This is a genomic window from Jatrophihabitans lederbergiae, from assembly GCF_031845305.1.
GTDB classification, from domain to species: Bacteria; Actinomycetota; Actinomycetes; order Mycobacteriales; family Jatrophihabitantaceae; genus Jatrophihabitans_A; species Jatrophihabitans_A lederbergiae.
Window position 1 is genome coordinate 1 of the sequence record NZ_JAVREH010000012.1, and the last position, 57,671, is coordinate 57,671.

At 69.6% G+C, this 57,671-nt stretch carries 24 protein-coding genes, 1 tRNA gene and 2 pseudogenes (1 of these 27 running past the window's edge); 17 read left to right on the forward strand and 10 right to left on the reverse strand.

Annotated elements, in window-relative coordinates:
- The first annotated feature begins 143 nt into the window (after window positions 1–143).
- Window positions 144–1,166, forward strand: coding sequence for a hypothetical protein (locus RM423_RS11100; RefSeq protein WP_311423098.1), 1,023 nt, complete (start codon window positions 144–146; stop codon window positions 1,164–1,166).
- Window positions 1,167–1,814: 648 nt separating this feature from the next.
- Here RM423_RS11100 and RM423_RS11105 read toward each other — a convergent pair.
- A tRNA-Ser gene (locus tag RM423_RS11105) sits at window positions 1,815–1,899 on the reverse strand.
- Between the two features lie 123 nt (window positions 1,900–2,022).
- On the opposite strand from RM423_RS11105, the gene RM423_RS11110 reads away from it, so the two are divergent.
- The gene (locus RM423_RS11110; RefSeq protein ID WP_311423099.1) at window positions 2,023–3,618 is read left to right on the forward strand and encodes a S53 family peptidase; all 1,596 of its coding nucleotides are present in this window, start codon (window positions 2,023–2,025) and stop codon (window positions 3,616–3,618) included.
- A gap of 132 nt (window positions 3,619–3,750) precedes the next feature.
- Here the strand turns inward: RM423_RS11110 and RM423_RS11115 are convergent, their stop codons facing one another.
- Together RM423_RS11115 and RM423_RS11120 are read right to left on the reverse strand one after the other, a co-directional pair.
- The gene (locus tag RM423_RS11115; protein ID WP_311423100.1) at window positions 3,751–4,782 is read right to left on the reverse strand and encodes an aldo/keto reductase; all 1,032 of its coding nucleotides are present in this window, start codon (window positions 4,780–4,782) and stop codon (window positions 3,751–3,753) included.
- A gap of 106 nt (window positions 4,783–4,888) precedes the next feature.
- A complete protein-coding gene (locus tag RM423_RS11120; protein ID WP_311423101.1) occupies window positions 4,889–5,509 on the reverse strand; it encodes a glucodextranase DOMON-like domain-containing protein in 621 nt (206 codons plus the stop codon).
- Window positions 5,510–5,662: 153 nt separating this feature from the next.
- On the opposite strand from RM423_RS11120, the gene RM423_RS11125 reads away from it, so the two are divergent.
- The 3 genes from RM423_RS11125 (at window position 5,663) to RM423_RS11135 (ending at window position 8,525) form a co-directional block, all read left to right on the forward strand.
- Window positions 5,663–6,982: a S53 family peptidase gene (locus RM423_RS11125; RefSeq protein WP_311423102.1), complete on the forward strand. Its 1,320-nt coding sequence runs from the start codon at window positions 5,663–5,665 to the stop codon at window positions 6,980–6,982.
- Complete coding sequence (locus tag RM423_RS11130) at window positions 6,895–7,605, forward strand: S8/S53 family peptidase (protein ID WP_311423103.1); 711 nt, start codon at window positions 6,895–6,897, stop codon at window positions 7,603–7,605. Before RM423_RS11125 ends, RM423_RS11130 begins: the two co-directional genes overlap by 88 nt.
- Window positions 7,606–7,745: 140 nt before the next feature.
- Window positions 7,746–8,525: an HAD-IIA family hydrolase gene (locus RM423_RS11135; RefSeq protein WP_311423104.1), complete on the forward strand. Its 780-nt coding sequence runs from the start codon at window positions 7,746–7,748 to the stop codon at window positions 8,523–8,525.
- A gap of 61 nt (window positions 8,526–8,586) precedes the next feature.
- On the opposite strand, the gene RM423_RS11140 is transcribed toward RM423_RS11135, so the two are convergent.
- Window positions 8,587–9,624, reverse strand: a complete 1,038-nt coding sequence (locus tag RM423_RS11140) for an MBL fold metallo-hydrolase (protein WP_311423105.1) — start codon at window positions 9,622–9,624, stop codon at window positions 8,587–8,589.
- 118 nt (window positions 9,625–9,742) lie between these two features.
- Here RM423_RS11140 and RM423_RS11145 point away from each other — a divergent pair, with 118 nt between their 5' ends.
- Window positions 9,743–10,474: a TetR/AcrR family transcriptional regulator gene (locus RM423_RS11145; RefSeq protein ID WP_311423106.1), complete on the forward strand. Its 732-nt coding sequence runs from the start codon at window positions 9,743–9,745 to the stop codon at window positions 10,472–10,474.
- Between the two features lie 163 nt (window positions 10,475–10,637).
- Window positions 10,638–12,089 (forward strand): MFS transporter, encoded by a 1,452-nt coding sequence (locus tag RM423_RS11150; protein WP_311423107.1) that lies wholly within the window; start codon window positions 10,638–10,640, stop codon window positions 12,087–12,089.
- Window positions 12,090–12,141: 52 nt separating this feature from the next.
- On the opposite strand, the gene RM423_RS11155 is transcribed toward RM423_RS11150, so the two are convergent.
- The 4 genes from RM423_RS11155 to RM423_RS11170 all read right to left on the reverse strand — a co-directional run bounded on the left by RM423_RS11155 (window position 12,142) and on the right by RM423_RS11170 (window position 14,911).
- Window positions 12,142–13,233: a DNA topoisomerase IB gene (locus tag RM423_RS11155; protein ID WP_311423108.1), complete on the reverse strand. Its 1,092-nt coding sequence runs from the start codon at window positions 13,231–13,233 to the stop codon at window positions 12,142–12,144.
- 40 nt (window positions 13,234–13,273) lie between these two features.
- Window positions 13,274–13,408, reverse strand: a complete 135-nt coding sequence (locus RM423_RS11160) for a hypothetical protein (protein ID WP_311423109.1) — start codon at window positions 13,406–13,408, stop codon at window positions 13,274–13,276.
- Window positions 13,409–13,525: 117 nt separating this feature from the next.
- A complete protein-coding gene (locus tag RM423_RS11165; protein WP_311423110.1) occupies window positions 13,526–13,714 on the reverse strand; it encodes a hypothetical protein in 189 nt (62 codons plus the stop codon).
- A 237-nt stretch (window positions 13,715–13,951) separates the two neighbouring features.
- Window positions 13,952–14,911, reverse strand: a complete 960-nt coding sequence (locus RM423_RS11170) for a hypothetical protein (protein ID WP_311423111.1) — start codon at window positions 14,909–14,911, stop codon at window positions 13,952–13,954.
- 360 nt (window positions 14,912–15,271) lie between these two features.
- Between RM423_RS11170 and RM423_RS11175 the strand changes: the two genes are divergently transcribed.
- Window positions 15,272–16,351 carry a hypothetical protein gene (locus RM423_RS11175; RefSeq protein ID WP_311423112.1) on the forward strand — a complete coding sequence of 360 codons (1,080 nt, stop codon included), beginning with the start codon at window positions 15,272–15,274 and terminating at the stop codon, window positions 16,349–16,351.
- A 65-nt stretch (window positions 16,352–16,416) separates the two neighbouring features.
- Here RM423_RS11175 and RM423_RS11180 read toward each other — a convergent pair whose 3' ends face one another.
- Window positions 16,417–18,339: a condensation domain-containing protein gene (locus tag RM423_RS11180; protein WP_311423113.1), complete on the reverse strand. Its 1,923-nt coding sequence runs from the start codon at window positions 18,337–18,339 to the stop codon at window positions 16,417–16,419.
- A 255-nt stretch (window positions 18,340–18,594) separates the two neighbouring features.
- Here RM423_RS11180 and RM423_RS11185 point away from each other — a divergent pair, with 255 nt between their 5' ends.
- The 3 genes from RM423_RS11185 to RM423_RS11195 are packed head-to-tail and all read left to right on the forward strand — an operon-like array spanning window position 18,595 to window position 21,646.
- Window positions 18,595–18,846 (forward strand): phosphopantetheine-binding protein, encoded by a 252-nt coding sequence (locus RM423_RS11185; protein ID WP_311423114.1) that lies wholly within the window; start codon window positions 18,595–18,597, stop codon window positions 18,844–18,846.
- Window positions 18,847–18,851: 5 nt separating this feature from the next.
- On the forward strand, window positions 18,852–20,426 hold the full coding sequence (locus tag RM423_RS11190; RefSeq protein ID WP_449555808.1) for an acyl-CoA ligase (AMP-forming), exosortase A system-associated: 1,575 nt from the start codon (window positions 18,852–18,854) through the stop codon (window positions 20,424–20,426).
- A complete protein-coding gene (locus tag RM423_RS11195) occupies window positions 20,423–21,646 on the forward strand; it encodes a pyridoxal-dependent decarboxylase, exosortase A system-associated (protein ID WP_311423116.1) in 1,224 nt (407 codons plus the stop codon). Before RM423_RS11190 ends, RM423_RS11195 begins: the two co-directional genes overlap by 4 nt.
- On the opposite strand, the gene RM423_RS11200 is transcribed toward RM423_RS11195, so the two are convergent.
- On the reverse strand, window positions 21,643–23,001 hold the full coding sequence (locus tag RM423_RS11200; RefSeq protein ID WP_311423117.1) for a condensation domain-containing protein: 1,359 nt from the start codon (window positions 22,999–23,001) through the stop codon (window positions 21,643–21,645). The two genes, RM423_RS11195 and RM423_RS11200, sit on opposite strands and share 4 nt — an antisense overlap.
- A 303-nt stretch (window positions 23,002–23,304) precedes the next feature.
- Here RM423_RS11200 and RM423_RS11205 point away from each other — a divergent pair, with 303 nt between their 5' ends.
- The 6 genes and pseudogenes from RM423_RS11205 to RM423_RS11230 form a co-directional block, all read left to right on the forward strand.
- Window positions 23,305–31,809 (forward strand): type I polyketide synthase, encoded by an 8,505-nt coding sequence (locus tag RM423_RS11205; RefSeq protein ID WP_311423118.1) that lies wholly within the window; start codon window positions 23,305–23,307, stop codon window positions 31,807–31,809.
- A 93-nt stretch (window positions 31,810–31,902) separates the two neighbouring features.
- Window positions 31,903–37,374, forward strand: a pseudogene (locus tag RM423_RS11210) (SDR family NAD(P)-dependent oxidoreductase); the annotation flags it as partial.
- A 58-nt stretch (window positions 37,375–37,432) separates the two neighbouring features.
- Window positions 37,433–42,889 (forward strand): annotated as a pseudogene (locus tag RM423_RS11215) (SDR family NAD(P)-dependent oxidoreductase); the annotation flags it as partial.
- 46 nt (window positions 42,890–42,935) lie between these two features.
- On the forward strand, window positions 42,936–47,795 hold the full coding sequence (locus RM423_RS11220) for a type I polyketide synthase (protein ID WP_311423121.1): 4,860 nt from the start codon (window positions 42,936–42,938) through the stop codon (window positions 47,793–47,795).
- An 8-nt stretch (window positions 47,796–47,803) separates the two neighbouring features.
- Window positions 47,804–57,139 carry a type I polyketide synthase gene (locus tag RM423_RS11225; protein ID WP_311423122.1) on the forward strand — a complete coding sequence of 3,112 codons (9,336 nt, stop codon included), beginning with the start codon at window positions 47,804–47,806 and terminating at the stop codon, window positions 57,137–57,139.
- Window positions 57,136–57,671, forward strand: partial view of a 3-hydroxyacyl-CoA dehydrogenase family protein gene (locus RM423_RS11230; protein WP_311423123.1) — the 5' portion only. Its footprint extends 313 nt past the window's final position; the window shows 536 of its 849 coding nt (coding positions 1–536); it begins with the start codon at window positions 57,136–57,138; the stop codon falls past the right edge of the window. The genes RM423_RS11225 and RM423_RS11230 overlap by 4 nt, the downstream gene beginning before the upstream one ends.

The following is a 57,671-nucleotide window of genomic DNA, read 5'->3' on the forward strand; positions in this document are numbered from 1 at the left end:
GAAACACCCGGGTCAACACCCCCACCGACACCAAATCCGACAACCGACGATCCGACTCCGGCTTCACCCACCCAGCACGAGGCATACCACCAAACTACACCGCTGTAAGCTTAACTGAACGGTATTGGGGCTAGGGTCCATTCATGACAAGGCATGACGAGATTCGTGACCGACTGGCCGCTGCCGCGGAAGACGGTGATGAGTGGGACGAGCCCGTTGTGCTAATGCGATCTGAGCTAGCAGCGGTGGAGGTGGCTGATTTACCCGACGGGCCCCGGATCGAAGTGGTTGACAGGGTCGACGCCAAAGGGATGCGCTATATCTCGCTGGGCGGAACCCTGCGGCGTGACGGGCACCGCATGGTCGCCTCCATCGAGGAGACGGGATGGAGAAAGTGGTGGCCCGGACCACTCGGTGTCGATGACTACCATGCGTTGGTCCTCGCAGCAGTCCAAGCGCGCGCATCGACTGTGGGCGACGTCGCCGTTACGGACACGCTCGACGACAACGTTCACGGTGTCATCTATGAAGCGGAGCTGACAAACGCTGGCTCGCTACGGGGAGCCTACGACCGGGCTTTGTCCATCCGCGTGGAAATCAACGAGGCGGCTGAGGCAGTAAGCGCGGGCGTTCAAGACCTCGTCGAACGCACGCGGCAGCGACTAGCTGGATGGGGAACTGAGCCGCTCGATGCACTCGTCGATCGCGTCGCATCCCAGACCGGCACTGCCAACCAGCGAGGAATCGCCCTCGAGGAGCTGACCACCAGGCTCTTCAACACGATCCCAGGCTTTCAAGCAACCGGTCGCGTGAAGACCTCGACCGAGGAGATCGATATCCGGATCCAAAACTCAAGCGAGGCAAGGCGCTGGCAGAAGGAGACCTTCTTGCTGCTTGCCGAGTGCAAGAACTGGTCAGGAAAATGCGGTAAGGACGAGTTCGTCCTCTTCAAAACGAAGCTCGCCAACCGCGTAGGGCGAGTAGGTTGCGGCTTCCTCGTCTCCTGGAACGGCTTCGCCGAGACGATAACCAAAGAAATACTCCGTGGCTCCGCCGGCGACATCGTCGTCGTGGCTCTCGACGGGGCAGACCTTCGAAACGCCGTCCGCGATGGCAACTTCGGCGAGCGACTGGAACAGCGATACGAACAGTCCGTGTTCGCCTAGCTTCGCGCCAAACGAGGCACCGCCACCCAGCGCCGTTGACCAAACGTCACCGACCGACTAACGCCATTGCGGTTACTCACAGTGTGGCTACCAGGGAGGCACCCGACACCCGGCGCAGTGTCCGACACAAGTTCCTCATCCAGACCATCGTCGCGTCTGTGTCGACCGCATCGCGGCGCGTCCAGCCAGGAGCGCTCGTCGCATCGTTCGACTTGAACGTCGAACCTCATGGGACCGACAGATCAACAGCAAAGACACCAAACCGCGGGGGTCAGTCGTAGCAGGAGTCAGTCCGCCCGGCGGTAGCGGACAGTCTCAAAGTTGCAATTGGTGGATGAGCGCAGCCCACCGGCATGGCGATATGCCGTCGAGGTCGCGGCTCGGAATCCGTCCCTGGGCTACGCGACTGTCAGCTGCACATAGCTGAATCTGACTATCGAGCGGTATACCGATGGGAACACTGTGTGAAGTGGTGCCCGCAGTCGCTGAACTTCTGTCCGGTCCTCCTCTCAGCTCTGCGCTGCCGAAGGTGTGGGAGCCGTCGGTCTCCGAACTCGTCCCTCATCCGGGGCCCTTCTCCCAAATCCCGCAGCGTCAACAAAAGCGATGAGGACCGTCCCGGAAAAGCTGGGGCGACCCTCTTCGCTGCGGAGGGTGTGGGATTTGAACCCACGGACAGTCTCCTGTCGAGCGCTTTCAAGGCGCTTGCACTCGGCCACTATGCGAACCCTCCAGAGCGGGACCCGAGGGACCCGACCTGACCCAATTCTGGCAGAGGCCGGCCGGGCACTGGCGCCCGGACCGTCCCTCGCTGACTCATCAGGAACTGTCAGCCTCGGGGAGTAGACCTGAGCCCATGAGCAACCCGACCCCCCAACTCAGCAACCTGGACCTGCGACCCCTGCCGGGGAGTGAGCGGCCTGCCGCCCCTGGAGTGGCGGCGGCGACCGAACTGGCCGCCGACCAGCGCATCGAGATCACGCTGGTGCTTCGACGGCGCGCCCCCGTTCCAGACGAGGCCCTTGCCAACCCGCTGCCGCGCGAGGAGTTCGCTGCCCAGTACGGCGCCGACCCCGCGGACGCCGAGCTGGTAGCCAGCGCCCTGACAGCACTCGGCGTCGACATTGCCGAGACCGATCTGGCCTCGCGGCGGGTCCGAGTGTCGGGGACCGCCGGCCGGCTCAGCCAGATCTTCGGCACCTCCCTTGAGCAGGTGACCAGCGCGAACCTAGCAGGCGCCCAGGTGACGCACCGCCAACGCACCGGCGGCCTCAGCGTGCCCGCCCCGCTCGACGGTGTGGTGGTTGCCGTGCTGGGCCTCGATGATCGGCCGCAGACCCGCGCGAGGTTCCGAGTGGCCTCCGCGGCGGCAGTGCAGGTCAGCTACACGCCGACGCAGCTCGGCAAGATCTATGACTTTCCCGAAGGTACGGACGGCAGCGACCAGACGATCGGCATCATCGAGCTCGGCGGCGGCTTCGCGCAGTCCGATCTCGACTGCTACTTCGGCGAGCTCGGCATCACCGGACCGAAGGTGACCGCAGTCGGAGTCGACGGCGCCAAGAACGTCCCCGGCGCCGACCCCAACGGCGCGGACGGTGAGGTGCTGCTCGACATCGAGGTCGCCGGAGCGCTCGCTCCGGCCGCGAACATCTTGGTGTACTTCGCGCCTAACACCGACGCCGGTTTCGTCGATGCCCTCAGCCAGGCCGCCCATGCCGACCCAACTCCGGCTGCTATCAGCATCAGCTGGGGTCAGAGTGAGGACGACTGGACGGCGCAGGCGCGCACCGCGTTCGACCAGGTGCTCATCGATGCCGCCGTACTCGGCGTGACCGTGACGGTGGCCTCAGGCGACGACGGCAGCACCGACCGCGCCAGCGACGGCAAGTCGCACGTGGACTTCCCGGCGGCCAGCCCGCACGCGCTGGCCTGCGGTGGAACGCGATTGAACGCCGACCCGAACACCGGAACCGTCTCGTCAGAGGTCGTGTGGAACAACGGTTCCGGCAACGGCGCCACGGGCGGCGGCGTCAGCGACACCTTCCCGCAACCGAGCTGGCAGGCCGCCGCGGGCATTCCGACGCTCGCTGGCAAGACCGGACGAGGCGTGCCGGACGTAGCCGGGGTGGCCGACCCGCAGACCGGTTATCGGGTCCGCGTGGACGGCCAGGACCTGGTCATCGGCGGCACCAGTGCGGTGGCTCCGCTCTGGGCCGCCCTGGTCGCGCGGCTGGCCCAGGCAACCGGACGGAAGTTGGGACTTCTCCAGCCGGTGTTGTACGGCGCGGTCCGCGCTGGTGCGGTGGTTCCAGGATTTCGTGACATCACCAGTGGAAACAACGGCGCCTATCAGGCGGAACCGGGCTGGGATGCCTGCACCGGGCTGGGCGTTCCGGATGGTGGCCGGCTGCTTGCCGCCCTGCAACAGGGCGGCAACTCGACGGACTGAGCAGCGCGAGTAACCGCGCGCCGTGGAGGACAAGACCGCAATGAAGTTCGGGCTAGCCGGGGGACGACACCCGGCTAGCCCGAAGCCTAAACAGCGCCCGCAGGCGCTCAGCGCGACCGAGAAGGAACCGACTCAGCGACCGCCCTGGATCTTGCGGGAGCGCTGCTGCACGCCCGCCTCGCCGTACGGGTAATCCGCCGGCTGCGGGTCGCTGGCGATGTCGAGCCGAGCCAGCTGCTCCTCGCTCAGGTGCAGGTCCGCCGCGAGCAGGTTGTCCTCGAGCTGCTCGGTCGTCCGGGCGCCCAGGATCACCGACGTAACGGCAGGCTGGTCAGACAACCAGGCGAGCGCCACCCGCGCCATCGTCGAGTTCAGGTCGTCGGCAATGGCACGAACCGCATCGACCACGTCCCACGTCCGCTGCCGGCTGGAGCGTCCCTCGTACGCCTCGACGCCCCGGTCCGGATTCTCACCCAGCCGGGTGGCACCCGTCGGCCGCTCCTCCTTGTTGTACTTGCCGGTCAGCCAGCCGCCACCGAGCGGCGACCATGGCAGCAGCCCCAGCCCGTTCGCCAGGCTCGCCGGAACGATCTCCCACTCGATCTCGCGGGCCAGCAGGTTGTACTGCGGTTGCAGCGTGACCGGCCGGTTCAGGTTGTGGTGATCGGCGAAGTCGACCGCCTGCTGCAGCTGCCAGCCAGTGAAGTTCGACAGCCCGATGTAGTTGATCTTGCCTGCCCGAACCGCATCGTCGAGAAACCGCAGCGTCTCGTCGATCGGGGTCAGCGGATCGTGCGCGTGCACCTGGTACAGGTCGATCCACTCGGTCTGCAGCCGGCGCAACGAGGCATCCAAAGCCATCTGCAGGTGCCGCCGGGACAACCCGAGGTCGTTGGCCCCGTCGCCCATCGGGAACCGGCCCTTGGTGGCCAGCACGATCCGGCTGCGCTGGCCCGGGTTGGCCGCGAACCACCTGCCGATTAGCTCTTCGCTCGCCCCGCCGCTGTACACGTCGGCGGTGTCGACCAGGTTGCCGCCGGCATCGAGGAACCGGTGCAGCTGGGCGTGCGCACCGTCCTCGTCGGTCTCGGTGCCGAAGGTCATGGTGCCCAGGGCCAGGTTGGAAACAGCCGTTCCACTACGGCCAAGCAGCCGGTATTGCATGCGTACTCCTCAGGATTGGTGGCTCTTCCTTCCTACACCACGCCGACCGCCGCTGTTGATCATCAAGGCGAACGCGGCAGCCCAGGATGACCAGCAGCACCCGCCGCTAGGGGACCGGAACGCCGCGCACCACCACCGGACCGTTCGTCGGGTCCAGCTCAGCCGACTGCGACACGCCAGCCGGCGTCAGCACGTCCATCGCCTTCGGCACGCTGTTCGGGTCGCGAGAGCAGATCGGCGCCGTGCCACCCACCGGGCACACCCCGAACTGGTAGTCCTGCGCCGGGTTGGTGAAACCGCGCGCCTGGTCAGAGCTGTAGCCGTCCTGTCCGGTGAGCACCACCGAGAACGACCAGTCCGACGTCGGCGTCCCGAACTGCGCGGCCGGCAACGCGATGGTGATCGTCTTCGTCAGCGTCGAGGCGACGACCGCGCTCACCGTGCCGGGGCTGGTTCCGCTCGGCGTCGTCCACAGCGATCCCTGAAAGCCCTGAACCTCGAGTCGCTGGTTCCACGCGTCCGCACCCGCGATGGTGTAGTTGCGGCTGGCGTACGCGGCCGAGGTGGAACCGCCCGCGCCGCTGTGCACGTACACGTCGAGCAGCTGCGCACCGAGCGTGTTGCCGAACGTCGGGACCTCCGCGCAGAGGGACGTGGTCATGTTGGAGGCCGCAACAAATGCCGTCAAGGGCACCGAACCGTGAATGTGCATGAAGTTCAACTGCACGCCCACTAAATCCGTAATCGACCATCGAGCAAATTGAGGCAGCCGGCGCCGTCCTGCGCGTGTAGCGTCTACACTCAACAGCTTCCTTACATTATTTTTACTTGCCACTACTACCCCACTGCTGCCCCACTGCGGCTACATCGGAGGAAGTGCATGGTTTCCAAGCAGGTCAAACTGGGACTGGCGGTGGTCAGCGCCGGCACGCTGTTGATTCCAGCCCTGCAGGGAACGGCCGGCGCCGCGCCGTCGGTTTCGCGCGCCGCGGTCGCGGGCACCACCCCTGAGTGGGTGCAGTCGGCCACGGTCACCGGCGCCCCGGCTCCGGCGACGAGGGTGTCCATCCGCGTCGCCATGCAGTTGCACGACGCCGCTGCCGCCGAGAAGCTGGCCGCCGATGTCAGCAGGCCGTCGAGCGTGACGTACGGCAAGTACCTGACCGCGGCGGCATTCAACCTCCGCTTCGCGCCCACCGCCCAGGCCGTCAACCGGGTCAAGGCGTTCCTCGCCGGAGCCGGCGTGCACGTCGACGGTGTGAGCTCGGGCAACCGCTGGGTCAGCGCGACCGGGACCGTGACGCAGCTGAACAAGGCGTTCGGCACGACCTTGCGCACCTACTCGCTGAACGGCAAGACCCTGCGCGCCCCCGCCCGCACCGTCACGGTGCCGGGCTCCATTGCCGCGGACGTCTCCACGGTGACCGGCCTGTCCCAGGGGTCCACGCTCCGCAAGCCGCTGACGGAGAAGGTCAAGCCCTCCACCGCGCTGGTCTCCGCGCGCGCCTGGTCGGGCACCCCGAAGCCCGCCGCGATCCGGCCGCCGGCGAGCCGGTGCTCGAACTACTGGGGCCAGTACACCCAGACGCTTCCGAAGGCCTACAACCAGACGAGGTTCAACACCTACGTCTGCGGCTACTCGCCCGCCTCGCTGCGCACCGCGTACGGCACCAAGGCCCTCGTGAACAAGGGCACCAACGGCCAAGGCGTCACGGTTGCGATCATCGACGCCTACGCCTCACCGACCATGCTCGCGGATGCCAACGCCTACGCCCGCCACTTCGCCGAGCCCACCTTCAAGCCGGGCCAGTACACCCAGACCGCCTTCACGCCCTTCACCCTGCAGGGCGAGTGCGGTGGCGAGGCCGGTTGGAACGGTGAGCAGACCCTCGACGTCGAGGCCGTCCACGCGATGGCTCCCGCCGCGAACATCCACTACATCGGCGCCAAGAACTGCGATACCGGCATCGACGACGCGCTGAACTACGTGGTGCAGAACCACACCGCGGACATCGTCAGCAACTCCTACGGCAACCAGGGCGAGCAGTTGCCCGCCGACGAGGTGGCGTTGGAGCACTCGATCTTCGTCCAGGCGCTGCCGAGGGCATCGGCATGTACTTCTCCTCCGGCGACAGCGGCGACGAGGTCGTCAACGGCCTCACCCCGCAGCCCGACTACTCCGCCTCCGACCCGAACGTGACCGCGGTGGGCGGAACCAGCCTGCTGCTCGACAAGGCGAACAACAGAGTCGCCGAGACCGGCTGGGAGACCTCGCTCGACTCGGTCGACTACTCCGGCACCAAGGCGATGTACTCCGGCGCGCTGCCCGGTGACTTCGTGTTCGGCGCCGGTGGCGGTACCAGCACGCTGTTCAAGCAGCCGTACTACCAGGCGGTGGCGGTTCCGTCCGCGCTGTCGAAGGCGAACGGCTCGACCGCGATGCGCGTCGTGCCCGACATCGCGGCGGACGCCGACCCGTACACCGGCTTCTACATCGGCCAGACCACCGGTGGCAGCTTCAGCATCAGCGCCATCGGCGGAACCAGCCTCGCGTGCCCGCTGATCGCAGGCATCCAGGCGATCGCCAGCCAGGGCCGCGGCTTCGCGATCGGCTTCGCCAACCCGCTGCTGTACTCGATGAGCACGTCGGTGTACCGCGATGTCGTGCCGCACTCCCCGATCCACTTCGCCAGCACGGCCGGCGGGTACCTCGGCACCTTCGAGGCCGGCGATACCCAGTACAGCCGGTACGGCTACGACAACATCACCGGACGTGGCACGCCGAACGGCGCGACCTTCGTCAAGGCTGAGGCAACGCACTAGGCAGCACCGGCTCGGTCGTCTTCGAGGACGGCCGTTTCCGGTACGCGAGACCGCCTTGCGCGCATGTCGGGTCGTAAGCTCGGAGTGGGCGGACACCCCGCCGCGGACCGTTTCCCGATGCGATCGGCGGAGGACATGCGATGACAGTGCGACCGCCCATCGAGTGCTGGCTGACCGACATGGACGGCGTGCTGGTCCACGAAGACCAGGCGCTTCCGGGTGCCGCCGAGTTCCTGCGGACGCTGGTCGAACGTGAACGGCCGTTCCTGGTGCTGACCAACAACTCGATCTACACCCCGCGCGATCTCGCGGCGCGGCTGGCCCGGGCCGGCCTACAGGTACCCGAGCGTGCGATCTGGACCTCGGCCATGGCGACGGCGGTGTTTCTGGCGGATCAGCTGCCGAACGGCTCGGCGTACGTCATCGGCGAGGCGGGACTCACCACCGCGCTGCACGAGGTCGGTTACACCCTCACCGACACCGAGCCGGATTACGTGGTGCTCGGCGAGACCCGCACCTACTCCTTCGAGGCCATCACCAAGGCGATCCGGCTGATCGGCGCAGGCGCCCGTTTCATCGCCACGAACCCGGATGTCACCGGGCCGTCGGCCGAGGGGCCGCTGCCCGCGACCGGTGCGGTGGCCGCGCTGATCACCCGAGCCACCGGCAAGGCGCCGTACTTCGTCGGCAAGCCGAACCCGATGATGTTCCGCAGCGCGCTGAACCGAATCGAGGCCCACTCCGAGAACACCGCCATGATCGGCGACCGGATGGACACCGATGTCGTCGCGGGGATCGAGGCCGGCCTCGAGACGATTCTGGTGCTCACCGGGTCCACCAAGATCGGGGAGGTCGAGCGCTTTCCCTACCGGCCGGGCCGCGTGCTCAGCTCGATCGCCGAGGTCATCGAACTGATCTGAGCCGATCTGAGCGGATGGCAGCGGAACCCTGAGCTGCCGCGCGAGCTCGACCAGTGGGCGGTCAGCGCACGGCCTGGTACAGCTGCACACCCTCGGCGGTGCGGCTGCTGGCCAGCCGTCCCTGCAGCACCAGCACGTCCAGATGAGCGGCGGTCTCGGACACCGCGAGCAGCTGGTTGAACAGGTCCAGATTCTCGAAGGGAAAACCGCGCCGGGTCCACGGCAGCGCGGTCGCGGCCTCCAGCGCGGTCGCCGCTCCGGCGAGTGCGACCTGGGCGGTGGCGCTGAGCCGGTCCTCGTGGTGGGCGAGCAGCTCGCCGACCCGCTCGTGCACGCTGCCGGTGGCCGGCCCGTGCGCGGGCAGCAGCCGGGCGTCGGGCAGCTCCTGCATCAGCCGCAGCGACTGCAGGTAGTCCCGCAGCGGCAGCGGCGCCTTGGCCGGCTCGAACCCGATGGACGGGGTGATCTGGGGCAGCACGTGGTCACCGGCGAACAGCAACTCGGCCTGCGCGTCGTGGAAGACCACATGCCCTCGGGTGTGGCCCGGGGTGGCGATGACCCGCAGCGTCCGGCTGCCGGCGGTGATCCGGGCGTCGTCGGCCAGCCACTCGTCCGGCGCCTCCCAGTCCTCGGCCGAGCCGGGCTGCTCGTCCGAGCGCAGCAGCTGCAACCGTTCCACCAGCGACCCGGCGCCGGCGCGCAGCAGGTGGTCCACGTCGATGGCCGAGCGCTCCCCGCGGGTCCACTCGACGGTCGCGCGCAGGTTCGGCTCCTCGCCGGCGCCCACGCTGACCCGCGCCCCGAACTTACGCCGGACCGCGATCGCCTGCGTGTAGTGGTCGCGATGCATATGGGTCACCAGGAAGGTCGTGATGTCGGCCATCGAGAACCCGAGGTGCTTGAGCGAGGCGGCAAGCCGGTCCTCGCTCTCGGCCAGCGCCCAGCCACCGTCGATCATGACCAGTCCGGTGTCGGACTCGATGGCGTACACGTTCACCGCACGCAGCCCGTCGTTGGGCAATGGCAACGGAACGCGGAAGACCCCGCCGCCGAGGTCCTGCGGGTCCGGCTCGGCCCAGGCAGTCCTGGCATCGCTCATCGGGCAGGTCTATCACGGGCGGCTATCCGGCACATTTCCGCAGCCGTGACGCGCGCCACCCCGAAGAAATCTTGCTGACGAACTTGTTCGGAGCGAACATGTTCGTTAGAGTTTGGGCATGGCATCCGAGACCCGTCCATCCGCCAGCCGCCGCGAGCGTCCGGCCAAGCCGGCCCTGACGCGCGAGGGGATCGTCAAGACGGCCGTTGAGCTGATGCGCACGGAGGGGTTGGAGCGCACCACGATGCGGCGCCTCGCTCAGGAGCTGGATACCGGCGCGGCCTCGCTCTATGTCTACGTCCGCAATACCGCCGAGCTGCACGCCGCCATGCTGGACGAACTGCTCGGCACGGTCGATCTCAGCCCCAGCCGCGGGCGGGGGGACTGGCGGAACGGGCTCGCCCAGATACTGACGTCCTACACCGAGGTGCTGTTCGAGCACCCGAGCCTGGCACGGTCCGCTCTCGTCGCCCGTCCGTCCGGACCTTGCTACCTGGCCTTGGTAGAAGCCCTGCTCTCGTTGCTGAGCGAGGGTGCGGTCCCGGCCGACCGGGCTGCCTGGGGCGTGGACCTGCTGCTGCAGTTCGCGACGACGAACGCTGCCGAGCACGGCACGCGTGAGCAGGCCAGCACTGCACAAGAAGAAGAGGAGGTACTGGCCGTCGCGCTGCGCGACGTGTCGTCCGAGGACTATCCGCACATCGCCGCGATCGGAGCCGATCTGCTGTCCGGACCGGGGCGTGATCGCTTCGCCTGGGGCTTCGACGTGCTGATCAACGGGGTTCTGCACACTCCCCGTCCTGATAAGGGGCAATCCCGCCGGGTGGCTGAGCAGGCGCGGGGCCACTGACCCCCCGGCCGCACCGGCGGCCACGTGGATACCTTCCGCACTTCCACCTTCCGCTGTCACCCGCGACACAGCCCTTTCGTGCCTCGGGTGAGTTCGCCATGCCATGCCGTGGCGCGCCCGTGCCCGGCAGCCGCTCTGAACCCATGCCCTGAAGGGACTTCCCATGACCGCACCCACTGCCACTGCCGATATCAACACCGATACCAATACCGGTTCAACCCGGCTCACCCGCCGCCTGCGTGCAATCCTCGCCGTCGTACTGGTCGCCGACGTGTTGGATCTGATGGACTCGACCATCACCAACATCGCGGCGCCGTCCATCGTCTCCGAGATCGGCGGCGGTGAGTCACTGATCAAATGGCTCGGTGCCAGCTACGCACTGGCCATGGGCGTGCTGCTCGTGGTCGGTGGCCGGCTCGGGGACCGGTATGGCAAGCGACGCCTCTTCCTGACCGGCGTTGCCGGTTTCACGGTCGCCTCGCTGGTGTGCGGGCTGGCCGTCGACCTTGCCATGCTGATCGTCGGGCGGCTGGTGCAGGGCGGCTTCGGGGCGCTGTTGATTCCGCAGGGTTTCGGCATCCTGATAGCCACCTTCTCCCGGGCGCAGTTACCGCGGGCGTTCATGGTGTTCGGGCCGGTGATAGGAGGGTCGGCGGTGCTGGGGCCGATCTTCGCGGGCTTCCTCATCGACGCCGATCTGGGTGGGCTGTCCTGGCGTCCGATGTTCCTCATCAACATTGTGCTGGGCGCTGCCGGCTTGGTGGCGGCCGTCGCTGTGCTGCCCCCGGACGGGCCCACCAGCGAGGTCACCATCGACGGCCTCGGCTCAGGGCTGCTCGGCGCCAGCATGCTGGGACTGATGTACGGGCTGATCGAGGGCTCCACCTCGGGATGGACCGCGCAGCCGATCCTGAGCCTCGTCGCCGGCGCGGTGCTGCTCGCCGGCTTCGGGCTGCGGCAGCGACTGGCCACCAGCCCGCTGATCCTGCCCTCGTTGCTCGCCAATCGGGGATTCACCTCGGGACTGGTGCTCGGACTGGCGTTCTTCGCCGCGGTCAACGGGCTGGGCTACGTTCTCTCGCTGTTCTTCCAGACCGCGCTCGGGCTCGGCCCGTCCGCGGCGGCACTCGGGCTGGCGCCGATGATGGTCGGCATCATCGGGGCGTCCCTGGTCTGCCGCCCGCTGATGGAGAAACTGGGGCGCTGGCTGGTCGTTGCGGGCCTGAGCGTCACGCTCGCCGGTGCCGTCGGGCTCTGGGCAACGGTCCTCGCCAAGGGCACGTCGGCCGGCGTCTGGGCGGTTGCCCCCTCGCTCCTGGTTCTCGGGATCGGCATGGGCGCCTGCTTCAGCAGCATCTATGACGTGGCGATCGGCGACATCGCCCAGGAAGAGGCAGGCAGCGCCAGCGGTGCCCTGAGTGCGGTCCAGCAGCTGGCCGCGGCCATCGGCTCGGCGGTGGTCACCAGCATCTACTTCAGCCAGTCGGCGCACCGGGGTGCCGGCCACGCCATGACCGTGAGCGTCGCAGTTGTCGGCGGAATCGCCCTGCTGTGCCTGGCACTGGTCTGGCTGCTGCCCAAGTCGGCACCCGCCGAGCAGCTGGGTGAGCACTGACACACACGGCCCAGACCGATCGCTGACACGCCGCAGGCCCGGAGCGCGACCGTCAGGGGCCAGCGGTGAGCAGCGAGAACTCGGCCTCGAACAGCACGGTCAGAAAGGCCGCTAGCTGGCGTTCGTCCGCATCGAGGCCGGGCACGTCCTGCGGCTTGGCCTGATCGAGATAGTCGGCGAAGGTGTGCTCGGTATAGGTCTCGAGCACGTGCGGGTGGACGTAGTGGGCGCGCGCGACCGTCCGGGTATTGCCCAGGGTCTCCGCCGCCTCGTCCACCGCGGCGACGACCACCTTCGCGGCCGCCCGGTCGGTGTCCAGTCGCCGCTTCAGGTAGCTGAACGCGGCCAGGGTGCCACCCCAGGTCCGGAAGTTCTTCGCGGTGATGTGCTCGCCGGTGATCGTGAACAGCAGCTGGTTCATCTCTTCCGAGGTGACCGTCTTGCCGTCGATCGTGAACAGCCGGCGGCCCGGCTCGTCGAGCAGCGCCCGGACGACCCGGGCGACGCCGCGGTCGCGGATGGACACGTCCCAGGCCTTGCCCGACTTTGCGGGAAAGGCGAAAGACACCTTGTCGCCGTGCACGCTGACATGCTCGGGAGTCAGCGTGGTCAGGCCGTAACTGTCGTTCTCTTCGGCGTAGACCTCGTTGCCGATCCGGATGTAGCTGAGGTCGATGATGCGGATCATCGCGGCGAGAACCCGGTCGCGATCCAGCGTCCGCCGACGCAGTTGAGCTTCGGTGTACTGGCGAATCTCGGACAGATGCGCCGAGAACATAATGAGCCGGTAGAAGTTCAGCATGTCCCGGACGGCGCGCCACCGGGGGTGGTAGATGTACTGCTTGCGGCCCTTCTCGTCCTCACCGGTAGCCAGGAGGTGGCCGTCGGGATGCGGGCAGATCCACACCTTGCGCCACGCAGGCGGGATGGCCAGTGCGGTGATGCGGGATTTCACCTCCGCATCCGTCAGCGGCTTACGCTCGGAATCGTGATAGCTGAAGCCCTTGCCCCGCCGGACTCGGGTCAATCCGGGCTGCTCACCGAGCACGTACACCAGCCCGGCGACGTCGGCGCAACGCTCCACGTCGGCGTGCAGCTCGTTGATCTCATCGACGGTGAGTGTCTTGCGGGAAGAGGGCTGCACCGCCTGGTGATCGACCGGTGGAGCCGGAAGTGCGCTGATGTCAGTGCCCTTCGCCGACGAACACGCGACCGGATCTAGCTTCTTCAGTGCTGGGCTGTTCCGCCGGGCCGGCCTGTTCTGTCAGGTCGGGTTGCTCTGTCAGGCCGGGCAACGTGCGCGGTTCGGGCGTGATCACCCGTACAGCGTATGTCGCCCGGCCCGGCAGGTGGTGTGTCGAACGCCGTGCAGCGAATTACTCGGGGTGCGAATTGCTGTCGTGAATTACCGGTGGTGCGAATGCCGCGGGAGCGGTCTACCAGTGGAAGCCGTCCGCCGGGGTGACCGTGGTGCGCTTCGCCGGCATCGAGAAGCTGGCGGTCGCGTGGGCGGCGGCCGAGGTGCCGGTGCTGCTCGCCGCATGCTGGGTGAGGACGGTGGCCGCGACGGCCCCGGCGATTGCGAGGGCCATCCGAAGGCTGCTGAATCGAGTCTGGATAAACATGTGTCGGCTCCTGTGTTAGGTGGACGCAGATCGGCTTGTCGCCATGGGGAAAAGTGGAGAGGTGAGCCGTACGTGCTCACGGGAAGACTGTGGCAGTCGATGTCGCCGTACCTGAGCGGTTTCGCTGACAGTGACCTGCGGCGGCAGCATGTGGACACTGGAGTCGCTGCTCTACGCGCTCAATTTCCCTTGCGTCGAAAGCAAAGGACAAGTTGCACCAGATAATTACCTGAACGTTCAGGTATTGAAAGGTGGGCGTAACCAGCCGCGCATGGCGGCCTGCATGCCGGCCTCGAAGCGAGATCCTGCCTCCAGGCGCACCATCAGGTCGGCGATCTGACGGCGCACGGTGCGTACGGATACGCCCAGGTGGCGGGCGGCGGCCTCGTCCTTGACGCCCATGCTCAGCAGTTGCAGCAGCGTCCGGTCCAGGTCGGTGGGACCGCGCTGGGGCGGCGCCGGGTCGAGCTCGGGTGCTACGTCGCAGGCGTCGTCAGGCATCGCTTGGGACCACACCAGGTCGAAGCTGAGCACGAGCATCGCGGCAACGCCCTCGCCCTGAAGGCGCAGGGCTGCCCGGCGGTTGTCGGCCGTGTGACTCGGGATCAACCCGGCTTCGCGGTCGAAGACCAGCATGCGTACCGGCACCACCCCGGCGTAGCGGATCTCGGCACCGTGCTTGACCACCGTCCGGTGGTAGGCGAGCACGGCCGGGTCGTTGCGGCTCTCCTGGGTGTAGACCGAGCGCATCTTCACGCCCCGTGCGAGCACCGCCAAATCGAGCGCCTGTGCCGAGGCCAACTGGTCCGTGGTGTAGGACGTGTCCGGATGCAGGGCGAGCGTCTCGGAACGGACCTTGTGACTCCACATCTCAAGCTCGCGATGAATGGCATCGCGGCCGATGACCTCGACCACCTCACCGCTGCGCGACGGTTGCGATGTCGCCTGCAGGTAATCACTGACGAGTGATTGCAAGCCCGCGCGCGACGTTGCCAGCTGCTCCTGCCGCCGCGCCAACTCTGCCTGCTGCTGCCGGATCGCCGCGTCCAGAACGACCTCGGGATTGCCGAACGCAATGGCGCTCTCGTCGTCCCAGGAGTTTCGGACCAGGCCAGCCTTGATGAGCTGCTCGCGGGCTCCCTCGACGTCGCCGATCGAAAGCTCCAGCGCCGCTGCGATCGCTTCGTTCCTCGCCATTGGTTGCCGTAGCAAGTATCGGTAAACCCGCTCGGCTGATACGGAGAACCCAAGCGACTCGAGCATATGTAATCCCGACTGAATGCCTTTGCCATCATCAGAGCGCGGAGCAACCCCGCCAGTAAGTCTCGCATGAGACTGCAAATGCCCTCGGAGGCCGTCTCATTACGGCAACCCGCTGCCATGGCAGCGGCTGCACCTTCCCTCACCGCAAGCTGACGCCGAAGCTAACCGCAGCCACCCAGGGCAACCATGGTTCCGCGCTCGGCACGGCAGCGCGCGTTCCCGGTGGCGGCTTCGGAGAGAGGAACAGCCTTGACACAAGCAGTAGCAGTCACGGAGAAATCACTCATTACCGCCATGGCACTGGTAACTGACACAACAGTCCCTGAAGCCCGCAGCCCATTCGGCGACTATCCGGCCATCGTGAAGGTGGTCGGCGAGACGGATCGGACGAGCTCCGGCCCGGTTCCGCAGGAGCATCTCGCGCGGGTATATCGGTTTGCCGCTACCCATGGGCCGATCTGCGCTTTCTCAACGGTTGCCGACGACGTGGGACTGGACGTTGACGAGGTTGCCGACGCGGTGGAACAACTGATGAGCAGTCGCCTGCTGCGTGCCGACGACGGACGTGAAGCAGTGCTTGTGGCGGTCGATCCAGACATCGCGGCCGCGTTGCACGTCTCACCCATCGAGCTCGAGATCGCCCACCGGCGCGAGCAGATCGCCCAGATTCAGGACTGGCGGGAGAGCTTCCGCAGCGACTACGCCCGGGGCGGGCACGGACCCGCGGCGCCGGGTGCGGTCGAGCAGCTGGCCGGCGGCATGGAGGTCCGGGGTTCCGTGAAAATTGCTGGTGATGCCTGCGTCGACGAGGTGCTGGTGCTGCAATCGGGCAAGCAGGACACCGAGGAATTCGAGGACCTTCTGCACGTGTGTGGCCAATTGCTGGCACGCGGCGTCCGGGTGCGCATCATCTGCCAGCACCGCAGCCGCGCCGACCTGACCACGCGCATGAATATCAAGACGGTGAGTGCTGCGGGCGCGGTGGTGCGGACCGTGAGCCATCTGCCACGGGCGGCCGTTGTGTTCGACCGATCGGTGGCGGTGCTGCTCGGGTCGACCGAGGGGCAACCGGCAGCCTCCCGGGTCTGCAATGCTGAAGTAGTGCAATTCCTGCTAGATGTGTTCAACCATCTGTGGGATTCGGCGACTCCGGTGGAGTGCTTCGAGTCTGGTTATGCCGAGGTTGCCGACGACCTCCGGCGTACCATCGCCAGCCTGATGGCGAAGGGATTCACCGACGAGGTGCTGGCCCGCAAATTGGGCATGTCCGTGCGCACCTGCCGCCGGCACATCGCCGCGCTGATGCAGGACCTGGGAGCGGTCAGCCGCTTCCAGGCCGGCGTCGAAGCGGGCCGCCGCAACCTCGTCGGCTGACTCTCGGCTGGCTTGCCGCCGCCGCCCATGCCCCGGCGCATCCGGCTTGCTCAGACGCTGTTTGTTCAGACACCCCGGTGCAGCCGCGGCGCGAGCGCTCGCAGGGGCCGGCCACCGGCCAGCTGCTGGAAGGTCACCCCCTCCCAGCCGTGCTCGCGCAGCGCGGCCAGTACCCGGGGGATGCGCAGTACCCGTCCGCCGGCGACGGTGTAGCTGTCGGCCAGGCTGACCAGGCCGAGCCCGTTCACCTGTGCCACCACGTCGGCAAGCAACCGCTCGACCGGGCAGTTGACCGGCACCGGATCGTCGGCGAGGCCGTCGCCCTGCTCGATCACCGGCATCGCGGCGGAAAGGCTGGCCGCGCCCTCGCGATCGGCGCCCGTGAGATCGCGTACCCGGAACCAGTCGGGGCAGCGCACGGCGGGATGGTCATAGAGGCAGCCGAGGAAGTGGGTTCGCAGCTCCGCCGGGCTGATCGCTCCGACGGCGCCGACGTCGGCACCCAGGCCGCGCGCATCCGTGGACAGCCGGACGGCGCGCACTGCGGGGTGCCGGAGCAGGACCGCTTCGACCGCGGCCAGATCCACCGTGGCGGTGCGGACGCCATCCGCACCGGTGGGCGCGAGGAATCCGGCCATGGCGGTGACCTCGTCGATCCGTAGGTCGGTGGCCGACTCGTCGTAGTCCAGCAGCAGTTGCTCGTACGCCCTCAGGAACCGCTCGACCGAGTCGGCGTCCATGACTGCCGACACCGCGTTCAGGCCGACGACAACGGCGTCGGACAGTTCGAAGATGCGCAGGTAGGTGTCGGCCCCGTACTCCGCCCACGAGGTCGGCGCCGGGTTCCGGGTGAAACGCGTTCGCCTGGCGCCGGAGCGGGCGGTGGCGTGGCTGAGGAAGTTGACCTCGGAGCCGATCCGCAGCGCCTCGCCCCTGCGAAAGCTCTCGGCCGAGATGAGTTCCAGCAGCTCGTCGTAAGGAATGCGCGAATTGATCTGGCTCAGCTCGAAACGCTCCGCGGTGCGCCGTAGCACCTCTGAGAACCTCGGATTGTCCCCGCAGTCGACGTGCACCAGCAGCGGCGAGAACGCGCACGTCATCACGTCGGTGTACTCCGACGAGTCACGATTGCCGTGAAAGGACAGGTGGGTCACCTCACCGCTGGTGTAAGCGGCCATCACCGTGGTGTACGCGGCGAGGTGGACGACGGACGGCCAGACGTGGTTCCGCTGGCCGATGCGGCGGCTGGCGTGCAGCAGCGCCGGTGAGGTGAGTGAGGCGCTGTGCGGTTCCGGACCGGTGCCGGTCTTGGCGCCGCGCCGCGAGCCGAACGTGTCGGCAGGCAGTTCGGCGATCTCGTCGCGCCAGTAGGCCATCGCGCGATCCTTCGCCGCGAGCGCCTGCGGTGAGGCCTCGTACCGTGCCAGGTCGATGGGCTGGTACCGGATCGGTTCCAGGGTCGCGGGCCTGCCGCTGCCGATCCCGGCGCCGAGCACCTGCAGCTCATGCTCGAACCGGTCCATCGTCCAGGCATCGAAGGCCATGTGGTTGAGCACCATGACGAGCTGGCAGGGGACGCCTGCCGTGGTGATGACGCAGGCGCGGATGGGCCACTCGGCCGCCAGGTCGAACTCCCGTGCGCTGAGCCGCTCGATGACCTCGGACGGGCTCGCGGTGCCGTCACGCTCCGCGGTCACGGCGAGCAGCGGGACGGCCGCGGGTGGGTGCACCCGCTGCTGCGGGCCTGCATCGGTGTCGAGATGGTACGTCGTGCGCAGTGCTTCATGCCTGCGGATCAGGTAATTGAGCACCGATCGCACCCGAACCAGTGACGCGTTCGCGGGCAGCTCGAAGCGGCACACGATGTGCGCGTCGTTGCGGGCAGGTGCCGGCAGCTGCTGATGACGCAGCCAGATATAGCGTTGACCCCAGCACAGCTCCGCGGTCTTGTCCGTGGTCTTGTGTGCGGACAACAGGGGACTCTCCACCGCTCGCCCTCCCTGGCAGCCGTTGGACCGTAGCCGGTTTGAGTCCTCATCCTGGCGTGATTTTCGACCGCAGGCCCGCAGGCAGCACTGACAGGTTGCGGTCGGCGATTGTGTCCACCGTCGTTGCGGATCGCAGACGTTGACACCGCATCCGCTGACCACGATTCTTACGCTCGTCCGCCGATCCGGGCGGGAGGCTATGCGGTGGTCGGGTGATCAACCGGAGCGGCTGTCGGCATCGGTTCGAGGTGGCAGATGACTACGACTGGAATACCCCTGGCGTTCCAGGACATCCTTCGTCCCCACCTGCCCTACGCGGACGCGGGCGAGCTGGTCGACTCCACCGACCTGACAAGCCTCGGCCTGGACTCCATGGGGATCATGGCGTTGCTGGCCGATTTGGAAGACCGCTACGAACTCGAGCTGCCCGACGAGATTCTCAACGAGGCGACGTTCGCGACGGTCGGCTCGCTCTGGCGGACGATCTCGGACCTGGTGACGGCCTGATGACGATGAACGCGCACCGGCCGCTGATCCGGCTCGATGAGTTGCTGCTGTGCGGGCGGGAAGACCGTCCCGCACTTACCTACCAGGACGAGACTCTGAGCTACCAGCAGTTACGCGACCAGGTAGCCGGGGTGGCGGCCGGCCTGCGGGATCTCGGGATTCGCCGCGGTGATCGGGTGCTGGTGTATCTGGAGAAGCGGATCGAGACGGTCGTCGCCATGCTGGCGGTCTCGGCCGCGGATGGCGTTCTGGTACCCGCCAACCCGGTATCGAAACCGGCGCAGGTGGCCTACGTCGCCGCCGACTGTGGTGCCCGTTTCGTCGTCACTACCACCGATCGCTACGCCGTCCTGGCTTCCGAACTCGCCGCCTCGGCGCGGCCGGAGCACCTGATCCTCGTTGCCGGTACCGCCGCCGCGGATCCCGGGCCGGGGCGCTGGCGGTGCACCTCGTGGGCTGCGCTCCGGGGCACGGGCACCGCGCCGGTAAGCGCATCCGCGATCGATACCGACCTCGCGGCGATCTTCTACACCTCGGGCAGCACCGGTGGCCCGAAAGGTGTGGTGCTCTCGCACCGCAACCTGCTCGCGGGCGCCGAGAGCGTCGCAAGCTATCTGGAGCACACCGGCGACGACGTGGTGCTCGGTGCGCTGCCGCTGAGCTTCGACGCCGGCTTCAGCCAGCTGACGACCTCGCTGTTCGCCGGCGCGCACCTGGTGCTGGTGAATTACCTGCTGCCGCGCGAGATCGTCCGGCTCTGCGCCCGGCATCAGGTCACCGCGCTGACCTGTGTGCCACCGTTATGGCTGCAACTGGCGGCACAAACCTGGCCGGCGGAGTCCACGGCATCGTTGCGGTACTTCGCCAACACCGGCGGCCGGATGCCGCGCACGACCCTGGACCAGCTCCGGTCGATCTTTCCGGCGGCGAAGCCGTACCTGATGTACGGGCTCACCGAGGCGTTCCGGTCCACCTATCTCGATCCGGCCCAGGTCGACGCCAGGCCCGATTCCATCGGAAAGGCCATTCCCAACGCCGACGTCCTCGTCCTCAGACCGGACGGGACGCAGTGCGAGTCCGGCGAGCACGGCGAGATCGTGCACCGCGGGGCGCTGGTGGCGCTGGAATACTGGAATGCCCCGGACCTGACCGCGCAGCGCTTCCGTCCCATCCCTCGTCCCGGTGCCGGCTTGCTGACCGAGAACGCGGTGTGGTCCGGCGACGTCGCCTATCGCGACGACGAGGGCTTTCTGTACTTCGTGGGGCGTACCGATGACCTGATCAAGACCTCTGGCTACCGGGTCAGCCCCGCCGAGATCGAGGAGGTCGCGTACGCCAGTGGCCTGGTGAACGAGGCGGTCGCCTTCGGGGTGCCGGACGACCGGCTGGGCCAGCACATCGTCCTGGTGGTGGCCGGCGAGTGCGACGTCGACATTCTGCGCAAGACGCTGCAACACGAGCTCCCGCGCTATCTGGTTCCGCAGCGGATCGTGCTGCTGACCCAGCTTCCCCGCTCCGGTAACGGCAAGTTCGACCGGGTGGCGCTGCGCGGGCAGCTCACCGAGGGGGTCCCGGGATGAGCGTCGCGGGGACGGTACGGGGCCGGGTCGTCGGCGAGCAGTTGGCACCGGGCGGTATTCCCATCGAGCGGCTGGCCGCCCGCGTCGGCAGCACTCCGTTCTTCGCCTACGACCGGGCGCTGGTCACCCGCCGCATCTCGGCCGTGCGCGCGGCCCTACCCGCTGATGTCGAGCTGAACTACGCGGTGAAGGCCAATCCGATGCCCGCCCTGCTGCAGCACCTCAGCGGCCAGGTGGACGGCTTCGACGTGGCATCGGGCGCGGAGTTGCGCCACGCCCTCGATACACCGGTCGCACCGGCGCGGGTGAGCTTCGCGGGCCCCGGCAAGACCGATCCAGAGCTGACCCAGGCGGTCGCCGCCGGGGTCACCATCGAGCTGGAGTCGACCGGCGAGCTGGCCCGCGTGAAGTCCGTGAGCACCGCTCTGCAGATTCCGGCTCGGGTGGCGCTGCGGGTCAATCCTGATTTCACCGTCCGGGGCTCGGGAATGCGCCTCGGTGGCGGCCCGCAGCAGTTCGGCATCGACTGTGAGCAGGTGCCGGCGATGCTGGCAACGCTTCCCGACCCTCGGGTGGAGTTCCAGGGATTCCACGTCTTCGCGGGCTCCCAGAACCTGCGCGCCGACAGCCTGTGCGAGGCGCAACGGCGAACCGTCGAGCTGATCCTGCGACTAGCCGATGCCGCACCCGTACCAGTGCGATACCTCAATCTGGGCGGTGGATTCGGCATTCCGTACTCCTCGCGCGACGTCGCCCTCGAGGTGGCCCAGGTGGGCGACAACCTCGAGGTGCTGATGACCGGGCTGGTCCGTCCCACGCTGCCCGAGGCGCGGGTCGTGCTGGAGCTCGGCCGTTACCTGGTCGGTGAGGCGGGCGTCTACGTCACCCGCGTGGTGGACCGTAAGCAGTCCAGGGGCAAGACGTTCCTGGTCGTCGACGGCGGCATGCACCACCAGCTCGCGGCGTCCGGCAATCTCGGCCAGGCGATCCGGCGCAATTACCCGATCGCGGTCGCCAACCGGATGGGGGCCGGTCCGACGGAGACGGTCAGCGTGGTCGGCGCGCTGTGCACCCCGTTGGACCTACTCGGTGAGGACGTCGAGCTGCCGGTGGCCGGGATCGGGGACCTGATTGCGATATTCCAGGCCGGTGCTTACGGCCTGACAGCCAGTCCCACCGGGTTTCTCAGCCATCCGGCGCCGGTTGAGGTGCTGGTCTAGCTAGCGGATTCCTCGGGGAACAGTGTGGGATCCACGCTGGTGCCGGGATCGATCCACAGCTCCTTCAGGTTCGCGGCCGGTTCCATCGCCGCACGTTGCACGCCGAGCGCCACGGTCCGCAAGGTGTCAACAAGCTGCCGCTCGTCCAGAAGCTCCGAATCGGCTCGCAGGGCGATGCTGGTACGCCCGTTCCTGACGGTGACCCGCACGTCCAGGGGCTGGCCGAACTGACGTGCCATGGGGTTCCATTCCAGCTCCGCCGGGGTCTCGTCGGCTGCGTCCGGGGTCTTGTCGTCCAGCTGGATATGGTTGAACCAGCACCGGAACAGGCTGTTGAACTGCCCGGCCCGTCGGTCTGCCGACGCCTGCCGGGCCAGGTCGCCGACGGCATCGATGTCATAACAGGAGTAGCGATAGGCCTTCGCGCCCGCCCAGTGCACTCGCGTGATGTGATCCGACAGCGACGATCCATAGTCCACTGTGGCCAGCACCGGAATCAACTGGTTCAGGGTGCCCACGACGTGCCGGAGCTCTGGAGGGAAGCGGTTGGACGACATCAGGCCGATCGGAAGCGGCTCGACCCCGGTGCGCTCGGACAGCGCCGCGGCGAGAACCCCCAGCATTACCGATGGAGGCGTCACCCCGAGGGACTTCGCCGCCTGCCCGGCCAGGACGCCGAGGCGGTGCGAGTGCAGAGTCGCCTGGATCCGAGGTCGTTGCTCGCCGTCCTCAAGAGCGGGCAGCGAGTCGATCACCTGCTCGGACAGGATGTTCCGCCAGTACCGTTGCGCACCCGCCCGGCGGCCGGCACTGCTTTCGTCGCGTTGTCGGTCCGCCAGCACGCGCGGCGACGGACCCACCCGGACGGCCACCTCGCCCGCCGGCACACCGGCCAGTAACGCCCTGGCCTGCTCGGTCAACTCGAGAACGGACCAGACATCGAGGATCAGATGCGAGAACGACAGCGAGCAGAACATCGGCTCGTCGCCGGTGGTCACCAGCAGCGCCCGCCAGCCCGGGTCTCCGGTCATGGCAAAGGGTCGCTCGATCAGGGCAGCCGTCGTGCGCTCGGGGTCTCCGGCATCGGGGACCGGGCGGTCGAGCCGCTCCACCGGCATCGCCAGGTCGTCGTGCACGTGCTGGACCGGCACCCCGTTGCGCACCTCGTAGGTGGTGCGCAACGGCTCGTGCCAGTCACTCAGCTGGCGGAGCACGGCCAAGACCCGGTGCAACGAAAAGCCCCGCAGGTCCCAGGTGGCCGAGAGGTTCGCTTCGTGCTTGCAGTCGTCCGGATAGGCATCGATCTCGCGCCAGCTGTAGAGCTGCCCGAAACTGAGTGGAGTTTCGACGGGCACGGTCGCCTCCCTCTCGGCTCGAGCCGGCGCGTGACGCCCGAGCCTTCTCATTGATCCGCGACGCTAGAGAGCCGTCCGCGACGCAGTCAAGGCCGACCGATGACAGCTTCTGCAAGTGACTACCTGCCATCACGATGCCTGGTATTTGTGCCGTCGGCACTGAGAAAGTGTTCCTGGCCCGATAAGTCCGCGACCGGTTCTGGAGACGATGCGCAGGGCACATCGAGCGAAACGACATCGACGATCGAGAACCTGAGGGCTTGAGAGGCGCATCGAATGGTGGGGAAGTGGAGTTCGCCGGCAATGGCTGAGCCGATCGCCATTGTCGGCATGTCGTGTCGGCTGCCCCAGGCCCACGACCTCGCCGCCTTCTGGACGGTGCTGCGGAACGGCGTGGACGCCATCACCGAGGCACCCGCCGACCGGTGGGCGCCGGGGATCGCCACCGAGTACCGCCGCGCCGGGTTTATCGACACTGTCGACCAGTTCGACGCCGAGTTCTTCGGGATCTCTCCGAACGAGGCCGCCGTGATGGACCCTCAACAGCGGCTGGCGCTGGAACTGTCCTGGGAGGCGCTGGAAAACGCGCGCGTCGTGCCGAGGGACCAGCGCGATTCCGACTGCGGTGTCTTTCTCGCAGCGATCGCCCACGACTACGCGACCATGCAGGACCGGCTCGGAGCCGAGGGCGTCGGTCCGCACTCTTACACCGGCACCCATCGCGCCATCATCGCGAACCGGGTCTCATACTTTCTCGGGCTGCGTGGGCGAAGCCTGACCGTCGACACCGGCCAGTCCTCGTCCCTGGTCGCCGTGCAGCTGGCATGCGAGAGCCTGCGACGCGGCGAGAGCCGACTCGCGCTGGCCGGTGGCGTGAACCTCAACCTGCTCGCCGAAACCACCGCCGCCATCGGAGGATTCGGAGCGCTGTCACCGGACGGCCGCTGCCACGTCTTCGACCAGCGCGCCAACGGCTACGTCCGTGGCGAGGGCGCCGGAGTCATTGTTCTGAAGCCACTGGCCGCCGCGCTGGACGACGGCGACGCGGTGCACTGCGTGATCCTGGGCGGCGCGGTCAACAATGACGGCGGCGGCAACGGCCTGACCGCCCCCAGCCAGCGTGCCCAGCAAGAAGTCATCGAGCTGGCGTGCGCGCAGGCGGGCGTGCGCGCCGTCGACGTTCAGTATGTGGAGCTGCACGGGACCGGTACCCGGGTCGGCGACCCGATCGAGGCAGGCGCTCTCGGCGCGGCGCTGGGCGGCGATCGTGCGGCCCGCAAGGAGTTGCTGGTCGGCTCAGTGAAAACCAACATCGGCCACCTGGAGGGTGCCGCGGGCGTCGCGGGGCTGCTGAAGGTGGCACTCAGCCTCGGGCACCGGCAGTTGCCCGCCAGCCTGCACTTCGACACGCCTTCGCCCCAGATTCCGCTCGCCCAGCTCGGGCTCGACGTCGTGCGGACCGGGCGGGACTGGCCCAGTCCCGACCAGCCGCTGATCGCCGGCGTCAGCTCATTCGGAATGGGCGGCACGAACTGTCACCTGGTGCTCGGTGAAGCTCCGCGGCAACCCGTCGCCGCTACCGCAGTCGAGTTACCGATCGACGTGCCGTGGCTGCTGTCGGCTCGTTCGGCCACCGCCCTGCGCGCGCAGGCTGATCGGCTGCACGAGCAGCTTGTCGCCGCACCCGCCACCGACCCAGCTCGGGTCGCGCTCTCGCTTGCCCGCAGCCGTGCCCGATTCGAGCACCGCGCCGTGGTTGCCTCCAGCGACGCGGCGACGATGCTGGCCGGCGTTCAGGCCCTCGCCGCGGGCATGCCGCACCCGTCCGTCGTGACCGGCGCCGTGGTGACCGGGCGGTGCGCTTTCATCTTTCCCGGTCAGGGTTCGCAGTGGACCGAGATGGCCCGGGAGCTGCTGAAGGACTCTGCGCCGTTCGCCGAGGCACTCACGGCCTGCGACCACGCGCTGGCACCATTCGTCGACTACTCGCTGCTGGACGTGCTGCGCGGCGTGCCGGAAGGCCCGGGCTTCGACCGCGTGGACGTGGTCCAACCGGCGCTCTGGGCCGTCATGGTCGCCCTGGCCGCGGTGTGGCGTTCGGTCGGCGTGCGACCGGACGTGGTTCTCGGGCACTCCCAGGGCGAGATCGCGGCGGCCACCGTCGTCGGCGCGCTGTCGCTGTCCGATGGAGCAAGGGTGGTCGCCCTGCGCAGCCGGGCACTGGCGGCAATCGCGGGCAGTGGCGGCATGATGTCGGTCGCCGCCGGCTCGTCATTGGTGCGGGCCGCGATCGAGGCGATCGCGCCGGGTGCCACCATCGCTGCCGTCAACAGCCCGCGGTCGGTGGTGGTCTCGGGAACCGACGCAGACCTGGCCGCACTCGCGGAGCACTTCGACTCGCAGGGACACCGCGCCAAGCTGGTTGCGGTCGACTACGCCTCGCATTCGGCGGCCATGGAGCAGTTGCGTGACGAGCTGCTTTCGGCGCTGGAGCCGGTCAGCCCGGTGTCGGTTGACACCACCTTCGTCTCGACGTTGACGGGTACGGTGATGGACACCGCCGGTCTGAACGCCGAGTACTGGTACCGCAGCATGCGCCAGCCCGTCGAGTTCGCGACGGCAAGCACGGTGGCGCTCGCCGAGGGTTGTCGCGTGTTCGTCGAGTGCAGCCCGCATCCCGTTCTGGTCGCCGCGGTAGAAGAGACCATCGAGGACACCGGGCAGCATGCCGCGGTGCTGGGTACGCTCCGTCGGTCCTCGGGCGGGCGGCAGCAGGTCTCGCGGGCGCTGGCCGAGGCGTACGTCAGTGGCCTGCCGGTGGACTGGACCGGCCCGGTGACCGTGACCCGCGCCGAGCTGATCGAACTGCCCAGCTATGCCTTCGCGCGCCGCCGGCACTGGCTGAGCGCTTCGGCAACCGCTGCGGCGGGTGCCCCGATGCGCGCCGTGCAGCCCGTGCTGGCGGCACCGCTCCCACCGCTCGCGGAGGCCGTCCCGACCGGCCATTCGCGCCGTGAGCTGCTGGACCTGGTGCTCGCGCTGACCGCCGAGGCGCTCGGCTACGACGGCCCGCGCGACGTTGCCGCCACCCGGAGCTTCAAGGAGCTGGGAGTCGGTTCGGACACCGCGGTGGCGCTGCGCAACCGGCTCCGTGCCGCGACCGGCCTCAGCCTGCCCACCGGCCTGCTGTACGACTACCCGACCCCGGACGCACTCGCCGACCGGCTGAGTGCCCTTACCGGGCCTGCTGAATCGGCTACGGCGACCCAACCGGCAGCCGAGCGAGCGGATGCCGACGACCCGATCGTCATCGTCGCGACGGGCTGCCGCTTTCCCGGCGGCGTCACCTCCGCCGCCGGGCTGTGGGACCTCGTCACCAGCGGCACCGATGCCATCACCGGATTCCCGGCCAACCGCGGCTGGGACAGCGATGCCCTATTCGCCACCGGACCGGAGCGGTCGGGCACCAGCGACACCCGGCTCGGCGGTTTTCTGTACGACGCCGACCTGTTCGACCCCGGGTTCTTCGGGATCAGCCCGCGCGAGGCCTTGGCGATGGACCCGCAGCAGCGGGTGCTGCTGGAGATCTGCTGGGAGGCTCTCGACGGGGCAGGCATCGACCCGTGGTCCCTACGCGGCAGCCGGATGGGCGTGTTCGTCGGCGCGATGGCCCCGGATTACGGCCCGCGGCTGCACCAGCCGACCGGCGCCACCGACGGCCACCTGCTGACCGGGACCGCACTCAGCGTGCTGTCCGGCCGTGTCGCCTACACGTTCGGACTCGAGGGACCCGCCGTCACGGTGGACACCGCCTGCTCGTCCTCGCTGGTCGCGATTCACCTTGCCGCCCAGGCACTTCGGCGGGGTGAGTGCTCTGCCGCACTGGCCGGCGGAGTGACCGTGATGGCCACGCCCGGGATGTTCGTGGAATTCAGCCGGCAGGGTGGCCTGGCGGCGGACGGGCGCTGCAAGCCGTTCGCGGCCGGCGCCGATGGCACCGGCTGGGCCGAGGGCGCCGGTGTGGTGCTGCTGGAACGGATGTCGGACGCGCGCCGCAACGGTCGCGAGATCCTTGCCGTCCTGCGTGGCACGGCGATGAACCAGGACGGCCGCAGCAACGGCATGACGGCGCCGAACGGGGTGGCACAGCAGCGGGTGATCCGACAGGCGCTCGCCGACGCCGGGCTGGACCCGAGCGAGGTAGACGTCGTCGAGGCGCACGGCACCGGCACCACCCTCGGAGACCCGATCGAGGCCGCCGCGCTGCTTGCCACCTATGGCGAGCACCGCGAGAAGGACCGGCCGTTGTGGCTCGGCTCGGTGAAGTCGAACATCGGTCACACCCAGGCCGCGGCCGGAGTTGCCGGAGTGATCAAGATGGTGCAGGCATTACGCACCGGCATCCTGCCCGCCACGCTGCATGCCGACCAGCCGAGCCCGCACGTGGACTGGGACGACGACGCACTTCGGCTGCTCGGCGACGCCGTGCCGTGGCCCGCTTCGGATCACCCGCTGCGCGCGGGCGTATCCGGCTTCGGCATCAGCGGAACCAACGGCCATCTGCTCCTTGAGCAGGCACCGCCCACCGATCCGGAACCGTCGCACGACGGCCCGCTGGTGTGGGTGTTCTCAGCACATACCGAGTCCGCACTGCGTAGCTACGCGCGCTCGCTGCGCGACTACGCCTCGGCGGCCGCCACCGACCTGACGGGGGTCGCCCGCGCGCTGGGCAGCCGCGCCGCCCTGACGCACCGGGCCGTGATTCTGGCCGCGGACCGGACGGAGCTGCTCGCCGGGCTGACCGCGGTGCTCGAAGGTGACGCCCATCCCGCCGTAGTCACGGGGACGGCGGCCGAGGTGCAACCAGTGTTCGTGTTCCCGGGCCAGGGCTCGCAGTGGAATGGCATGGCAGTCGAACTACTCGATGGCAACGAGGGATTCCGTACCGAACTGCAGCGATGCGACGCGGCGTTGCTCGTGCACACCGGGTGGTCGGTGCAGGACGTGCTGCGCGGCGTCGACGGCGCGCCCGCGCTGGCAGGCTCTGACGTGATCCAGCCCGTGCTGTTCGCGGTCATGGTGTCGCTCGCCGCACTGTGGCGCTCGGTCGGTGTGCGGCCGGTCGCCGTCATCGGCCACTCGCAGGGTGAGCTCGCCGCAGCCTGCGCTGCGGGTGCACTGTCGCTGCCTGACGCGGCCAGGATTGTGGCACTGCGCAGCCGGGCACTGATGGCCCTCGGCGGCACCGGCGGCATGGTGGCGGTGTCACTGCCTGAGGCGGCGGTGCGCGAGCGGTTGGCGCCATGGGACGACCGGCTCTGGGTGGCGATCCTCAGCGGGCCCGAGAGCACCGTGGTGGCGGGGGAGCTGGCTGCGCTGGAGGAGTTCGCGGCCGCCTGTGCCGGGGCCGCGCAGGTGCGCAAGGTGGCCATCGACTACGCCGCGCACACCCCGCACATCGAGAACCTGCGCGACGAGCTGTGCGCGATCTTCGACGGAACGACCCCGCAGGACACCGAGGTCGCCTTCTGCTCGGCGCTGGAGGCCGGCTTCGTCGAGCCGGCCGAGCTGGTCGCCGACTACTGGTACCGCGGCCTGCGGTACCCGGTGCGCTTCGACGCGGCCATCCGGGCGTTCGACAGGTACGCCCGGCCGCTGTTCATCGAGGCCAGCCCGCACCCGGTGCTGACCGGCCACGTGCAGGACACCCTGCGTGCGGCGGGCGAAGCTGGCGACGCCGTCGGCACGCTGCGCCGTGGCGAGGGCGGTCCGGCGCGCTTTCTCCGCTCGGCGGCCGAGGCCTACGTCCGCGGGGCAGCGGTGCGGTGGTCCACGCTGCTCGGCCCGGCACCGAGCACCCGGCCGAAGCTGCCCCCGTACCCGTTCGAGCGCAGCCGCTACTGGGTCGAGGCCGCCCCGCAGGCGCCGGCAGGAACCGCCGCCTCGGGACATCCTCTGCTCGCCACGGTGCTGCCGCTGGCGGACTCCGACGGCTACCTGCTTACCGGCCGGCTGTCCCTGGCCAGCACGCCGTGGCTGGCCGACCACGCGGTGGACGGGTCGGTACTGCTGCCCGGCACCGCCTTCGTGGAACTGGCCCTGCAGGCGGCGGCCGCCGCGGGCTGCCACCTGCTGGAAGATCTCACGCTGGAAAGCCCGATCGTCCTTGTCGAACCGGGGGCGCTACAGGCGCAGCTCCTGGTTGGCGCGCCTGACGATGCCGGCCGGCGAAGGCTGACGCTGCACAGCCGCCCTGCCGATTCGCCGGACGCGGACTGGACCCGGCACGCCACCGGCACGGTAGCCGTCAGCGATCCTGGATACGGCAGCGAGACATTCTCGATTCCTGAGGATGCCGTCGAAGTCGAGCTGACCGACGTGTACGGGCAGCTGGCGGATCGCGGTTACCAGTACGGTCCCGCCTTCCAGGGCCTGCAACGGGCCTGGCGCTCGGACAGCGACCGGTTCGTCGAGGTCGCCCTGCCGGACGCTCCGGCCGCCCAGGCGGAACGTTTCACCCTGCACCCGGCGCTGCTCGACGCGGTGATGCACCTGCTCGTCCTCGATGGCGGCGACGGCTCTGACGCCCAGTCGCTGCTGCTGCCGTTCGCGTGGAGCGGCGTGCGGGTGATCGCACCGGGCGCGAGCCAACTGCGGGTGCGGATCCGCACCCTCACCGAGGACCAGGTAGCGCTGGCGATCGTCGACGAGACAGGGCGGCCGGTTGCCGCCGTGGACTCCCTCACGCTGCGCCGCGCTCCCAGGCGCGGCCCCGCCACGAGCCTGCCGGACTCGGGTGCCTACGCCCTGAACTGGATCGCCGGTGACGCCGTCGCGCTTGAGCTGACCGGTCAGTCGTGGGCCGTGGTCGGTATCGACATGTCGGTGGACGACCTCACCGCGCAGCTGGACAAGGCCGGCGCGGACGTCGCCCGGCACTATGACCTGGGCTCGCTCGCGGACCTCACCACCGGTGCGATGCCTGCCACCGTCGTCATTCCGCTGGCCCTCGACGTGGACGCCGAGGACCTGCCGTACACGACGCAGGAGGTCGTCTGCGAGGTACTCCACCTGATCCAGACCTGGGTCGGGGACGAGCGCTTCGTCGAGTCCCAGCTGCTGTTCGTGACCGGGGGAGCCACCGCGGCAATCCGCGCCGAGGACGTGGCCGCCAGTGCGGTGTGGGGCCTGGTCCGGTCGGCCGCTGCTGAGCATCCAGGTCGATTCGCCCTGCTGGACTCGGTGGATCTGGCATCGTTGACCGACGGGTGGCCGCTGGTGGCGGGACTGCTTGCCGCCGGTGAATGGCAGCTCGCGATCCGGAACGGTGCGCTGGTGGTTCCGCGGCTGGCCCCGGTGACCGTGGGTCCCGACACCGTCGAGCAGTCCGCGGGCAACGAATCGGCTGGCGCGGTGCTGGTGACCGGCGGAACCGGTGGCCTGGGCGCGCTGGTTGCCGAGCGGCTGGTCACGGTGCACGGTGTGCGGCAGCTGGTGCTGGTCTCGCGACGCGGTGCCGACGCCCAGGGCGCTCCGGAGCTCGTCGCGCGCCTGCAGGCTGCCGGTACGCAGGTGCGAGTCGAGGCGTGTGACGTCTCGGATCGGGCCGCGTTGACCGCGCTCGTCCGGCGGGTGAGTGCGGACTGGCCGCTGTCCGCGGTGGTGCACGCGGCGGGTACCGTCGCCGACGCGCCGGTCGGCCGGCTGTCCGCTGCTCAGGTCGGCACGGTGTTCGGCCCGAAGGCGGACGCGGCCTGGTATCTGCATGAGGCGACGGCGGATTCATCCCTGTCGGCCTTCGTGCTCTTCTCCTCCGTCGCGGGTGTGGTCGGCAATGCGGGCCAGGGCAACTACGCCGCGGCCAACGGATTCCTGGACGGCCTGGCAAGCTACCGGCGGCAGTCCGGCCTGCCCGCGGTCTCGGTGGCCTGGGGACTGTGGCACGTGGTCACCGGGATGACGGGCGGCCTGGGTGAGGCGGATGTGGTCAGGCTGGCCCGGGCCGGGGTGTCGCCGCTGGCCGCCGAACAGGGTTTGGCATTGTTCGACCAGACATTTCGCGGTGCCGGCTCGTCATCGGACCCCGCCCCGGTCGTCGTCGCGGCAGCCTGGGACGCGGCGGGGCTTCGCGGGCGCGCCGAGGACGGTGCGCTGGCGCCGGTGCTGCGCGGCCTCGCCCGGGCTCCCCGGCGATCAGCACCCAAGCCGAGCGCGGCTTCCCCGAGTGCTGACAGTGCGGCACACAGTGGCCGTAACACTGCCAAGGCCGGATCGTCGGCGGAGCTCGCTGAGCGGCTGTCGACGGTCAGCGAGGCCGCCGGGCGGCAAGCGGTCCGCGAGCTCGTCCGGTCCCACGTTGCCCGGGTGCTGGCGCACGCGGACTCGGAGTCGGTGGACGCCGACCGGACGTTCAGCGAGCTGGGCTTCGACTCCCTCACCGTGGTCGAGCTGCGCAACGGTCTCGATGCCGCGACCGGGCTGCGGTTGCCGGCGACGCTGGCCTTCGACTATCCCACGGTCAAGGTGCTGGCAGATCACCTGTACGCGGCGGTGGCCCCGAAGCCGCAGGCCCCCGAGGAGACCTTGCGGGTGAGCCTGGACGACGTCGAGCGGCTGCTATCCGGGGCCGATGAGGCGGTGCGCGGCAAGGTCGTCGCGATGCTGCACAGCACGCTGGTCCGGCTGGAAACCGCGCCGTCCGGTGAGGTCGACGCGCACGCCGTCCCGGCGAGCGAGCCCGACGTCCGGGCTGCCCTGGACGAGGCGTCCGACGACGAGATCTTCGCCTTCCTGGACGGCCCGCTGTGACCGCCGCGCCCGTCCGAATGCCGCAACGAACTCCGCTTTCGAAGGGTTGGGCTCATGCCGACTGAAGACAAGCTACGCGAGTACCTCAAGCGTGTGACCGTCGATCTCAGTGAGGCCCGGCGCCGGCTCAGCGAGTTGGAGGACAGCAACCGCGAGCCGATTGCGATCATCGGGATGGCCTGCCGCTTTCCCGGTGGCGTCACGACGCCCGAAGACCTCTGGGAGCTGATGGCCGATCGCACCGACGCCATCGGTGAATTCCCCACCGACCGTGGCTGGGATCTCGAAGGCATCTACGACCCGGACCCCGACGCGCTCGGCAAGTCCTACACCCGCAACGCCGGCTTTCTGTATGACCTGGCGGACTTCGATGCCGGGTTCTTCGAGATGAGCCCGCGCAGCGCCCTGGCCACCGACCCGCAGCACCGGCTGTTCCTCGAGACCAGCTGGGAGGCCTTCGAGCGCGCCGGCATCGACGTGACCACCTTGCAGGGCAGCCAAACCGGTGTCTTCGCCGGCAATATGTACAACGACTACGCGCAGCGGTTCATCGGCACCTCGCCGCAGTCGGTGGAGGGCATCCTGTTCACGTCGAATGCCTACAGCGTGCTGTCCGGCCGGGTGTCCTATACCTTCGGGCTGGAGGGGCCGGCCGTCACCGTCGACACCGCGTGCTCGTCCTCGCTGGTCGCGATTCACCTTGCGGCACAGGCTCTTCGCGGCGGGGAGTGCTCGCTGGCACTCGCCGGCGGGGTGAGCGCGATGGCCACCTCGGACACCTACGTGGAGTTCAGCCGCCAGCGCGCGCTGTCCGCCGACGGCCGCTGTCGCTCGTTCTCGGCCGCCGCCTCGGGCGCCGCGTGGTCGGAGGGAGTGGGCGTTCTGCTGCTGGAGCGGCTGTCCGATGCGCAGCGCAACGGCAGGCGCATCCTCGGCGTCATCCGCGGCACCGCGGTCAACCAGGACGGGCACAGCAACGGCATGACGGCCCCCAACGGCCCCGCGCAGGAGCGGGTGATCGCGCAAGCCCTGGCCGACGCGGGCCTCGACACCCGCGACGTGGACGCCGTCGAGGCGCACGGCACCGGCACCAAGCTGGGCGACCCGATCGAGGCCCAGGCGCTGATGGCGACCTACGGTCAGGACCGGCTCGACGGACAGCCGCTCTGGCTCGGCTCGGTGAAGTCGAACCTCGGCCACACCCAGGCTGCCGCCGGGGTCGCCGGGGTCATCAAGATGGTGCTGGCGATGCAGCATGGCGTGCTCCCCGCCACCCTGCACGCCGAGGAGCCGACGCCGCACGTCGACTGGTCGGCGGGCTCGCTCAGCCTGCTCACCGATGCGCGCGAGTGGCCGCGGCAGGGGCACCCGCGCCGTACCGGGGTGTCGTCCTTCGGCATCAGTGGCACGAACGCCCATCTGGTGCTGGAAGAGGGGCCGCCGCGCAGCGACGACCCGCCGCGGGCCGGCCGGCAGGGCCCGTTGGCGTGGCTGGTGAGCGCCCGCAGTGCGAGCGCGCTGGCCGGACAGGCTCGCCGGTTGCGCGATTTCGTCACGGCAAACCCCGCTGCCGAGGCTGCCGACGTGGCCTACTCCCTCGCCACCAGCCGCGCGCTGTTCAAGCACCGTGCTGTGGTCGTAGGCGCGGACCGGGATGCCCTGGTCGCCGCCCTGGATGCCTACCTCGCCGGCTCGCCCGGCGCCGGTGTGGTGACGGGCGCGACCCGGGACAAGATGAAACTGGCGTTCCTGTTCACCGGGCAGGGCGGCCAGCGGCCCGGCATGGGCGCCCAGTTGTACGCGGGGTATCCGGTGTTCGCCGCTGCCTTCGACGAGGTCTGCGACATGCTGGACCGCTACCTCGACCAACCGCTGCGCGAGCTGATGTGGGCGCGGCCCGGCACGCCCGACGCGGAGTTGCTGAACGAGACCCGCTATACCCAACCCGCGCTGTTCGCCTACCAGGTGGCGGCATTCCGCTTGCTGGATTCGCTCGGAGTGCGGCCGGATGCCGTGGCCGGCCACTCGGTCGGTGAGTTCGCGGCCGCGTATGTCGCCGGTGTCTGGTCGCTGGCCGACGCCGCCCGGCTGATCGCCATTCGCGGGCGGCTGATGCACGCCTTGCACGCGCCGGGCGCGATGGTGGCGATCGAGGCGTCAGAAGACGAGCTCGCCCCGATGCTTGCAGGGCAATGCCGGTTGGGGATCGCGGCTCTCAACGGGCCGACCAGCCTGGTGGTGTCCGGTGACGAGGCCGACTGCCTGGCACTGGCCGACTACTGGCGCGGCGTGGGTCGGCGGACCCGGCGGCTGCCGGTCAGCCATGCCTTCCACTCGCCGCTGATGGAACCGATGATCGACGACTTCGCCGCCGAGGTGAAGAACGTGAGCCTGAGCGAGCCCCGGCTCACCGCCGTGACGAACTCCGTGGGCGGTCTCGAGGAACTGTCCTGGGTCCAGCCCGAATACTGGATCGAGCAGATTCGCCGCGCGGTGCGCTTCTCCGACACCATCGCCGGTCTCGAATCCGGCGGTGTCAACGGCTACCTCGAGGTCGGCCCCGATGCCGTACTGTCCGGCCTGGTGCACGACAGCGTCACCGCCTCGGACCCGGTCGTGATGCCGCTGCGGCGTGGTGATCGGGACGAGTGCGAGGCGCTGCTCAGCTGCCTCGCGCAGGCCTCGGTGGCGGGTGTGCCGGTCGGGTGGGGCACCCTGTTCGACGGTGCCGACAACATCGGCCCGGACCTGCCGCTGTACGCCTTCGACCGTCAGCGCTACTGGCTGGAGCCGCCTCGCCGGGGCATCGATGTCGCGGCCGTCGGCCTGCGCCCGGTCGATCACCTGATGCTCGGTGCGGCCGTCGAGGTCGGTGACGGCGGCGGGGTGGTGCTGACCGGCGGCGTATCCCTTGCCGATTTCCCTTGGCTGGCTGACCATTGCGTGGCAGGGGCCGTGGTGGTTCCGGGCACCGCGGTGCTCGACGTCGTCCTGGAGGCGGCTGCCCAGGTGGGCTGCGACCAGGTCGAGGAGTTGATGTTCGAGGCACCCCTGGTGCTGCCGGCGTCCGGCCGGCTCTTTCTGCAGGTCGTTCTGGACGCGGGAGGCGAGAACTCCCGCCGGTCGGTCAAGGTGTACTCCCGGCCCGAGAGCGGCACCTGGGCGCGCTGCGCCTCGGGTGTCGTGGTGGCCGGTGGGCTTGCCGGTGGGGTGTGTGACTGGGCGACCGCGTGGCCGCCGTCCGGCGTCACCGAGATCGACGTGACCGGTCGCTACGACGCGCTGGAGGAGTACGGCTACGAGTACGGCCCAGCCTTCCGCGGCGTGACGGCCGCCTGGTCGCGCGGTGCGGATCTCTTCGCCGAGGTGGTGGTGCCAGCGGGCTTGGAGGACAGGGGCTTCGGCATCCATCCGGCCGTGCTGGACGCGACGTTCCATCCGCTGCTGCTCACCGGTGGCGCGTCGGAACTGCGATTGCCCTTTGTGTTCCGGAGAGTTGCGCTCTGCGCCTCGGGTGCCGGTGTGCTGCGGGTGCGGCTGGCGGTGTCGGGCGACGACGTGCAGGTGCAGGCCGCGGACGTCTCCGGGCAGCTGGTGTTCGGCATCGAGTCGCTGCGGGTACGGACGGTGGCACCGGAATCGCTGGCCTCGGTCAGCCGGGCGAGCGGTCCACTTTCTTACGGTGTGGACTGGACACCGGTCGTGGCGGCAGCCGGCACGGACGGCTCGCGGTGGGCCTGCCTGGGGAAGCCGATCGAGGGCCTGGACAACTTCGCCGACGCCGACGAGCTGGTCGCGGCGGTGGCCGACGGCCAGCCCGCCCCGGACTTCGTCGCGGTCTCCCTGGGCGCCGAGGTGCCCTGGTCGGAGAGCCTTCCGGACCGTGCCCGCGCGCTGGCCAACCAGGCGCTGGAGTTGCTGCAGCGCTGGATCTCAGACGACCGGTTCGCGCTGTCTCGGCTGGTGTTCCTCACCTGGGGCGCGGTCGGCCCCGAGGTCGACGACGTCGCCGCCGCCTCGGTGTGGGGCCTGGTGCGAACCGCACAGTCCGAGCACCCGGGGCGCTTCATCCTCGCCGACCTCGCCGGGAACCTTATCGACTGGACCTCGCTGGCGGCCGCGGTGGCCGCGGACGAGACGCAGGTCGCGGTCCGCGACGGGGTGCTGCTGGCACCCCGGGTCGCTCGGCGGCAGGCGCCGGCGGCAATCGCCCCGGCCGTGAACGGCGGGACGGTCCTGATCACCGGTGGCACCGGCGGCCTCGGCGCGCTGGTGGCCGAGCACCTGATCACCCAGCACGGCGTACGGCACCTGGCGCTGGCCTCGCGCCGGGGACCCGACGCTCCCGGCGCGGCAGCCCTGACCGCGCGGCTCCAAGCGCTCGGCGCGCAGGTTCGTGTGCTTGCCTGTGACGTCGCCGATCGGGACGCCGTGGCCGCCCTGCTCGCCGGCATCTCGCCGGAGCACCCCCTCACGGGCATCGTGCACACCGCCGGGGTGCTCGACGACGCCACCGTGGACGGGCTGTCGGCCGGACAGCTGGACAGCGTGTTCGGTCCGAAGGTGGACGCGGCCTGGCACCTGCACGAGCTGACCCTGGACCTGCCGCTGTCGATGTTCGTGCTGTTCTCCTCCATTGCGGGCGTGCTGGGCAGCCCCGGACAGGGCAACTATGCGGCGGCCAACGTCACCCTGGACGGCCTCGCCGCCTACCGCCGGCAGCTCGGACTGCCCGGAGTGTCGGTGGCGTGGGGACTGTGGAACGACGAGTCCAGCATGGCCGGCAGCCTCAGCAAGACCGAGCTGGCCCGGATGTCGCGCTCCGGCGTGGCCGCGCTGACCGCCGAGCAGGGCCTCGCGCTCTTCGATGTGGCAGCAGCCGCGCCGGATTCACTGGTCGTCGCGGTCCGCTGGGACAACGGTGGCCTGCATGCCCGGGCCGAGGGTGGCGCGCTGCCGTCGGTACTGCGGGGGCTGGTCCGGGCGCCGCGCCGGGCCGCCGCCGGAGCCGTCACCGCGCCGGGTGGATCGGGGCTGGCCGCCCGGCTGGACTCGCTGCCCGAGGCGGATGGCCGACGGATGCTGACCGATCTGGTCTGCGGTCACGTCGCCGCGGTGCTGGCACATGCCAACGCGCAGGCGGTCGAGGTGGAAAGGTCGTTCAGCGAGCTGGGCTTCGACTCGCTCACCGCGGTCGAACTGCGCAACCGGCTCGAACTGGAGACCGGCATCCGGCTGCCCGCCACGCTCGCCTTCGACCATCCGACGGTGGCCGCTCTGGTCGAGCACCTGTACTCGACGCTGGCACCGGCGCCTCCGACCGCCGAGGAGACGCTGCGGGACAGCCTCGACCGGGTCGGGCTGATGCTGGCCGCGGACGACGAGAGCCGCGGCAAGCTCATCGCGATCCTGCACAGCACCCTGGCTCGCTGGGGTTCCGGCTTCAGCAGCGCGAGCGTCAACGGCAGCTCGACGCTCAACGGCAGCCAAGCCCGCACCGTCGCGGCGACGGTGGACTCGGCCACGGACGAAGAAATCTTCGCCCTGCTCGACAACGACTTCTGACCCTGCATCATCTGCTGAAAGGGCCTTCATGGCGACCGACGAAGAACTCCGCAACTACCTCCGCCGTGCCGTCGTCGACCTCGCTGACGTGCGTCGTCGGCTGGCCGACGCCGAGGGCCGGCTGGGCGAGGTCGAGGAGAGTCGCCACGACCCCATCGCCATCGTCGGAATGGGCTGCCGCTTTCCCGGCGGGGTGAGCACCCCCGAGCAGCTCTGGGATCTGGTGAACACCCGTCAGGACGTGATCGGCACCTTTCCGACCGATCGTGGCTGGGATCCCGACCTGTACGACCCGGACCCCGAGGTATCGGGCAAGACCTACAGCCAGCTCGGCGGCTTCATCTACGAGGCACCGGAGTTCGACGCAGGCGTCTTCGGCATGAGTCCGCGTGCGGCGCTGGCCACCGACCCCGCGCACCGGATGCTGCTGGAGATCTGCTGGGAGGTGTTCGAACGGGCCGGCATCGATCCCACCGCCCTGCGCGGCAGCCGGACCGGCGTGTATGCGGGCTGCATGTATGACTATTACGCGACCCGGTTCCTGAACACCGAGACTCCGGAGTCGGTGGACGGCTCGCTGCACACGGCCAACCTGCAGAGTGTGCTGTCCGGCCGGGTGTCCTACACGTTCGGCCTGGAAGGGCCGGCGGTCACCGTGGACACTGCCTGCTCGACGTCGCTGGTCGCGATTCACCTTGCTGTGCAAGCCCTGCGCCGCGGTGAGTGCTCGCTGGCGCTGGCCGGTGGAGTCACCGTGATGGCGGATCCGATCATGTTCGTGGAGTTCTCCCGGCAGCGTGGGCTCGCCCTGGACGGCCGGTGCAAGGCGTTCTCCGAGGCAGCGGACGGTACCAGTTGGGCAGAGGGCGGCGGAATGCTGCTGCTGGAACGGCTGTCCGACGCCCAGCGCAACGGCCGGCAGATCCTTGCGGTGATCCGGGGCAGCGCCATCAACCAGGACGGTCGCAGCAACGGCATGACCGCGCCGAATGGCCCATCGCAGGAGCGGGTGATCTGGCAGGCGCTGGCCGACGCCCGACTGGACGCCCGCGATGTCGACGCCGTCGAGGCGCACGGTACCGGCACCAAGCTCGGTGATCCCATCGAGGCGCAGGCGCTGCTGGCCACCTACGGCAAGCATCGCGACGCCGACCGGCCGTTGTGGCTCGGATCGCTGAAGTCCAACCTCGGGCACACCCAGGCCGCGGCGGGGGTCGGCGGCATCATCAAGATGGTGCTCGCGATGCGTCACGGCGTGCTGCCGGCGACGCTGCATGCCGACCAGCCGAGCAGCTACGTGGACTGGTCCGCGGGCACCGTCGAGCTGCTGACCGAGCCGGTGGCCTGGTCTCATCCCGATCGCCCGGTGCGCGCGGCGGTCTCGGCGTTCGGAATCAGTGGCACGAATGGCCATGTGATCGTTGAGGGACCGCCCGATCCGGTGCCGACTGCTGAGCTCGCTGAACCCGTGGCCAGCCACTCGCTGGTGTGGGTGGTGTCTGCCCGGACCTCGCAGTCGCTGCGCAGCCAGGCCGCCCGGCTGCTCGACTACGCCAGCACCGCCGAGGCGTCCGATCTCGCGGCGGTCGGTCAGGTGCTGGCCGGCCGCGCGCGGTTGATGCATCGCGCGGTCGTGGTCGCCACCGACCGGGACGAGCTGCTGGCCGGGCTGGCAGCGGTGGCCGGGGACACGCCCCATCCGGCCGCGGTCGTCGGTACCGCCGAGGACGTCTCGCCGGTGTTCGTGTTTCCCGGACAGGGCACCCAGTGGGCCGGGATGGCGGTTGAACTTCTCGATTCCCACGAACTGTTCCGCGACGAGCTGCGTCGCTGTGACGAGGCGTTGGCGGTACATACCGGATGGTCGGTTATGGCGGTGCTGCGTGAGCAGGCCGGTGCGCCGGCGCTGGCGGGCTCGGCCGTGGTTCAGCCGGTGCTGTTCGCGGTGATGGTGTCGCTGGCCGCGCTGTGGCGCTCCGCCGGTGTCGAGCCGAGTGCGGTGCTGGGCCACTCTCAGGGTGAGATCGCCGCAGCCTGCGTGGCGGGAGCGCTTTCCCTCGAGGACGCCGCACGCACCGTCGCGCTGCGCAGCAAGGCCCTGACCCGGCTGCGGGGCACCGGTGGGATGCTCGCCGTAGCGCTGGGCGCCGACCAGGCCCGGCAGCTGATGGAGCCGTGGCAGGACCGGTTGTGGATCGCGGTACACAGCAGCCCCACCGGTGTGGTGCTGGCTGGCGAGGTCCAGGCCATCGAGGAGTTCGCCGCAGAGCTGGGTGAGGCCGTCCGGACCCGGCGCATCGAGGTGGACTACGCCTCGCACACGCCGCACATCGAGAAGCTGCGGAGTGAACTCTTCGACCTGCTCGCCGGGATCACCCCGGCGGCCGTGGACGTTCGGTTCTGCTCGTCGCTGACGGGCTCGTTCCTGCCGACGATGGAGCTGTCCACCGAGTACTGGTATGACAATCTGCGCCAGCCCGTCCGGTTCCGCAGCGCCGTGGCGGCGTTCGCCGAGGACGCCGGCTCGCCACTGTTCATCGAGGTCAGCCCGCATCCGGTACTCGCGGGGGACCTGCGCGACATCATTCACGTCGAGGACATCCCAGGCGCGGTCTGCGAGACGCTGCGCCGGGGCGCGGGCAACCTGCGGCAGTTTTTGCTCGCGGCCGCGCAGGCCTACGTCCTGGGCGCCACCCTGGACTGGAAGGCGGTGCTCGGCCAGGCACCGAACCGGCGGCTGGACGTGCCGACCTACGCCTTCGACCGCCGCCGCTACTGGCTGGACAACGGCGCGCGGGTTACCGCGGCCGCGGCCGGCATCGGGCCGGCGGCGCACCCCCTGCTGAACGCTCTGGTGTCCGAGGCCGGTGGCGGCTTTCTGCTCACCGGCCAACTCTCGGTGGACTCCGCGCCCTGGCTTGCCGACCACGAGGTGGACGGCGTCGTGCTGTTTCCCGGTGCGGGGCTGGTGGAACTGGCGCTGGCCGCCGCGACCGCGGCCGGCTGCTCCGAACTGGAGGAGCTGACGCTGCACGCGCCACTGGTGCTGCCGGGCAACGGTTCGGCAGACGTCCAGGTGCGGGTGGATCGGGCCGAGGCCGGCCGGCGGGCGCTGACGCTGTACTCCCGGTCGGGGTCGGCGGACTGGTCGCACTGCGCGTCCGGTGCCGTCCTCGAGAACAGCCCGGCGGGGTCGGAGTCCGCCGACTGGGCGAGCGTATGGCCACCGGCGGGCGCCACGGCCCTCGATGTGGGCAAGGGCTACGCCGAGTTGGCCAACCGTGGTTACGGCTACGGACCGGCCTTTCAGGGACTCGTCGCCGCCTGGCAGCGGGGCGACGAGCTGTTCGGCGAGGTTCTCGCTCCCGACGGGATCGAGGCCACCGGCTTCGGCATCCATCCGGCGCTGCTGGACGCGGCACTGCATCCCCTGGTGTTGACTGCCGAAACGGAGGAGCTGCGGTTGCCGTTCGTCTTCCGTGGCGTCCGGCTGTCGGCCGTCGGCGCGACGGCGCTGCGGGTGCGGCTCACCAGCTCTGGAGCGGACTCCCGGATCGAGGCCGTGGACGTCTTCGGAGCTCCGGTGCTGCGGGTGGAGTCGCTGCGCGCCCGGACCGTCTCGTCCGACGCCCTGCGTGCCGGCGTGGCCGTAGGACTGACACTGCAGGGAATCGACTGGATCGACGTCGCGCCGGCCGGCCTACTCCATGCCCGCTGGATCAGCCTGGGCGAGAAGCTGCGCGGCATGGACGGTGTCTCGTCGCTGGCCGAACTGGCCGAGTACGAGGTGGTGCCGGAGTTCGTGGTGCTGTCCTGCCCGGCGGGCGACCTCGACTCCCCCGCGACGGCGGCTCGGGAGCTGACCATCCGGGTCTTGGCGACGGTGCGGGAGTGGCTGGCGGAGCAGCGGTTCGCCGGTTCGCGGCTGATCGTGCTGACCGGGTCGGCCGACTTGGCGGGAGCCGCTGTGTCGGGCCTCGTGCGTTCCGCTGCGGCTGAGCATCCGGGACGGTTCGGGCAGATCGAGGCCGACGCTTCTGCACTCGCGCACGACTCGGCACTGTCGGACGGCTTGCCGGTGGTGGCCGGGTTGATGGCCGACGGTGACTGGCAGCTGGCGGTACGTGGAAACCGGGTGCTGGCACCGCGCCTGGTGGCGCTGACCTCAAAGGGCGATGCCGTTTCGCTCGCCGAGGGGACGGTGCTGGTGACCGGTGGCACCGGTGGCCTCGGCGCGATCATCGCCGAGCGCCTGGTGAGCGAGCACGGCGTGCGCCGGCTGGAGTTGGTGTCGCGACGCGGCCCGGCCGCCGACGGCGTGGACGAGCTCACCGAGCGGCTGCAGGCTGCCGGTGCGCAGGTGCGGGTCACCGCCTGTGACGTCTCGAACCGGGCGAGCCTGGCCGCCGTGCTGGCCGGCATTCCCGTCGACCGGCCGCTTACGGGCGTGGTGCACGCGGCCGGCCTGCTGGCCGACGCCCCGGTCGACCGGCTGACCTCCGATCAGGTCGGGGCGGTGTTCGCCCCGAAGGCTGACGCGGCCTGGAATCTGCATGAGCTAACGGCTGAAACGCCACTGTCGGCGTTCGTGATGTTCTCGTCCCTGGCCGGGGTGCTGGGCAATGCGGGTCAGGGCAACTACGCCGCGGCCAACGCCTTCGCCGACGCGCTGGTTGCCCATCGCCGCGAACGCGGGCTACCGGGAGTGTCGATCGCCTGGGGTCTGTGGGACGTTCCCACCGGATTGACCGGTGCGCTGAGCCCCACCGACGTGGCGCGGCTGGCTCGTGCCGGGGTGGCGCCGCTGAGCGCGCGGCAGGGCGTCGAGCTGTTCGACCAGGCGCTGAGGGGCCCGGCTCCGGTCGTGGTCGCGGCGGCGTGGGATGCGACCGGGCTGCGGGGCCGGGCCGATGCCGGCACGCTGGCACCGGTACTGCGCAGCCTCGTCCGGACCCCGCGGCGAGCGGCCGCCCAGCACACCGCTGCCACGTCGGAGGTGAGGCGCAGCTCGGACTCCGAGGTGGCCCAGCGGCTGGCCGGACTGAGCGAGGCGGACGCCCGCGAGGCGCTCACCGACCTCGTACGGGCCCAGGTCGCGACGGTGCTCGGCCTGCCGGACACCGATTCGGTCTCGGCCGGGCAGGCGTTCAGCGAACTCGGTTTCGACTCCCTCACCGTGGTAGAACTGCGTAACCGTCTCGATGCTGCCACCGGGTTGCGGCTGCCGGCGACGCTGGCCTTCGACTACCCGACGGTGAAGTCGCTCGCGCAATACCTGCAGCGCACCCTGGCTCCCCGGGCGGTACCGGTCGAAGAGACCCTGCGCGCCAACCTCGACCAGCTGGAACAGCTGCTGCCCGAGGGTGATGAGGCAGTGCGCGCAAAGGTGATCGCGATTCTGAACAGCGCGCTACTGAGGCTGGAGGCCACCCCGTCCGGGCCGTCGGACGTGCACGACCAGATCCGGTCCGCCTCGGACGACGAGATCTTCGCCTTCATCGACAACGGGCTCTGAGCCCGGTGCGTCGAAGCGTCCAGCCCCTTTCTGAAAGGCCCTGTTGATGGCGACCGAGGATCAACTCCGCTCCTACCTCAAGCGGGCCACCGTCGAGCTCACCGAGACCCGGCGGCGACTCGACGAGGTCGAGCAGAGCAGCCACGAGCCGATCGCGATCATCGGCATGGCCTGCCGCTACCCCGGGGCCACCACCGTGGAGGACTACTGGGACCTGCTGCGCGAGAGCCGCAGCGGAGTCGTCGAGGTGCCGGCCGCGCGCTGGAACGTCGATGACTATTACAACGCCGACCGCCGGGTCGCCGGCGGCGTCTACACCCGACACGGGTCGTTCCTGTCCGACATCGCGGGCTGGGACGCCGAGTTCTTCGGCGCCTCGCCGCACGAGGCACTGCGGATGGACCCGCAGCAGCGGCTGCTGATGGAGCTGGTGTGGGAAGGACTCGAGAACGCCGGGACCGCGCCTGAGCAGTTGGCCGGCAGCCGTACCGCGGTCATGGTCGGGCTGATGGACACCGCGCAGTACGGCCGCCTTCAGCTGGAGCGTTACGGGCCCGGGGTGGCCGCCGACCCGTACTTCGGTCAGGGCGTGACGGCCAGCGTGGTTGCCGGCCGGCTGTCTTACCAGTTCGACCTGCGCGGGCCGGCCATCACGCTGGACACCGCGTGCTCGTCCTCGCTGGTAGGCGTGCACCTGGCGGCCCAGGCGCTACGTCGCGGTGAGTGCGATCTGGCAATAGGCGCAGGGGCATTCCTGATCATGCACCCCGACACCTACGTTCAGTCCTGCGCGACCTCGATGCTCTCGGCCGACGGCCGGTGCAAGACGTTCGACAGCTCCGCCGACGGCTACGTTCTGGGTGAGGGCGGCGGGCTGGTCGTGCTGGAGCGGCTGTCCGACGCACTGGCCAACAACCATCGGATCCGGGCCGTGCTGCGCGGCTCGGCGGTCAACCAGGACGGCCGCAGCAACGGCCTGACCGCGCCGAGCCGCAGCGCGCAGGTCGCGGTGATCCGGGCAGCGCTGGCCGATGCCACGGTGACCCCGGATGAGGTCGACTACGTCGAGGCGCACGGCTCGGGCACCAAGCTCGGCGACGCGATCGAGCTGTCGGCGCTGCACGACGTCTTCGGCGGCAGGTCTGCCTCCCGGCCACTGCAGGTCGGAGCAGTGAAGACGAATCTCGGCCACACCCAGTCCGCGGCTGGGGTCGCCGGCCTGATCAAGACCGTGCTGCTGCTCGAACACGGGATGGCGCCGGCCAACCTGAACACCACCCAGCCCTCGGACGCGGTGCCCGCGGACGGCACCATCCGTCCGGTCACGTCTCCCACCCCGCTGCGACCGATCGCTGATCGACCGATCGCCGGGGTGAGCGGCTTCGGATGGTCCGGCACGAACGGCCACCTGGTGCTGCAGGCGGCCGCTCCGGTTGTGGTCGACGAGCCCGCCGCTGACGCTGTCGTGCTGCCGCTGTCGGCGGCCGGCCGCGCCCCGCTCGGGGCGCAGTTGGAACGGCTCGCACAGTGGTTGACCGAAAGGCCCGAGCTGAGCCTGGCCGACGTGGCGCACACCCTGAGCTCCGGCCGCGCGGCGCAGGACTACCGGCGGGTGCTGGTCTGCACCGACGTGCCGGACGCGATCAGCCAGCTTCGTGCAGTGAATTGCACCCGTGCTGTCGCGGCGTCAGCTCGGCCGCGGGTGGCGTTCCTGCTGCCCGGGGTTGGTGACCAGTACGCGGGCCTGGGCCGCGAGCTCTACCGCACCGAGCCGGTCTATGCCGCAGCCGTCGAGGAATGCATCGCGCTCGTCCAGCAGCGGTGCGGGGTGGATCTGCGCCCGGCACTGCTCGACTCCACCGACGGGCGCCCGGCCGACGGCGACTTCGCCGCGCTGCTCGGGCGAAATATCACCGACGAGGTGCCGGACCCGATGGGGCGCGCCGAGATCGCCCATCCGTTCCTGTTCACCGTCGAATACGCCCTCGCCACCCTGCTCGCGCACCGCGGCGTTCGCCCCGACGTGCTCGTCGGTTACAGCCTGGGCGAGTACGTGGCCGCCTGCCTGGCGGGCGTGTTCTCGCTGTCCGACGCGCTGTACCTGGTGGTCGAGCGGGCCCGGTTGATCGCCGCGGCCCCCACGGGTCGGATGCTCGCGGTGGCTGCCGACGAGGCCAGCACCCGGTCGGTGCTGGCCGATAGCGGTGCCGAGGTCGACGTGGCCGCCGTCAACGGGCCGACGATGACGGTGCTGAGCGGTCCGTCCGGTCCGATCGAGGCGGTCGCGGCCATCCTGCACGAGGCCGGCATCGCCAGCCGGCCGTTGCGCACCGAGCACGCGTTTCACTCCACCCTGCTCGAACCGGCCCGCGACAAGCTCGCCGCCCTGCTCGACACCGTTGCGCGGCACGCACCCTCCGTCGCCGTGGTGTCCAACAGCACCGGTGCCGAACTGACGGCCGAGCAGGCGATGAGCCGGGAATACTGGGCCGATCACCTGATCCGTCCGGTCCGCTTCTCCGACGGCGTCCGGCATTGTGCGGCGCGCGGGGTCGAGGTCTACGTCGAGCTCGGTGCGGGGCAGACGCTCGGCGGGCTGGTCCGCCAGAACACCGCGGGGACGCCAACGGCAGCCGTGCTCGGCACCCTGCCCGCCCGATGGAGCGCGGCCGGGCGTCCGGACGAGCGGGTGGAGCTACTGACGACCTGCGCGCAGCTGTGGGAACTCGGCGTGCGGCTGGACTGGACCGCCTTTCCCGGTGCCGGCGCCCGAGTCGTCACCCTGCCCGGTTACCCCTTCCAGCGAACGGCATTCTGGCCGGAGCCGGCCGATGGCCAGCGCGAGTTCGCCGGTGCTCGTCCGGCTGCTCGTCCGTCCGAGCCGGCCGACCACTGCTACGCGCCGGTGTGGCGCCGGACGCCGAGCCGCGCCACCGCTGACGAGCTGTCGCTGCCCGGAGCGCTGGTGGTCTTCGCCGACCGCGACGGTATCGGCTCCGCGCTCGCCGACCGCGCCGAGGCAGCAGGCATCACCGTTCTCGAGGTGCTGGGCGGGGATATCAGCGGTGACAATCCCGCCGCCGGAACCGGCCTTCGCCGGGTCGGCCGGCGGATGATGATCGACCCGCGCCGTCCCGAGCACTATCGCGAGGTCTTCGCCGGCCTCGGCGAATCCATCGGGCCGCTGCACGTGGTCCACCTGTGGAGTCTGCTCGCGGGCTCGGCGGTGCCGGTGTACGCCAGCGACGATGAGCTGCTGGAATCCATCGAGCACGGCTTCGACACCCTGCTGCCCACCGTGCAGGCGCTGGGCGGGCTCGCCGCCGGTGCCGGTGTGCGGTTGCTGACCGTCAGCAGGGGTGCGTCCGAGGTGCTCGGCGACGACGTTCCCGCGCCGTTTCAGGCGGCCGTGCACGGCTTCGGCCGGGTGGTGCAGCACGAGTACCCGGGCCTGACGTGGCGCGGAATCGATCTGGACGCAGGTCCGCAGGCTGCCGGGCGGCCAACGGGTGATGCTGCTGCCGTCGCGGACCAGCTTGCGCATGAACTGGTGCACCCCGCCCAGCCGGAGGAGCAGCTGGTGGCCTGGCGTCGCGGACGCCGCTGGGCGCAGGAGTGGGCCGAGATCGGTACCGTCCCCTCTTTTGCTGCAACGGGAATCGGCGAAGGCACCGGACCGGCGTGGCGCGCCGATGGGGTTTACCTGATCACCGGCGGTACCCGCGGCCTCGGCATGGCGCTGGCCCGGCGGCTCGTCGCCGAGGGTGTTCGCCGGTTGGCATTGGTGGGCCGCGGTTCCGGTGCCAACAACGCTTTTGCCGGTGCCGACGGCAGCTTTTCGGATGCCACGTCTGAGCTCGATGCCCGGCTGGCTCGCAGCCGCGGCGACATCGCCGAGCTCGAGGCGGCCGGCGCCGAGGTGCTGGTGCTGACCGCGGACGCGGGCGTGCCGGCCCAGCTGCGCCGGGCGCTGCGCGAGTGCCGGGAGCACTTCGGCGCTCTGCACGGAGTGGTGCATGCCGCCGGTGCTCCCGCCAGCGGCACGGCCCAGCGCCAGACCGTTGCCGAGGCGCGGGCCGTCCTGGCTCCGAAGATCCTGGCGATGGGCGTGCTGGCCGAGCTGGTGGGCCCGGTCACGCCGCCCGACCAGCGACCGGAGTTGCTGGTGCTGTACTCGTCCGCGGTCACCGCGTTCGGCGGCATCGGCGAGGGTGATTACTGCGCCGCGAACACGGTCCTGGACGCCTACGGGGCCGCGCTGAGCGGTTCGGCCCCCTCGACCCGGGTGTTGTCCGTCGCGTGGGGTCCGTGGCAGCACGACGACTGGCAGCTGAGCACGACCAGCGACCTGGCCGAACGGGCTCGCGGCTACCGCAAGCGATATGGCTTCGCCGACGATGCCGGCTGCGCTTTCCTGGACCGGCTGGTGGCAACGGGACAGGGCAGCGTGGTGGCCGTTCGCCAGCCGATGGCCGATGCGTTGCTGGAGTGGTCAGCCATGCTGGATGTCGAGGCCCTGGTGGATGCCAGCGCGGCGTTGCCCGCGGGCGAGCGCTTTGCCCGGCCGCAACTGCGCACGCCGTTCGTCGGGCCGCGCACCGAGCTCGAGACCGTCGTCGCAGGGGTGTGGGGCGCCTACCTGGGCATCGATCAGGTAGGCGTGCACGACCCGTTCTTCGACCTGGGCGGCAACTCCCTGGTCGGCATGGCGATGGTTCGTGCGGTCGAGAGCCAACTCGATCTGCACATCGCCCCGGCCGTGCTGTTCGAGCACCCGACCGTCGCGGAGTTCGCTGCTGCGATCGGAAATTCCGGCGGCAGTGACGATACCGCCTCCGAAGTTCTTGCCACCAGCTCGGATCGGGGTCAGCGGCGTCGCCGTGCCCGCACCGGCAACCGGAAATGAGTGCTGACGTGACTGACCCAGACAACCCCGGCAACGACCGCTCTGAGACCGACATCTCTAGCAGCGACATCTCTGGGAACGACATCGCCATCGTCGGCATGTCCGGCCGGTTTCCCGGTGCGGCCGACGTTGCCGAGCTCTGGCGCAACATCTGCGCCGGGCTGTCCGGGATCACCCGCTTCACCGATGACGAGCTACGGTCCGCCGGTGTTCCCGAGCACCTGATCGCGGACCCCAGCTACGTCAAGGCCGGCGCGGTGATCGAGGGCATCGAGCTGTTCGACGCCGGGTTCTTCGGCATCAACCCCCGCGAGGCGCAGGTTCTGGACCCGCAGCAGCGGCTGTACCTGGAGCACAACTGGCAGGCACTGGAGGACGCCGGCTGTGACCCGACACGCTTCGACGGTGCCATCGGCGTGTTCGGTGGCAGCGCATGGAGTTCGTACCTGCAGAACAACCTGCTGACCAGCAAGATCGCCGCCGCGATGGGTGACCTCGTGGTGGGCCTGGCCAACGACAAGGACTCGCTGACGACCCGGGTGGCGCACACCGTGGGACTGAACGGGCCGGCGTACAGCATCCAGAGCTACTGCTCCACCTCCCTGGTCGCGGTCTGCGCGGCGGCAACGAGCCTGGCCAACTTCGAATGCGACCTAGCCTTGGCCGGCGGCGTCGCGATCACGGTTCCGCAGCGCGTGGGTTACCTGTATTCACAAGGCGGAATCGCACCGCCGGACGGTGAGTGCAGGGCCTTTGACGCGTCCGGTCTGGGCGCGCCGGTCGGCAGCGGCGTCGGCGTGGTCGCGTTGCGCCGGTTGCAGGACGCCATGGACAGCGGCGATCGGGTGTACGCGGTGATCCGGGGCTGGGCGGTCAACAACGACGGCGGCCGCAAGGTCGGCTTCACCGCTCCCGGGGTGCAGGGCCAGACGGCCGTGATCGCCGAGGCCCTGTCCAGCGCGGACCTCGGCGCCGCCGACATCGACTACGTCGAGGCGCACGGCACCGGCACCGCCCTGGGTGATGCCTCCGAACTCGCCGCCCTGCAACAGGTCTTCGCCGGCGAGGAGTGCGCGATCGGCTCCATTAAGACCAATGTCGGCCACCTCGACCGCGCCGCCGGCGTCACCGGCCTCATCAAGACCGCGCTGGCGCTGCACAGGTCCGAGATCCCGCCTACCCGCAACCTCGTGGAACCGAATGCCCAGCTGCGCTCGGGTACCGCGGCTCTGGACGTGGTGACCAGCCTGCGCGAGTGGCCGCGACGCGAGGACCACATCCGGCGTGCTGGGGTCAGTGCGTTCGGCATCGGCGGCACGAACGCGCACGTGGTGCTCGAAGAGGCGCCGCTGGCTGCCCGTCCGGCCGTATCCCCGCGGCCGGAGCTGCTGGTCTGGTCCGCGCGTACCGCTGCTGCCGCGGACGCGCGCACCGAGGCCTTGGCGGATTACCTGGCCGGTCAGCTCGACGGGTCCACCGGCGAGCGGCTCTGCGATGTGGCGTACACACTGCAGGTCGGCCGTCAGCAGTTCGAGCACCGCCGGTTCTTCGTGGCGGCAGCCACCGATGCGCCAGTGGCGGCAGCCACCGATGCGCCAGTGGCGGCAGCCACCGATGATGCCGTAACCGGTCTGCGTGCTGGCCGAGTGCTGTCGGCCGTCGAGGCCGGCAGTGACTGCTGGGTCGGATTCCTCATTGCCGGCAGCGGTGAGCAGTATCCCGGCATGGCGGCCGACCTCTACCGCACCGAGCCGGCCTTCGGTGCCGCGCTGGACAAGTGCCGGACGGCTTTACCGCGCGAGTTCGACGGCGCCGACCCGCTGGCAAATCTGCTCCGGCGGCGTGCCACCACGGCCGAGGCTGCTGCGGGCGCAACGTCCACCGGCGCGCTCGGCGCGGCGGTGTTCGCGATGGACTATGCGCTGGCACGGCTGATGATGTCGTGGGGCATCGCGCCCGCCGTCTTGGCCGGTCACGAGCTCGGTGAGCTCGTGGCGGCCTGCCTGTCCGGCGTGCTGACCCTCGATTCGGCGCTGGCCCTCGTGGCCCACCGCGGCCGGCTGCTCGATGCGCTGCCGGACGGGACGACGACGGCGCAAGCACCGACCTCCGTCAAGGCCGGACTGACCGGTTGGATCACCGAGCACATCGCCCTGTCGGCACCGCGCATTCCGTACGTCTCGAACGTGACCGGAACGCTGGCGACGACGGAGCAGGTCACCGACCCCGCGTACTGGGCCGAGCTCCTTTTCGCCCCCGCGCCGTTCGAGGCGTCGGTGAAGACCCTGCTGGAGCGAGGTGATCTCGTGCTGCTCGAGATCGGTCCCGGGCAGTCCCTTGGTGCCATCGTGCGGAACTCCGAGCACTGCCCGCAGGAGCGCGCGGAGCGCATCGTGGCCTCGCTTCCGGCCGCGTCGGATCCGCGCCCGGCCAGCACGGTGCTCACCGAGGCGGTCGGTCGGCTCTGGTTGGCCGGGGTGTCGATCGACTGGGCCGGCTACCAGCAGGGCCGGCCGGTCGCCAAGGTGGGGCTGCCCGGATATCCCTTCCAATGCGAGCGATACTGGATCGACGCTCCGGTTACTGCCGTTTCCCCCGGCGCCCCTGCCGTTACCAACCTGCCGGTGGTCGCCGAGCCGACCTCGGACAGCCGGGTCGACCACGTCCAGCTGATGCGGCCGGAGTGGCTCGCCACCCCGGTATCCGGGGACCCGGTCGCCGGAGGCAGCTGCGTGCTGGTCGGTGGCGCGGCAGAGCTCACCGGACTGCTCGCCAAGGCCCTGCGCGGGACGGGGGCCGACGTGGTTCTCGTCCCCGCCGATGGCAGCTCGGCCACCACCAAGCCCGACGGCCTGCCGCGCACGGTGCTGGATCTGCGGCTGCTCGATGCCGAGCACGTGCTCGACGGCGGCTCCGCAGACGAATCCCACGCGGCGCAGGCGATATCGGCTATCGCCCGGTTGATGGATCACTGGGGTAGTGACGCGACCGGCAGCACTCAGATCATCGTGGCCACCCGGAGCGGCCAGGTCGTAGCCGAGAGCGATGTCGCGCTGCCTACCCAGGCTGCGGCCGCCGTGCTGCCCGTGGTGGCCAACCTGGAGTACGTCAATCTGCAGTGCCGGGTGGTCGACCTGGAGATGGCCGCTGACGCCGCCGCCGCGGTGCGGGCCCTGGTCAGCGAGGTCGGTCATCCGGCGCCAGAGGTGGTTGCCGCCTACCGCGACGGCCGGCGGTACCTCCGTGAATTCGTCCCGGCGGCCGCCGGTAGTTCTATGCCGCCGCTGGCGGTGCGCCCCGGGGGGACGTACCTGGTCACCGGTGGTCTCGGTGGGGTGGGCCTGTTGGTCGCCGAGCATCTGGCACGCGCCGGCGCCGACCGCCTCGTCCTGACCAGCCGGTCCGGTAATCCCCCGCCGGACGACCCGCGACAACGGAACCTGCAACGGTTGCGCGACCTCGGAGCCGAACTGGTGCTGCCCGCTGTCGACGTCACCGACGCGGAGGCGATGCGGGCGTTGCTGACCGAGACCCTTGCCGCCGGCAGCCTCGACGGAGTGCTGCACACCGCGGCCCAGGCCGGCCGGGACAGCTTCTGGCCGTTGCGTGCGGTGGATCCGGCGTCCGTCGCGGTGCACTTCGACGCCAAGGTAGGCGGTGCGCGGGTGCTGGAGTCACTGCTCGCCGAGCTGACCGCCGAGCAGGCTCCCGACTTCTGCCTGCTGTTCTCGTCCACCTCGGCCATCTTCGGCGGCCTGGCCTTCGGCAGCTATGCGGCCGCCAATGCAGCGTTGACCGCGATTGCCCAGCGCAACGTGCACCGATCGGCGACAAGTTGGATTGCCGCCAGCTGGGATACCTGGGCCACCACCCTGGACGGGATCGAGGCCGGCATCGGCGCGAGCATGCTGGCGCATTCGATGTCCACCGACGAGGCACTGGCTGCCTTCGACCGGGTGCTCGCCGCTGGCGCACCAAACGTGATCGTGGTGGCCGCGGGGTTGGCGGACCGGTTACCCCAGCTGTCCGCCGTCGAGGAACCCGCCGCGAGCGTGCAACGGTTCCCCCGGCCGGAGCTGCCGCAGCCCTACCTGCCGCCGCTCACCGCGACCGAGCGTGGGCTGGCCGAGGTATGGACCGATGTGCTCGGTGTGGAGCCGGTCGGCACCCGCGACAACTTCTTCGACCTGAGCGGAAATTCGCTGCTGGCGCTGCAGATGCTCGCGCTCGTCAAGAAGCGGTTCGGCATCGCTGTCGCGTCCGTGACGCTGTTCGAGGCACCGACGGTGCACGCGCTCGCGGCCGTCCTGGACCAGCAGGGTGCCAGTCCGGCAACCGGATCGAGGTCCGGGCCGGCGGTCCTCCCCGCAGCGGACCGTTCCGGCGCGGGGACGATGACCAACAAGGCCATACCGATAACCACAGCACAGATCAACACAGCACCGGTAACCGCAGCAAAGGCCACTACCGCACGCCCCGCCGCCTCGGACCCTGACTTCGACCGCAGGATCGCGGTGGTCGGCATGGCGGGTCGCTTTCCGGGCGCGGGTGACGTCGGCACGTTCTGGCAGAACCTGTGCGACGGCATGGAGTCGATCAGCTTCTTCTCCGAGGAGGAATTGCTCGCCTCCGGCGTGGACCCGGCACACATCGCGGATCCAAACTACGTGCCGGCCCGTCCGGTGCTCGACGATGTGACCGGCTTCGACGCCGGGTTCTTCGGGCTCAGCCCGCGGATGGCGGCGCTCACCGACCCGCAGCAACGGCTGTTCCTGGAGGTGTGCTGGGAGGCGCTGGAGCAGTCCGGGTACGCCGCCCCGGAACACCGCAGTCGGGTCGGCGTCTACGGTGGCGCCAACCTCAGCACGTACCTGCTGCAGATGCCCGAAGAGGCGTTGCTCGGCGGCGACGTCAGCACCTACGAGATCATCATGGGCAACGACAAGGACGCCCTGACCACGACGGTCTCGTACCTGTTCGACCTGCACGGCCCGAGCATGGCGGTGCAGACGTTCTGCTCGACCTCGCTGGTGGCAACCCACCTTGCGATGCAGAGCCTGCGCAACGGCGAGTGTGAGCTGGCCCTGGCCGGCGGCGTGTCGATCCGCGTTCCCGACAAGATCGGGCATCTCTACGGTCCCGGTGGCATGGAAACCCCGGACGGGCACGTGCGCACCTTCGACGCCAAGGCCGGCGGCAGCCTGTTCGGTGACGGTGCGGCCGTGGTGGCGCTCAAGCGACTACCCGACGCCATCCGCGATGGCGACCACATCTGGTCGGTCATCCGTGGGTCGGCCATCAACAACGACGGCGCGCTGAAGGTCGGCTACACCGCGCCCAGTGTCGTCGGGCAGGCCCGGGTCATCGCCGACGCGATGGCCGACGCGGGCGTGACAGGTGAGGACATCAGCTACATCGAGGCGCACGGTACGGCCACCGAACTGGGTGACCCGATCGAGCTGGCAGCGCTCGTCCGGGCGTTCGGCGAGACGGCCGAGAACCAGTATTGCCCGATCGGCTCGGTCAAAACCAATATCGGTCACCTCGACCGAGCGGCCGGGGTGACCGGCCTGATCAAAACCTCGCTGGCGCTGCGCGATGCGGTGATTCCCGCGAGCCTGCACTACACCAGTCCGAATCCCGAGATCGACTTCGAGAACAGCCCCTTCTATGTCAATACCGTGCTGTCGCCCTGGCAGACCCGGGACGGCCGTCAGCCGATGGCGGGCATCAATTCACTCGGCATGGGCGGCACGAACGTGCACGTGGTCGTGGAGCAGGCGCCGGTTCGCGAGGTCAGCGGACGGGCCGGTGACCGCAGCCGCCGCTACCAGGTGCTGACGGTGTCGGCGCGTACGGCCACGGCGGCAGACCAGTCCTGCTCGCGGCTGGCGGCCCACCTCGACAGCGCGCCGGACACCCGGCTGGCCGACGTCGCCTACACGTTGCAGGTGGGGCGCAAGACGTTCGAGCACCGGCGCACCCTGATCGCGACCGGAACCGCAGAAGTCGCGGCCGCGCTCGCCGGGCAGAACCCCGACCTTCCGGTGCTGAGCCGGGTGGACGCCGTCCGCGGCCGGCACGTGGCGTTGCTGTTCACCGGCGTCGGTGAGCAGTACCCGGGAATGGTCGCCGAGCTCTACCGGCGGGAACCGGTGTTCCGGGCTGCTCTGGAGGAGTGCCTGAGCCTGCTGCAGGAGGCGTTGCCAGACACCGATCTGGTCGATCTTCTTGCGGGTGCGCGTGGTTCGGTCTCGGGCTTGGCCGCACTGCTCGGACGGGGCGCCGCCACCGAGGACCCGCGGGCGGATGAGCTGGAGCGGACGGAGGTGGTGCAACCGGCGCTGTTCGCGGTCGAGTACGCGCTGGCCCGCACGCTCATGACGTGGGGCGTACAGCCCGGCCTGATGCTGGGGTACAGCCTGGGCGAGTACGTCGCGGCGTGCCTGGCAGGCGTGCTCTCGCTGCCGGACGCGCTGGCGCTGGTGTCCTACCGGGCCAGACTGATCGCCACCGTGCAGCCGGGCGCGATGCTGGCTGTCTCACTGCCGGCCGAGGATCTGCAGGCACGCTTTGCGATGGCCGACAAGGAGTTGGACATCGCCGCGCTCAACGGCCCGCAGGTAACGGTCGTCGCCGGCCCGGTACCGGCGGTGACTGCCTTCACCGCGGAGTTGCGGCGTGCCGAGGTCCCGTGCCGCGCGCTGGGCACCACCCACGCCTTCCACAGCCGGATGCTGTCGCCGATCGCCGAGCAGCTCACCCGGTGGGTGCGCGACAACATCACCCTCAACGCGCCGCAGTTGCCGTACCTGTCGAACGTCACGGGGGATTACGCCGATGCCGACCTGGTGTGCGACCCCGGCTACTGGGCCCGGCACATGTGCCAGCCGGTGCAGTTCGCGGCCGCCATGCAGACCCTGCTCGCCGATCCGGAACTGGCCGTCGTCGAGATCGGCCCTGGCCAGTCCCTCGGCGCGCTGGTCCGCAGTGGTGGCGCATCGCCGAAGCAATGGCCGCTGATCCTGTCGATGCTGCCCGCGGGCAGTGAGAGTCGGCCGGACGACGCGGCGCTGGCCGACTGCCTGGCGCGGCTGTGGCTGCTCGGCGTGGACCTCGACTGGCTGACCTATTCCAACCGGCACCCCGGGGCTCGCGTGCTCGACCGCTCGACGCTGCCGGGCCGGGTGCCCTTGCCGACGTACCCCTTTCAGCGGCAGCGGTACTGGATCGAGGGCTCCCGCCGCGGTGCTCCGGATGCGCAGACACCGCAGACATCGCAGGCATCGCAGGCACTGCCTCAGGTGACTGCCGCCGATACCGGTGTCACGTTCGAGACGATCGCGGCGTTGGAGAAGATGCCCGAGGAGCAATGGTTGCACCTGCCGGTGTGGCGCCAGACCGCGGCGCCGGCTGCGGCCGCGGAGACGTCCAGGTCATGGCTGGTCTACACCCGCGACGGGCTTGCCGACGATGTGGTGGCGGCATTGCGGTCCGCGCTACCGGACGGCACAGCGCTCAGCATCGTCCGGTCCGGCGACGGCTTCGCCACCGAGCAGGACGGTTACACCGTTCGGCCGGGAAACGTCGAGGACACCCTTGCGTTGCTGCGGGAATTGCGATCGGCCGGCCGGCCGCCGGAGCGGGTTGTCCACCTGTGGGCGTTGCAGTCCGTGCCGGAGGAGGTGGTCGTCGCCGAGGGGCTGCACACCCTGGTGGCGCTGGCCCGGGCTGCTGGTGAGCTCGGAATGGACAGCTGGTCGCTCGACGTCGTGGTGTCCGGCACCCAGCAGGTGCTGCCCGAGGATGTGTCCCGGCCGCACGCCGCGATGCTGGCCGGGCCGTGCCGGGTCATTCCGTTGGAGTATCCGAACGTGACCAGCCGGTTGATCGACCTGGACGCGGCGGCCGATCGTGGCGCGGTCGCCGGCGTGGTGGCCGAGCTGCGGCGACCGCTGGCGGAAGCCCTGGTGGCACTGCGGCACGGACGCCGCTGGCTGCCGGAGTACGAGGCGATGTGCTCGGCCGAGGTGGCACCCGAGGCGGTGTTGCGCAAGGGCGGCGTCTACCTGATCACCGGTGGTCTCGGCGGCATCGCGCTCGCGATGGCGAACCGGTTGGCCCGGAACTGCCGGGCGAAACTCGTGCTGCTCGCACGGCATGGTTTGCCGCCGCGCGACACCTGGCCGGACCTGCTGGCTGGCAAGGCGATCGATCCGGGCGCCGAGCAGACCCGGCGGCGGATCGCCGAGGTGTCGGCGCTGCTGGAGCTGGGTGCCGAGGTCGAGGTCGTGACCGGTGACGTCAGCAGCGCCGACGATGTCCGGCGGGCCTGCGAGCTGGCGCAGCAGCGGTTCGGCGGGCTGCACGGTGTGCTGCACGTCGCGGGCGTTCCGGCGATGGGGCTGATGCAGTTCAAGGATCCGTCCGAACTCGATCAGGTCCTCGCACCCAAGGTCGGCGGTGCGCTGGCCATCACCGAGGCGTTGCGGATGGGCAAGCCGGACGAGATCGAGCTCGACTTCCTGGTGTTCTTCTCCTCTATCACCTCCACCACCGGCGGTGGCCCGGGACAGGTGGACTACTGCGCCGGCAATGCCTTCCTGGACAGCTACGCCTACCAGCTGGCCGACACCGGGCGGAAGGTGCTGTCCATCAACTGGGGGGAGTGGACCTGGAACGCCTGGGAAGCCGGCCTCACCGGCTACGCCGACGCGTTGCAGGACTTCTTCCGCCAGAACCGGGTCCGGGTCGGCATCGGCTTCGAGGACGGCTGGCGGTGCCTGCTGCGGGCGCTGGACTGCGGCGAGCCGCGGGTGGTCGTGTCAACCCAGGACTTCTCGACGATGGTCCGTTACAGCTCGCAGTTCACCGTCGCCGCGGTCAGCTCCCCGGTGCTGGCGCAGGACGGCGGCGCGAGGCATCCTCGGCCGGAGCTGGTCACCTCGTACCAGGAGCCGTCGGGCAGCGTCGAGGCCGACATCGCCGCGATCTGGTGTGAGTCCCTGCAGCTGGAACGGGTCGGGGCCCAGGACAACTTCTTCGAACTGGGCGGCAACTCGCTGCTGGGGGTGAGCATCGTGGCGTCGCTGCGCGCCAAGTTCGCCCCGGTCGAGCTGCCGCCGCACATCCTCTACGAGGCGCCGACGGTGGCGGCACTCGGCAAGGTGATCGATTCCTCGCTCTCGGACGACCCGGAACTCCTCGGAGGCTGGGACAGCGGTGGCAGCCAGGTCCGCGCGCAGTTGCGCAGATCTGGACTCGAAGCCTCCGCGGGCCGCAGGCGTGCACGGCAAGGCCAATCGGACAGAACCCAAACAGGCACGGGAACGGAGAAGTCATGAGTGTGGTCGGAGTGATCGGCGCTGGCGTCATGGGCGTCGGTGTCGCGCAGAACCTCGCCCAAACCGGGCACGAGGTCATCCTGGTCGACACCAGCGAGGCAATCCTCGCCGAGGCGTTGGCCACCATCCGGCACAACTGCCGGATGAGCCGGTTGCTCGGTGGACCGGCGCTGGATGCCGATGCGGTGCTCGCCAAGATCAGCGTCGGGGTGGGCGCCGACTCGGTGGCCAAGGCCGATGTGATCATCGAGAACGTCACCGAGAACTGGGACATCAAGCGGGCGGTATATCGAGAGCTGGATGCCGCATGCGGCCCGGACACCGTTTTCATCGTCAACACCTCGGCAATCCCGATCACGAAGGTCGCCTCGGTCACCTCGCGACCCGCACAGGTCATCGGCGTGCATTTCATGAACCCGGTACCGGCCAAGCCCGCGGTCGAGCTCATTCCCGGGTTCCACACCTCGCCCGAGACGATCCTGCGTACCAAGGAACTGCTCACCGCGATGGGCAAGAAGGCGATTCCGGTCAA

Excerpts from the sequence above, each read along its gene's own strand:
- RM423_RS11100 (WP_311423098.1), top strand. The coding sequence starts at position 144 with ATGACAAGGCATGACGAGATTCGTGACCGACTGGCCGCTGCCGCGGAA.
- RM423_RS11110 (WP_311423099.1), top strand. The coding sequence starts at position 2,023 with ATGAGCAACCCGACCCCCCAACTCAGCAACCTGGACCTGCGACCCCTG.
- RM423_RS11115 (WP_311423100.1), bottom strand. The coding sequence starts at position 4,782 with ATGCAATACCGGCTGCTTGGCCGTAGTGGAACGGCTGTTTCCAACCTG.
- RM423_RS11125 (WP_311423102.1), top strand. The coding sequence starts at position 5,663 with ATGGTTTCCAAGCAGGTCAAACTGGGACTGGCGGTGGTCAGCGCCGGC.
- RM423_RS11130 (WP_311423103.1), top strand. The coding sequence starts at position 6,895 with ATGTACTTCTCCTCCGGCGACAGCGGCGACGAGGTCGTCAACGGCCTC.
- RM423_RS11135 (WP_311423104.1), top strand. The coding sequence starts at position 7,746 with ATGACAGTGCGACCGCCCATCGAGTGCTGGCTGACCGACATGGACGGC.
- RM423_RS11140 (WP_311423105.1), bottom strand. The coding sequence starts at position 9,624 with ATGAGCGATGCCAGGACTGCCTGGGCCGAGCCGGACCCGCAGGACCTC.
- RM423_RS11145 (WP_311423106.1), top strand. The coding sequence starts at position 9,743 with ATGGCATCCGAGACCCGTCCATCCGCCAGCCGCCGCGAGCGTCCGGCC.
- RM423_RS11150 (WP_311423107.1), top strand. The coding sequence starts at position 10,638 with ATGACCGCACCCACTGCCACTGCCGATATCAACACCGATACCAATACC.
- RM423_RS11165 (WP_311423110.1), bottom strand. The coding sequence starts at position 13,714 with ATGTTTATCCAGACTCGATTCAGCAGCCTTCGGATGGCCCTCGCAATC.
- RM423_RS11170 (WP_311423111.1), bottom strand. The coding sequence starts at position 14,911 with ATGGCGAGGAACGAAGCGATCGCAGCGGCGCTGGAGCTTTCGATCGGC.
- RM423_RS11175 (WP_311423112.1), top strand. The coding sequence starts at position 15,272 with ATGGCACTGGTAACTGACACAACAGTCCCTGAAGCCCGCAGCCCATTC.
- RM423_RS11185 (WP_311423114.1), top strand. The coding sequence starts at position 18,595 with ATGACTACGACTGGAATACCCCTGGCGTTCCAGGACATCCTTCGTCCC.
- RM423_RS11190 (WP_449555808.1), top strand. The coding sequence starts at position 18,852 with ATGAACGCGCACCGGCCGCTGATCCGGCTCGATGAGTTGCTGCTGTGC.
- RM423_RS11195 (WP_311423116.1), top strand. The coding sequence starts at position 20,423 with ATGAGCGTCGCGGGGACGGTACGGGGCCGGGTCGTCGGCGAGCAGTTG.
- RM423_RS11205 (WP_311423118.1), top strand. The coding sequence starts at position 23,305 with ATGGCTGAGCCGATCGCCATTGTCGGCATGTCGTGTCGGCTGCCCCAG.
- RM423_RS11220 (WP_311423121.1), top strand. The coding sequence starts at position 42,936 with ATGGCGACCGAGGATCAACTCCGCTCCTACCTCAAGCGGGCCACCGTC.